The sequence below is a fragment of the Candidatus Chromulinivoraceae bacterium genome, from assembly GCA_035478595.1.
Classification (GTDB): Bacteria; Patescibacteriota; Saccharimonadia; order Saccharimonadales; family Saccharimonadaceae; genus CAMLKC01.
Window position 1 is genome coordinate 56514 of sequence record DATIJL010000012.1, and the last position, 56458, is coordinate 112971.

The following is a 56458-nucleotide window of genomic DNA, read 5'->3' on the forward strand; positions in this document are numbered from 1 at the left end:
AGCCCAAAAAGACTTTACAGTAACACGTGCAACAGTAGATAACCCAAGTGTTGACAGTAAAATTACAAACGGTGTTGGAATTTTGACGATCAGTCGGTTTGACGACCAGACGGGACTCTTGGCGCAAAAAGCAGCTGAGAACTTTAAGCAGCAAAATGTAAAAGGTATAATTCTGGATCTTCGCGATAATGGTGGTGGTTATATTACCGCAGCACAAGACGTAGCCGGGCTTTGGGTAAAGGATAAGTTGGTGGTTTCAGAGCGTACGAACGGTCAAACAACTGATCAACTGACTTCTGGTGATAATCCTGTTTTAGCCGGCATCCCAACGATAGTACTAGTAAACGGAAGTACGGCGAGCGCGAGCGAGATTGTATCAGGTGCATTAAAGGACTATAAAGTCGCAACGCTTATAGGTGAAAAGACGTATGGTAAGGGAACGGTACAAAAAGTACTTGATCTCGGCGCTGGAACTAAACTAAAAGTAACAGTGGCACGCTGGTACACGCCTAATGGCCAGAATATCGATAAGCAGGGAATTACTCCTGATCAGACAGTTAAACTCACGGCTGATGATATGAATGCTGGCAATGATCCACAGATGACGGCGGCAATGAGCCATCTTGGAGAATAGCCATGCTTGTGCTTTTTACTAACATTGAGTAATATTAGAGGTAGTTATGGACACAAAGAAGAAAATATTACTTGTTGAAGATGATACAGCACTTGCTGCGGTCTATAAATCTCGTTTAGAGCTAGAAGGCTTTGAAATCCGTGAAGTGAATAACGGTGAGGAAGCGCTCTCTGCGGCGATTGAATTTAAGCCTGACCTTGTATTGCTTGATGCGATGATGCCAAAAATTAGTGGGTTTGATGTGTTGGACATCTTGCGTAATACCCCTGAAACAACCAATACACGAGTAATTATGCTTACGGCCCTGAGCCAGCCTAAAGATAAAGAGCGTGCTGAGGCGCTAGGCGTTGACGATTATCTAGTTAAATCGCAGGTGGTTATTGGTGATGTTGTTGAACGAGTTCGTTTTCACCTTGGTATGACAGCTGATCAACCTCAGAAATAGATAAATTTGCAGTTAAAATAAATACCCCCGAGAGACGGGGGTATTTATTTTATAGAGCCGATCAGCTATTGAACGCTGACACGGGTACGAGGAACGGTTTTGCCAGTAAAGTGGCCTTTTTTAACCTTATCAAAAGTAACAACACCATCAACAGCAGCGTGGATTGTGAAGTTTTTGCTAATGTATGTGCCGGGACCAGCGATTTTAGTGCTGCCAGTTTGGCGAACGAGAACTTCTCCATTACTGACCTTTTGACCACCAAAGCGCTTCACACCAAGGCGTTGGCCGGCGTTGTTGTGGATGTTCTTGCTAGAACCACCTGCTTTAACGTGTGACATGAGTACTCCTTAACGTTTCTAAATCAATCCGTTCTATTGTACTTGTAAACCACTGTTTCGTCAAGACTTTATGAGCACGAGCAGTTCGCGTGCGACAATCTGATCTTCGCGGTAGTAGAGCAAGTCCTCTGGTTTGACGTTGTTGAACTTATACTGACTAAAACCTAGGTGTTCAAGCTGACGTGTGAGCGGTAAGTGAGTGAATTCTCCCTGATAATTGCGCCAAGCTGGGATCGCTACGCAGAGTGGGGTGCCGGGTGCGATTTGAGGGCCAATATTTTTTAGAAATGCTGAAATAATATAGTTACAGTTGTCTTTTACTTGCATTAGCTTAGCTGGAGATGGAGGAGCGCTAAATGGCTGTCCTAAGTAGCTCTCGCATACAACGGAATCGATTGGTTGCTGCCATTTGGCCTCCATAGCATCACCTTGGTGGAGGTCGACACTAACTGTTGTATTGTGTGACTCCGCAAGCCATTTAAGGTTTGCTTCGCTAAATTCAATCATTTTATCGGCAAGGTCAGTGCCATAAACATGATAGCCCATGAGTGCGGCCTCTTGCAGGACGACGCCTGTACCGCAGAAAGGGTCGAGAAGACGAGGCTCCTCTCCGGAGCGGTCGTTAGAGGTTTCGGGTAGAGAGGTGGGTGATGCGAGATTTATCATGATCTGAGCAAGCTTTGGAGGAAGCATGCCCACGAAAGCGTCGCGTTTTGGCCGTTTTTGGTCACGCAAGGCATAGGCGGTAATATTTTGCGTACCGATACTCTCGGCAATGATGACTCGGCCGTTACGTGCTCGAAGAATGAGCAGTTCTATTTTATTTGGCGCGGAGCCAAGCTTATTGTGGTGTGAGGTGGCGCTACTAAGAGCTGCTTCGGTGTTAGGAATAAGACGAAGGCTGACGCCAGAGTTTTTTAACTTTTGCTTGAGAATAATGCCGGTTTTTTGGATATCACGCGACGATTCTTCAAATCCGTAAGCACTAATGCCGAGTGTGATTTTGCCGGTTTTAGCTGCCCACTCCTTACTATAAGTTTGGACGATTTTCATGCTGGCACGGCGCCAGTCGGCATGCGAAAGCTCTATAAGAATGCGACCAGCTTTCTGTGTGCCGCCCAGTGTTTCTAATGAAAAGTGAGTCGAACTGACTGTCGCGGATTGGTCTGAAAACCAATGAACGCTGTCTGGTCCATATAAATGTTCGAGTTCTCCAACGCCGAGTGCCGGCTGCCGTCCTAAAATCGCAATATACATATCATTTAGTATATACTAGAGTCATGTCATTTCGAGCTTGGTTAAGTGTAATAACACTGGTTTTAATTGCGGTTATCATATTTTTCTCCCGACACGAGTTGTTGCGGGCTTGGGAGCTGCTAGGTAGGGTAAATATTTGGATCCTTCTTTTGCTAATCCCTGGCCAAATATTGGTTTACTATACGGGCGGTGAGATGATGTTTTCGTATCTGAGGGCGAAAGACTCTATCAAAAAAATATCCGGTCCGGCACTTGCTGGCATGGCATTGGAAATGAACTTTGTGAATCATCTACTACCTAGCGGCGGTGTGAGCGGCGTATCGTATATGTCATGGCGGTTAGGTAAATATGGGGTTTCGTCAGGTAGGGCAACGATGGCGCAGGTTGTGCGCTATGCGATGGGGTTTGTGGCATTTATTATTTTGCTTTTGATCGCGGTGTTTATTGTGACGCTGGACGGTAGTATTAACCGCTGGATTATTTTAATGAGTTCGTTACTTGTGACGCTCATGATGGGTGTTTTGTTGGCGGCAGTATATCTTTTAAGTAGCCCTAAGCGTATTGTGAGTTTTTCTAGCTGGACTGTACGAACAATTAACCGGATAGTACGTCGGGCGACATTCGGCAAGAAAGATCGGGTTCTCAATAAAAAGCAGACTGAAGTGTTTTTTATGGAGATGCATGAAGACTACTTGGCGCTGAAACATGATAAGGCGATTCTCATAAAACCGTTAGCATGGGGACTGGTATTTACTGCGTTAGACGTCTCGTTATTTTTAATTACATTTTGGGCTTTAGGCGCCCCAGTTAACCCAGCGCCTATTTTGATCGCCTATGGCGTCGCAACAATTGCTGGCTTCTTTGTAGTTACTCCGGGTGGTGCTGGTGCTTACGAGGCTATCATGGTAGCGTTTTTGGCGGTTGCTGGTCTCGACAAAGGAACTGCTATTGCGGGTATCGTTTTAACAAGGGTGATTTTGTTATTAGGGACGATCGTGCTGGGCTATCTATTCTACCAGCGAGCGCTGCTTAAATATGGAAAATGAGATTCTCTTAAGCGTCAGTGATTTTATTGCGATTGCAAACCAGACGCTTGAATACGCTTTCCCGACAGTTGCGGTTGAGGGAGAAGTTGCGAGCTTCAAGGTCAATCAAGGCAAGTATGTCTTTTTTGATCTGAAGGACAAGAGTGGCAGTATTAGCTGCTTTATGACTGTATGGCAACTCCGCTTGCCGATTGAAGATGGTATGAAAGTGATCGTCTCGGCGACTCCCAAGCTAACACAGTGGGGAAAGTTTAGTCTAACGGTTCGCACGGTTAGACCGAGCGGAGAAGGTCACCTAAAAAAGAGTTTTGAGTTGCTAAAAGCTAAGCTGGAAAAAGAGGGATTGTTTGCACAAGAACGCAAGCGACAGCTACCTACGATTCCACGGCATATCGCGGTTATCAGTAGTACAGATGCGGCTGGGTATGCTGATTTTATGAAAATCGTGAATGATCGCTGGGGTGGCTTGAAGATTGACGTTGCTCATGTGCAAGTTCAGGGTCAGGCTGCACCGGATCAGATAATTCGGGCTCTTAAGTATTTTAATGAACAAGAAAACCTACCTGAAGTTATTGTGATTATTAGAGGAGGCGGAAGCGCAGATGATTTGAGCGCGTTTAACGATGAACTGTTAGTACGCGAGATTGCTTCTAGCCGTGCGCCGACACTTGTGGGTGTGGGACACGAGGTTGATGTAAGTCTCGCAGATATGGTGGCTGATGTGCGTGCCGCGACGCCGAGTAATGCTGCACAGATTCTTGTACCAGATAGGGACGAGATTGTGAGGAGCGTCCGCGCGCGCATATTTACGTTGTTACCTCGAACGGAACAGGCGATAGACCGGTGGGGCAAAGAAGTGAGAGGCAAAATAGAAGCTGCACTTGAATCGATCGACCGACGTCATGAACGTTACGAGGAGCGGCTGACTCAGGTGCGACGAGTACTGGTAGAGCTTGATCCACGCAAAGTCCTTGCTCGCGGTTACGCACTAGTCAGAGGGGATATTGTCGTAGGTGGCATGATAGAAATTGAAAAAAGCGATAAACTGATTACAGCGGAGGTACGAAATGTCAGCACAAAAGCCTAGTATTGCAGAAAAGACAGCTAAACTTGATGAACTTGTATCGTGGTTCGACAGTGATGAATTTGAATTAGAGCAAGCGCTTGATAGGTTTAAAGAAGCTGAGAAATTGGCAACTGAAATTGAACATGACCTTCAGGCCCTAAAAAATGAAGTTACAATCGTCAAAAAGAGATTCGACGAGGTATAGATGATGTGGGGCTTTTGGCTATTTGCAGCGATTGTATTACTATTTGGTTTTGTTGTGTTTCGAGGTGCGCCATATGTGCCGAGTCACCGTAAAGAAGTCGAACGAGCATTCGAAGATCTGTATAAAGTTAGTTCGGATGATCTAGTTGTGGATGTAGGGTCGGGCGATGGTATTATTCTACGGCTAGCTGTGGCACGAGGTGCCCGTGCGGTAGGATACGAATTAAACCCTGCGCTCGTGGCTATTGCTCGGTTTTTATCTCGGAAGAACAAAAATGTAGAAGTACATTTGAGCGATTTTTGGTTGGTAAAGTTACCACTGCAAACAACTCTTGTCTATGCATTTACAGTTGAACGTGATGTCAGAAAATTGGCTCGAAAGCTACAAGAGGAAGCCGACAGGTTAGGAACGTCGCTGCATGTTATAACATACGGTAGCTCGTTCCATAGCGTTCAGCCTTTAAAGGAACTCGGCGCACACCACCTCTTTGTCTTTCATCCTTTACAACGGAATAAGCCATAAGTATAATAGCGCCATGAGTATGTATCAACATAAACACGAAGCGGGTGGGATAAGTGGCTCGATGATCGCTATTATCGGACTGGCAGTGCTCGTGCTAGCAGCTGGTTCAGCGGCTATCTGGGCGTATGTTAATTACGATCAGCAAAAAACTGACGTTGATAATAAGATCGCCTTGGCTGTTGCACAAGCAAAAAACGATAAGGCTAACGAGGATGAGGCAAAATTTGCTGAACGTGAGAAAGAACCTAATCGCCAGTTTGTTGGGCCGGACAACCTTGGCCGCCTTGTGTTTAATTATCCTAAAACCTGGAGCGCATTCGTTGCAAGCGATGGTTCTGGTTCTTCGGGTACGACATACAACGCCTATCTTAATCCAATAACAGTACCGCCACTTGGGGAAAAACAACAATTTGCTCTGCGCGTTACGATCGAGCAAAAGGACTATGCTCAAGTAGTTCAGTCTTACCAGGAAAAGGTAAAGAACGGTAATCTTCATTCAAGTGCAACAACTTCGAACGGTCACAATGGTACGCGTCTTGACGGCCAGTTTACACCAGACATTCGTGGTGCAGTGGTTATCTATCAAATTCGTGATAAAACCGTAACATTTAGAACGGACGCAGACACCTTTAAGCCTGATTTTGAAAACCTGATCAAGACGATTGATTTTAACCAATAGAGGTACTGGCGTGCTACACTAGAGGTAGTATGACAGGGGACGAGGGGTTCTTAAAAGTAAAAGACGGATCGCCAGATAGTAATGGTGATCTGTATTTTTTGCTCACCGCCGCGCATGAACTTAAGGCGCCGCTTGCTCTTATCCGTCAACTTTCACTTTCGCTAGAGACGGGGACGATCAGTAGATCCGAGCGGGAACGGATGTTTCGACAAATTACGTTAACAAGCGAGCGCGCTCTTCGGTTAACGACTGACTTGTCGCGTTCGTCGCGACTCGAAGATAGCTTGTTCGAGTTAGAACCACTTAATCCGCGTCAGTTGTGTGAAGAAGTCGCGCATGAACTGACGCCGCTTTATAAGGCGAAGAACCGACAGATTCGCGTCGCATCGCGGTATCGGCCTATATTGGTTGTAGCAAATCGTGATTTACTACGGAGGATTATGCTAAATTTCGGCGATAACGCGCTTCATTATGCAGAAGGTACGGAGCCGGTTGAATTAAAAATTAGTTCGCATGAAAGCGGTGGTAAAATCCGCATGGGGGTGCGTGATTATGGTCCCGCTGTTCCGCCAGACATATGGCAGCGTCTGCAGTCCAATCTGGGGACAAACACGCAAACGCTCCATGCACGTCCACAAGCAAGCGGTCTCGGGTTGTACGTAGCGGGTCAATTTGCTGCTGTAATGCACGGACGAATTGGCGCTACTAGACACCGCGATGGTGCTACATTCTATGTGGACTTAGTTGCGTCATCGCAGTTGAGGCTCTTATGACGAAAACACCATACATTTTAATTGTAGAAGATGATGAATGGATGGCCGAGCACTATCAACGAACACTGGCTGAGGCGGGATTTAGGTCTGAAACAGTATCGAATGCGCTAGCAGCGATAGACTCGCTGGATATGACGCTGCCAGATGCTTTGGTTCTTGATTTACTACTTGTAGGACCTAATGCGTTTACTTTGCTACATGAGCTAAAATCACACGATGATCTTTCTTCAATTCCAGTTATCTTATGTACGACGAGCGCTAGTGAAATTGCTGAAGAGGATGTGAAAGCATATGGTATTTGTGATGTTTTAGATAAGGCGGGAATGGCGCCACAAGACCTTGTTGTTGCGATAAAGAAGGTGTTGCTATGACGACGATTCGTACGCAGGCGATCGTGCTGCGTCGTACGAACTATGGTGAGGCTGATCGAATCTTGCATCTTCTTACTCCTGAGGGAAAACGGAACGTTATGGCGCGTGGAGTGCGCCGTGAGAAAAGCAAGTTGGCCGGTGGTATAGAGTTGTTCGCGGTTAGTGATGTGGTTATCAGTAGTGGCAGGGGTGAACTGGGTATCTTAACTTCAGCAAGACTGATTCAATTTTATCGACATATTTTAGAAGATTACGATACTATGCAGTTTGGCTACGAAGTGGTTAAGCAGGTTTCGCGTGCTACGGAAACGGTTGACGAACCTGAGTGGTTTGAAGTTTTACAAGAAGTTTTTATGGGTCTTGATGTGAAAACAATTCCACGCGGCGTGGTTGAAATATGGTTTTATCTTAGGTATGCGACGCTTCTGGGGCGCGAATTAAGCCTCACGAATGATATTAATGGACAAAAATTAAGCTCTGATCAAGTTTATCTTTATGATGTGGGAGAGCAAGGACTGAGGGCGGCTGTAAACGGTGATTTAACTGCGGATCATATTAAGTTTTTACGCCTTGTGAATGCCAAGTCTCTAAAAGTTCTGGCGCAGATCGGTGGTATAGAACCAATTCTTCCGGCATGTTTAAGGACTGCCCGTCAACATGCGGCAATTGCTTTATAGACAGGAAAAGTGGCGCACTATTTTTAAACGGCCGTGCGCCGGGGGCTGCTAAACGTCATCCTTCCGTTTTGTTAGGCGACTGCGCCTGTGAAGGGCGTAGCTGGTGCGGACTGCCGAGGGCGGAACGCATCCAGGATGGTGCGGGTCGAACGTCCACCGCGACGATGCATATCCTCCAGGATGTGGTACCAGGCCGAGAGCCGGTTGCTGGTTGTGCGTGGCGAAACGAGCCGTACATGCTGAGTGCATGTATTGTCGGCTTGCTCGAGCAAGCGAAGTGCCGTAACGTAATCTCCTCGTTCCCTGGCAATGTAAACTTCACGAATAGTTTGTTCGATGTGACGGCTATGGGGCAGGTACTCCATGGTGTCGGTGCAGAGCTGATGGATGCGTTCACGAACGACGGGGGTGAGAGTACTATGGGCGGCAGTGTAAGCGCTGAGCGCCTGATCCAGGTGCGCGGCAGCCTGGCGGACGTTGCCTTCGAGGGCTAGGACGAGCGCCGTGGTGGCGCGGTACTGGATGCGTGCTGCGGCATTGTGCCTGAGATCTGGCCAGGCGGCGCTGAGGTTGGTGCGGGCTGCATCCGGGCATCCATGCTGGGCATGGGAGACGGCGAGATCAAGCATTGAAATTGCTCGCTGGAATCGCTGGCGGGCTTCCTCGGCCCCGTGCTTGTCCTGTCGAGCCTTGCTCGGTGGGCGATCGGAGACAGAGGGGGAGCTGGGCGTGCGATCGAGCCCGAACATGCGGCCGATGGCCAGCAAGATCGTCATGATCATTCGCTTGAATCGGTTTCGCGAAACATCGTTGTGCACCATGGCTAAGAGCCTTTCTGGGTGGTGTGCGATTGCGGAAGTCGACCAGAAAAATTATACCATAAGCAGTATGCGTATAGTATGTGTATTTTAATAGATAATAGCAGGGTAAGTGGCGCACTATTTTACATAGCCGTGCGCCCAGGGCTGTATGGGTCGATGTGTCACTACTTTTCTACGAGGCCCTTGGCCCGCAGTTCACGCATGATCGCCATGACTCTGTCCTGCGAGTTGTTCTGGAGCAGGTGAGTCATGATGGTGTTGCCGGTATCGGTAACGTTCCGTGTGGTCACGCGCGAGGTCAGATGCTGGTTGTGCTTGGCCATAGCCATGGCACGATGAAGCTCAGTGAAGGCGCCGATGTAGTTGAGCTGTTCGGTGAGCTGGTTTGCTCTTGCGAGCTTCCTGTTGATGCTCACCGCGTGCGGTAGGCGGTCCATGATGCGCTCACACAAGGCGAGCACGCTGGTCCGCTCCTCCTTCCGAAGGCGCTGCATGTCGCGTAGGATCTGCGTAACACCGCGTGTAGCGATGTCCGTCGACCCTCCGGTCATCAGACCGATCAGTAGTGTCGCCGCTTGATGCTGGAGAAGACCGGCGAAGCGATCTGGACGATCGAGCTGTCCATCATGGTGAGCTGTCCTGAGGACAGTTCGAGCCATGTCGGTGTATCCATCTCCGGCGTGCTGCACGGCGAGGTCGATCATCTTAAGAGCTCTCGTGTACTCGGTGTCCTGAGGCATGGCTGCCCTTTCCTTGGATAGGTAGGTCGTGCATCGACTTTCGAAGTATAGCATAGGCAATATGAGTATAATATGCGTAGTCATTGTAAAAAGGACAAAACATACATGGGGCATGTGGTGGTAGCACTAATATTAGATAGGGGATGCGCAATGCGTATCATCTCTGTTATAATTGGACAATATGGAAGAAAAAAGTATTACACTAGAAGATATTGTCAGCCTTGCGAAACGCCGTGGTTTTGTTTACCCGGGCAGTGATATTTATGGTGGTGAAGCCGGAATGTATGATTTTGGGCCTAATGGCGTTGAACTACTCAACAACATTAAAAAATCATGGTGGAAGGCAAACGTCTATGACCGTGATGATTACGTTGGTATTGATTCGGCTATTTTTAAACACCCTCGCGTATGGGAGGCGTCTGGTCATGTTGGTGGTTTTTCTGATCCGCTTGCAGAGTGTAAGGTGTGTCACACTAGGATCCGCGTTGACAAAGAGCTCGGTGCGATTGGTGTAGTAGCTGACGAGAAGATGAGCGAAGAAGAGCTCAATAAATTATTTGACGAAAATCGTGATAAGATCAAATGTCCAAAGTGTGGCAATAAAGATTTTAGCGACGTAAAACCATTTAACTTGCTAGTAAAGTCTAATCTCGGAGATTTTACGGGCGAAGATTCTCGTCCTGTATATCTCCCTGGTGAGGCGTGCCAAGGAATTTACCTCAACTTTAAAAACGTTGTTGATACCATGCCAGTCAAGATTCCGTTTGGAATTGCACAAATCGGAAAAGCCTTTCGAAACGAAATTAGTCCACGCAACTTCTTGTTTCGTACGCGTGAGTTTGAACAGGCTGACACACAGTACTTTGTAAAACCACACGAGAATAAAGAAGTGTACGAACGTATTAAAAACGAGCGCTGGCAGTGGTATCTTTCACTTGGTATTAAGGCGGGGAACTTGCGTTGGAAGCAGCATGAGAACCTAGTTTTTTACGCCTCGGATGCGTGGGATATAGAATATAACTACCCAACACTTGGCTTTGACGAGATTGAGGGTGTTCACGATCGTACCGACTACGACCTTACTCAACACATGAAATTCTCTGGCACAGATTTACGTTATAATGACCCGACTACAAATGAAAAATACATTCCATGGATTCTCGAAACGTCAATGGGAATGGGTCGTGTGTTTTTGGCCGTGCTCAGTGATGCCTATACGGTTGAAAAACTTGAAAATGGTGAATCTCGTACAGTCTTAAAGTTGGACCCAGAGTTGGCCCCAGTTAAATATGCTGTATCGCCACTTCTTAAAAACAAACCTGAACTTGTTGAAAAAGCTCGTGAAGTATATATGATACTCAAAAAGAAGTACGGAGCTGTTATGTGGGATGATAATGGCAATATTGGTAAACGCTATCGCCGCCAGGATGAAATCGGTACACCAAACTGTGTCGTAATTGATTTTCAAACGCTTGAAGACAACACGGTAACAATCCGTGACCGCGATACAACCACGCAAACGCGCGTGACGATTGATAGTCTACAGTAAGAGAGCTGCATGGCTTCAAGAACGAAAGCTCTCCGATCAGTGGATGAGACGCTACTGAAGTTTAATGTCAAGCTGACAACGCTTATGCTATAGTTGAGACATGAGCAAGATCAATAAACTTCTTATATCAGTTATCATCTCTTTATCGGCAGGAGTAATAGGAAGCCTGGCGACCGTTTCAGCCATTCCAACCTGGTACTCACATCTCGAAAAACCGTTACTTAATCCGCCAAACTGGGTGTTTGGCCCTGTATGGACTGCGTTGTATATCCTGATGGGCGTCAGCTTGTATCTTGTATGGACAGCTGTTGGTAAGAAGAAAGCAAAGCAACAAGCGTACCTTGCGTTTGCTGTTCAACTACTCTTAAATGTTTTGTGGTCGGTCATGTTCTTCGGTCTGCGTAATTTATGGGGCGGGGCTTTGGTGATCGTGTTACTTTTTGTTGCACTTGCTGTGACGATGATTCTCTTTCGTGCTTTTTCTCGCACGGCGTTTTGGCTTTTGGTGCCGTATATAGCTTGGATCTGTTTTGCAACATACCTGAACGTTTCTATCGCGGTGTTAAACTAGTTGTATGATTGATGAAATGAAGATAGCTGCTAAAAAAGCAGGCGCATTTATGCGTTCGAGCACCGAGCGTGAAGCAACTGAAAAATCAAATATCAAAGATTTTGTAACCGTGGCGGATATTAAATCACAAAATATTCTGCGGGATGAACTTGAGCGGGCTTTTCCGGGAGTTGCCATTCTATCCGAAGAAGACGAAGAGTCGGTTCGGCAAAAAATGTATGAGGTGGAGTTTACGGGCTTTGTACTTGATCCAATTGATGGAACGTATAATTTTAAGCGAGATATGCGAGAATCTGCCATCTCCATCGGCTATATTGAGAATGGCCAGTCAATTCGCGGAGTCGTGTATGATCCATACCGTGAGGAGCTGTACGAGGCTGAAATAGGTAAGGGTGCACTATGCAATGGTATTTCAATTCATGTGAGTTCGCAGCAAGTGCTAGAAGGTGCGAGCATCGCAACGAGCAATAGCTATGACGATGAGGCGATGTCACGGAACTTACGGCGTCATCTTGCGATTTACGAGCAAACAGGTATCATGCCATGGACAAGCTGTCCCGGAAGTGGTGTGTTGATACTTGCATGGGTTGCATGCGGACGTATAGATGCCTATCATCATAACGGTCTTAAACCATGGGACAATGCAGCGGCTTTTTTGGTTATTCGTGAGGCTGGTGGAACTGTCCATTTATTGAATGAATCGCACGATGCACCGTTTACAACGAATGCAATGATTGCAGGAACACCTTCGATCATAGCCAAGTTAGAAGATGTCTTTGCAACGATTGAACCACTGCTACTTACGTAATTTTGTGATAATACAAAGTATCCAGTCATAGAGATGAACTGATATACTTAGTGCATGAAAGCAGTATGGAATAACGAAGTTATCGCAGAATCACCTAAAGAAGATCTTATAAAGATTGAAGGAAACTGGTATTTTCCACCAAAGGCACTTCACTGGGAGTTTTTCACCGAAAGTGACCATCATACGACGTGTCCTTGGAAAGGCGAGGCAAGTTACTACGATATTGTGGTGACGGGTGACACTAACGAATTTGGCGCATGGTACTATCCAGAGCCAAAAGCAGGCTCAACTGAGCGCGCGGGCAAGAACTTTGCTGACTACGTGGCGTTCTGGAATGGTGTAGAAATTCATGAATAGCTTGAAGATGATAAACCTGGCGCTCAGTTTCTTACTGGAACTTGCAATGGTAGTAGGTTTTGGCGTATGGGGCTACCACATAGGCGGAATGACTCTTCTGAAATGGGTTCTTGGGCTTGGATTACCACTAATTATTATGGTTTTTTGGGGAATGTTTATGGCTCCTCAGGCTACTCAGCGTCTAGGTTGGCCTTGGGTACCAATTATTGCGGGAGCGCTTTTTTTGCTCGCAGCTCTTGCACTTTATGTGACGGGCTATAAGACGCAGGGTCTCATTATGGCTATTCTTGCTCTAATAAACATGACCCTTGTATTTATCTGGCACCAGTCTTGACTATCTTTGTCTAATAAAACAGCAAAGTTTTTTTCGCCTCTGTAACGCATATATGAGGCGTATCTTGCATGGCTTGCCTACGGGGTTGTATAATAGAGGTAACCTTATCGGAGGTGCGTGTAACGGTATGAACGAAGATGAAGTTATTGAAACAAAAAACCCATCAACAAACATACCCCATGTCCGATCGCCTTATGAGATGTTGGTACGTCAGAGTAAAAAAATGGGCAATGTAGCGACCAGGGCTTTTAGAGATGTAAAAGATATCTTGCATAAGGAGGTGCAGCTACCAGCTTGGCAGCGTGCCGCCTTTACACACGCGCCTGCACCGGTACAGAACGAAGTGGATGCGCAAAAAGAAAAAGAGCTTCGGGATGTAGAAAATCTTAAACATATCGTTAAAAAATCCCATGAAGTTTTGGCTAGCGCGCGGACGGTTTTTCCGGTGACACTTTTTCCGGACAGTATTATCGTTGATCGTACTAAGGTAAGCATTATTAAACGCGACTTTTTCTGGACGTCAAATACAATTAGTTTTCAGATCGAGGATGTACTGAACGTGTCGTGTGGTACGGGTCCACTGTTTGGTTCTCTTACGATTGCCAGTCGCGTTATGAGCACGATCGACCATTTTCAAATCAACTTCTTGTGGCGTAATGACGCAATATTCTTTAAGCACCTCATACAGGGGCATATTATTGCAAAAAACAACAAACTTGAAACAGACAAACTATCGCGTAAGGAAATGATAGAAACACTCTGCGAATTGGGGATGGATTCGGATAGATAAGGTATGGCGCGTAAGTGCGCTATACTAAAAAGCATGATTACGTATTATACCGATGGGAGCTGTAGTCCCAACCCTGGTCCTGGTGGCTTTGCCGTGATAAAAAACATGCAACCTGAAGTTTTGGGTGCTGAGGCGGACTCGACTAATATTCGCATGGAAGGAAAGGCGCTTATTGCTGCTCTAAAAGATGCTGATGGCGCCGAATGTGAAATCTATACTGACAGTGAGTTTTGGATTAATGTCATCACTAAATGGTCGCTTGGTTGGGAGAGGAACGGCTGGAAGAAAAAAGGCGGTGAGATCAAAAACCTCGATATAGTACAGGAAGTCTGTCCGCTATATCGTAACTCGCATGCGCAGTTGATTTGGGTACGCGGGCACAACAACGATCCAGGTAATGAGATGGCTGATGAATGGGCAAATAAAGCTCGCGAGAAACATCTAGAGGAAAAATAACACTTGTGAATGCTGATGAAATTAACCGGCAAAAAGTTATGCAACTTGCAACGACAAAGGCGGGGCAGCCATGGGTATGTTCGGTATATTTTGTTGTAGATGATGGTAAGTTCTATTGGCTTAGTTTGCCCGATAGGCGCCATAGTCGGGAGCTCGCACAAAATAAAAAAGCGGCTGTGACGATAGCTATTAAGCAATCAATGCCAGTCATTGGGCTTCAGGCAGAGGGAACTGTCAGAACCGTCCGCAACCTTGATGAGATAGAACGTGTACTCGCAGTATATGTAAAGAAATACAAACAAGGTGTGAACTTTGTAGAACGCTTTAAGAAGGGTGAAAACCGGCACATGTTATATTGTTTAACGCCTCGTGAGATTATGCTGTTTGATGAGTCAAACTTGTTAGACGCACCGTATAAACGCATTACAATCGATGTTATGCAGCTTAGCAGCAGTGCTTTGCAACGCGTTGGCAAGGTTCGATAGTAGACATTTTGGCGTTGATCGTGTACGCTAACTAATGTTAACAATTCAAAAATATCAAGAGAGCGACGAGGGACTGGCCTTATGACTCGCCGGCAACCTGCTAGAAAGCAAGGTGCCACATCCAGCCTGGGTTTCCGGGAAAGATATTAATTCTTTTAACTCTTTTCTAGAAGCCAGGGGCGGATAGAAAGGAGTTTTTTATGTCTGTACTATATCGAACGGCCGAGAGTGTATCGCCAAAACACCCGGATAAACTATGTGATCAAATTTCAGATGCAATTTTAGATGCGCATCTCGAAGAGGATCCACAAGCACGCGTGGCGGTTGATGTGGCGGGGGGTCACGGTTACGTATTTGTAACGGGTGAGGTGACCAGCGGTGCACAGAACGTTGATGTTGAGTCGATCGTAAAGCGCATCGCAGGTGACGTAACTGTGTATAAACATATTACTCACCAAAGTAAAGAAATTGCTCAAGGTGTTGATGTGGGTGGTGCGGGTGACCAGGGTATTATGATTGGCTATGCGACGGATGAGACGCCAGAGCTGCTACCACTTGAGGTTATTTTATCGCGCCGACTGAATGAACACCTATACAAACGTTGGCCACATGATGGTAAAACGCAGGTTACCTTACAAGACGATGTCATTATGTCGGTTGTTGCAAGTTTTCAACATGCGCCAAGTGTTGAGCTCAATAAAGAAGTCCGATCGTGGCTCGCGCAGTATAAAACGAGTGACGATGTTATCTTGTATTGCAACCCGAGTGGCGATTGGGATCAAGGTGGTTTTGATGCCGATGCCGGCCTTACGGGGCGTAAGCTGATTGTTGATAATTATGGTCCGCGGATTTCAATTGGTGGCGGTGCATTTAGTGGTAAGGACGCAAGTAAGGTAGATAGAAGCGCGGCGTATATGGCGCGAAAAATTGCTGTTGATTATCTGAATAATCGACAGGCACATGAGGTTTTTGTTCGACTTGCTTATGCGATAGGTGTTGCAGAGCCACTCGAAGCCAGCGTTATTATCGATGGTAAACATGAGGTGGTAGAAGGTTATGATCTTACACCGCACGGTATCATCGCATCACTTGATTTACTACGTCCTCAGTATGAAAAAACGGCACGGTATGGTCACTTTGGTCATGGCTTTAGTTGGGATAAATAAATTGTCGGTTCCGCGAGTTTTGCTGTTACTTCCTTTTTCGTAGGTGGTATAATATGACTAATCGTAACTAAGACAGAAAGTTAGAATATGGAAAACGAAACCCGCGAACCGACCGATATTTTTCTATGGGCAAATAATACTGATGGCGTTAAAAAAGACCTAGATGTTGAATTCTTTTTGTTTAACAAAAACTACACGCCCTATAGTACGCATTTTGGCAGCGACCTAAATGCACAGATTAAACCGCTTTTTTTGTTTGATCTTATTAATTTTGTTAACATGGGTGCTGGAACGGGTTTGACTGTTCGTGATTTTGAGTTGAGTGATGGCGAAGAGAACACATTGTTACGGACCGATCTTGAAAAAGTAGGGCGTGCCGAAACTCTATTGCATCTTATTGAGAACGAACGCCACGATATCGTGGAATTTAGTCAAGAAGAACATGAGTTCAAACGTATTAAAGGTATCGTGGCTAGGTTTACGCATAAGGACGATCCTAAAAAGGCTTTTTATGTCACGAAAGCAATCTCGCAGGGGCAGGTACTTAACGGCGCAACGAGTTGGGAATTCCGTGACGGCAAATTTGGCGCGTTTCAAGCTGATGTCGGTTTGAAAATGCCAGACGACAACCAGGTGCTTATCATTGATAAAGATATCTTTGTCTTCAACCAAGCAAAGTTTGAAAAGCTATTTAATTACGAATATAAGAAACAGGCTCTTGCTGATCAAAAGGTTGAGGAGATCGAAAAGCAGTATAAGTTAAGTTTTCCTGACGGGCTTGATCTACAGACGCTTGTGCGTGAACGCAAGAAAATTGTAAATAAATTACAAAAAATGGAGATCGGTAGCGTCACGCAAGAGCAGGCGGTTGAATATGCGGACGGCATGCAGCTAGAGCTTATGACTGATGATGCTGGCGCTATCATTATTATGGACGGCAATGATTTGGATATGTTTGTAAATCTTATTAACGAAGACTACATAACTAGTGAGATTACTGGGAAGCGCTATGAAATTAAAAGTAAGAAACTGCTCGACGAACCAGATGGTGAACCTCCACGCGGGTAGTCGTCGTTAAGTTGCTGATAGAACGACAAAGCTTGTAGTATTGGCTTTGTCGTTTTCAATATCTGCAGCCAGAATCGAGAGATTATATAACCTAGCTGCCTGGCGTCCAGCAATAGCTGCGCATGTGGGGTCATTAATCTGTTGTACAAGTCTGACACTAGCGGCCGTGTCGTGATAAGAGATGAGTTTTGCATCAGGAAGATGGGCTGCAAGAAAATTGCTACATTGGGGTAGGGCAACTGGGTGTGAATAAACGGTTTTGATATCATTCAACTGAGTACCGGGCAATCCTATGAGTTGCTGGGCGATCGGGAGATCTATCCTACCGATTTGTGGGTAAGAATGTGCTGCAACAAGATCATTTGATTCTTCGATAGGTCCAAAAGTCGAGTTGGAGACGGCCACAACCGCATAATCAGCTTGGCCATTTTTTAGGGCTTCAAAGACATCGGCAAATGTTTCTGCCGGTAAGATCTGAGTAGAAGACCCAAACCATTTGTGGGCTGCTTCGTCATGAAACGAACCAGCTTCTCCCTGAATAGCAACGCGCATAACGTCATTGTATCATGTGTGTATGTTATGTGTTAACTGCCGAGGCTTATATAACAGAGTAGCGTGCCGTGACCATCGTCCCACGAGTAGCCCAGACCGGGCGGGCAATTGCTTGGACCTCCCTCGAAAACCTGCGTAATGGACATACCAGTGCCCCAATAGTTGACGTACGGTCCGACCAAATCGCCGTTGATGCGCGAAGGATAATTAGTAGGAACCGTCCCAACCTTTCTGATCTCTGTCATTAAGGCAGTATTTGCAGACTCAAGGTATGAGTAATTTGGATCGGTCATCGCAGAATCGCGACAACGGTTTTGACCATCAGAGCCAGTTGGAAAGTTGGTTCCGAGGCAGTAATTACCATTCGCAACTTGTGGATAGGTACCATATGTCGCTTTATATAATTCAAACAGTTTTTGCCATGTCTTTACCTGAGAATAGCGGTCCGCATTGCGAGCACGTGACTGTGCTCCGTTGTAGGTCACGAGTATTATAGCTGACAAAATACCAATGACAACAATAACAATAAGGAGTTCGACTATAGTAAAACCGCTTGTGGTTTTCTTCATGTTTCTCAGTATACACCGGCTTGGCATGCAGATGCTATAATGAGTAGAGATGAACCAGGGACTTGCGCTTGAGATAATGCTTTCGGGGGAGAGTGTGCTGCTAACTGGCCCTGCTGGGGCGGGTAAAACATTTGTATTAAATCAATTTATCCGGCTTGCTAAGGCTGAAGGTAAGCACGTATCGGTAACGGCGACAACTGGCCTTGCAGCAACGCACCTTGGTGGTACTACTATTCATTCGTGGGCGGGGATTGGTGTTTCGGACTATTTGCCACAAGGTTTTGCTGAGCATCTTTCAAAGGGCCGATTCGAAATTATCGAAAAGACCGACGTGCTTATTATTGATGAGATCTCAATGCTGCACGATTACCGTCTTGATATGATCGACGAAGCATGTCGTTTAGTCCGCCGTAAAGATGTGCCATTTGGTGGAATCCAGCTTATTATGAGTGGTGATTTTTTTCAGTTACCACCGATTAATAGGGGAGATTCACGTGCGGGTGGTTTTGTTGTTCACAGTAATGTGTGGCGTGAGCTCGATCCGACCGTTTGCTATTTACAGGAACAGCACCGTCAGGACGATGAAATGCTACTCGAAATTTTGAATGCCCTGCGTGACGGAGATATTAGGCGACATCATGCCGAAAAACTATTGGCTCGTGTAGACCAACAGCCACCTGAAGATGCGCAACTAACTGAACTCCATACAGTTAATATTGATGTGGATCGCATAAATGAAGCACGACTTGATGAACTGCCTGGCGATGAGCTATTTTACACCGAAACCACTACTGGATCGGATAACTATGTTGAGAACCTTCAGCGCTCAGTATTAGCACCTGAAGTGTTGCGCTTGAAGCAGGGCGCACTTGTAATAGCGGTTAAAAACGCAAGCGATCGTAAATATGCCAATGGCAGTATTGGTACGGTTATCGAGTTCGAACACAGTACTGAATATCCAGTGGTGCAGTTTAAGAACGGTAATACGGTCACTATGTCACCTGATACCTGGGAGCTTCGCGATGGTGATAAAAAACGAGCGAGTATTACCCAAATTCCACTTCGACTTGCATGGGCGATCACTGTCCATAAGAGTCAGGGTATGACACTGGATGCTGCGCAGATTGATCTTCGCAAGGCCTTTGTCGAGGGCATGGGCTACGTAGCACTTAGCCGTGTTAAAAACCTCGATAATTTATATCTTCTTGGCATCAATCGCATGGCGCTCGCTGTGAGTGAGGATGCACAGGCAATTGATAGCCAACTACGCGATAGGGCAAAAGCGGATACGGTGAAATTCGGGCATTTGGACGAAAAAGCAAAAACTCGTAAAATGACCCCTTCGAAAAACAAAAAAGCTGAAAGTAGTGGGTGGTCTGAGAAAATAGCTAAGATGCGTGAGACTTACCCAAACGCATATCGCCCATGGCAACAAACCGACGATGACTTATTAAGACAAGAATTTCAAAACGGCACGACTGTGAAGGAATTGAGTGGAAAGCTCGGACGACATGAGGGAAGTATCGTCATGCGATTGCAAAAGCATTTTGGTGAAGATAGTGTAACACTTTAATGTTATGCTCTAGAAGATGTCTGATTTTGTAGATTAGCCCTGCACTTACTTTCTTAAGTTCTTGCTCTTCGAACATTCTAGTCATGAAGAAGATTATGCACTATGGGATTTGAGCCATTTCGCTATAGTTTCGATGTCAAGATGTTCAACGGCGATTTGTACGGTAAATTCTTCGAGCTTCTTAGGGTCGGCTACTATAGGCTTACCATTGCGCGCCAAGAAGACACCGCATATAGTAAGCGCAGTTCTCTTATTGCCATCGCTAAATGGATGATCACCGATGACATTCCTTAAATAGACAGCCGCCTTTGTGTGAAGGGAAGGATACTGTTCTTGTCCAAATACTTCTTGCTGAGGTGCCGCAACAACCGACATAAGACGTTTTTCATCACGAACGCCATGTGAACCACCGAAATCTTCAACGACTCGAAAGTGCAGTTGCAGTATTTCTTCTAATGTGAGATGTATATAGCTCATCGATCAGCAAGATTTTTTAATGTCTGGCCGTACGTTTTAACGAACATGTCGTAGTCTTGTAATAGATCTTCATGTCGTGTGTCCTTTTTGATGACACGCTCAACTCGAATTCTGAGCATATCGCCACGCTTTGCGCCAAGTATCGCAATATCCTTTTTAGAAAGGGTTACACCTTCGCTTGAACCGATCTGTATCAACTTTTGTTCCGTTTCAATCATGTATCTTATTATAAACATATTATAATAAGTGTCAATACAAACCTGAGAACTCTACGTCTCAATACACGTGAAAGTGGGGTGCTCGCACTTACCAGAGTAATAGGCGGCGCATTTCTCGTAGTAGGAGGTTTGATCGCTACTTAAGCTCAATAACCTGTAGTGTTCCGTCGGTAATAATATTGACACCAAATGTTTGACCCCGAAACTTGATGGGCTCACCCGCAGGGATTGTCTCGCGGTTATGAATGAGATTGGCATCTTTTAATGATTTGATGACAAAATCTCGCTCACTATCAGTGTGCTCATCAATTTTATGAGTCATCTGTAAATTACGAACGCGAAGGGCGAATGGACCTACATCGTGAGTGGCTGCGCCAATCCAGATTTGTTGTTTCCTGCTTGAGAAGAGTGAAAAGATATTTTGCCAAAAGGTGACATGCTGATGAGGTTTTTCTTGGTCGTCTGGAAGTAGTTGCCAAAATCGGATATGGTGTCGATGTCGAGGCGTTGGTGGCATGCCGGTCTGTATTTGATATCCAATGTCTTGCGACCGACCGAATAGGTATAGCTTACTAAAAGGTGCAGTAGGGTACGGTTGACGTAGCAATATGGCATAGGCTAGTCGTAGCGTATTTTTTGGCGTTGCTTTATCCGCTGGATACCATCCAGATTTTTGCATGGCGCGCATAAGTTGAGCTTGGCTTTTGCAGACGATAGCAATATTAATTGGGTCACTTGACCACCCATCGGCACTTGTGACATAAAGAGGGAGGTGTCTTGGACGAAGTACAAGGTGCCATAAGCGTACTAAAAACGGAATGCCAAAGTATGCTGTTAAAAGATAGAGCAAAATGATATCAACCAAAAATGGCATATGGTGGCGAAGATAGGGGTAAAACAGAAAAACTGTTTCATAGGCAAGGCCCGCAGCAACAATGCCGACGAACGCGCGCCAGAGGAGACGGAGGAGAGTACCAATCATTCCTTTATTTTACATCTAAAATGTGTCGTATAATAGGATAGTATGCAGAAAAAACTCAGTTTACGGTTTCCTAAGAAATTTTTATGGGGAGCTGCGATAAGCGCACACCAGGTAGAAGGTGGTACGCACAACCAATGGTCCGTATGGGAGCTTGAAAATGCTAAAACTCTGGCAGCGCAGGCTGAGTATCATTACGGTCAGCTAGATTCATGGACGCAGACAGAGATGGAAGCAAAAAATCCCAACAACTACGTTTCTGGTGCAGCAGTTGATCACTATAGTTTGTATCGGGATGATTTTGACTTGCTTAAAAAAATGAACATGAACGCTTTTCGGTTTAGTATCGAGTGGTCACGCGTTGAACCACAAGAAGGCGCATGGAATGTTGAGGCTGTAGAGCACTATAAGCAATACGCAGCTGAACTGCGAAAGCGGGGGATTGAACCTGTTGTGACACTTTTTCACTTTAGCTTGCCTGTATGGTTTAGTGCCCTCGGTGGTTTTGAAAAGCGTTCAAACGTACGATACTTTGTTCGTTTTGCAGAAAAAATAGTGCGTGAACTTGGCACTAACGTACGACTCATCCTAACTATTAACGAGGCAGATATCTATGCTCGTAATAGCTACCTGATAGGCGAGTGGCCGCCAAATGTAACGAGTCGATACCGCTATTGGCGTGTGATAAACAATCTTGCGTACGCACACAATAAGGCAGCGCAAGTGATTCATAGTATCAATCGTCGATATAGGGTATCAGTGGCGCATAACTCATCGTACGTGTATGCCGGGGATAACGCACTACTTAGCCGTAAGTATGCCGATTATCTACAGTACACAAAAGATGATTATTTTTTGCATAAGGTTGTAAAGCAGTGCGACTTTTTGGGTATCAACTATTATACTAGTGATCGTGTCTACGGCTATCGGGTTCATAACCCCGACGAAGATGTGAGTGATCTGGGCTGGGATTTAAGTCCGGCTACGATTCAGTTTGCTCTAGAGCGCCTGCACGAGAAATATCATCTACCCATCATCATTACTGAGAATGGCCTTGCGGATGGTCAAGACAAACAACGACAGCGGTGGATAACACAGACACTTATCGGTATGCAAAAAGCCATTGATAACGGGGTGAAGCTTGAGGGCTATTTATATTGGAGCCTGCTTGATAATTTTGAGTGGGACAAAGGCTTTTGGCCACGGTTTGGTCTTGCAGCTGTTAACCCTAAAACATTGGAGAGGTCCCTTCGTCCAAGTGCAGTCTGGTTTGGCAAAATAATTAAACACTTACGTACAGAGGTAAAGTAATATGAACGACCCATTTCCTAAAAATGATATCAAGATTGCGGTAATTGGTGGTGGAACGGGGAGCTTCACTCTTTTGAAAAGCCTTAAGGACTACACGAATTCCATCGCAGCGCTGGTTAATATGGCGGATGATGGTGGTAGTACCGGTGTTCTGCGTGACGAGCTGGGCACATTGCCGCCAGGTGATGTGCGTCAGTGCTTAGTTGCTTTAAGTGATTCTCCAAAAGTGCGTGATCTATTTAATTATCGTTTTGAAGAAGGTACGTTTCAGGGGCATGCGTTTGGAAACCTGCTTATTAGTGCTCTCGAAAAAATGACTGGTAGTTTTTCAGAAGCTGTCGAGACCGCCTCTGAAATTTTGCGTGTGAACGGTGTCGTTGTTCCCGCCACGCTCGATAACGTGCGTCTCAAAATGGAGTGGTCCGAAATAAGCGTTGTACTACAAGGCGAACGCGTGATCGATGCTGAATACTTTGAACATGACCCTCGTAAGGCAACGATTTCACTTGTACCGAACGCTGTGGCTAATCCTACTGCACTTCAGGCAATCGAACAGGCTGACCTTGTTATTATTGCTCCGGGTGATCTATACACCTCACTCGGTCCACTGCTCGTAATCGATGGTGTGGGCGAAGCCCTACGGAAAAGCAAAGCAGTAGCCGTGTATGTTTCAAACTTGGTTACTAAACAAGGCCAGACCGAAGGCTTTTCTGTGGCTGATCATGCAGATGAGATCGAACGTTTTGCTGGTGGTCCATTCCTTGATTATGTACTGTATAACAAACAGGTACCAGATAAAGAGCTGGCTGCGCGCTACGAAGCGGAAAATGCCTACTTGGTAGAAGAGAATCTGGCACAGCTAGGTAAGAAGCATTATAAGGCTGTAAGTGGTGAATTTTTGGGTCCTGTGGCAGCTGCTCATAAAGCAGACAGCTTGCCGGTTACACGCTCCCTGATTCGTCATGACTCCGTAGCGGTTGCGAGTGCCCTCATTGGCCTATATAATAGCCTCAATGTACACTAATACCTTTTTTGTTCTCGATTTCGACCGCTGTCTTGGTAATACTGTTTTATTTCAACAAATCCTTGAAGGGGTATTGGCTGAGACGGGGGTTTCCGCTAGTACCTTTGCCACAGCGCGTAATCGCATAGAGGCTGAAGGTAAGACATTTGATACAATACGTCATACGCACCAGCTGCTTGAGCAAGCTGGTAGTTCGTCATCATGGACAGAAGTAAAAAAAGAATTTTTGTATCGTGCAAAACGTCAGGACGCGCTCCTGCCATATGCTCGTGAGCTTCTCCAGATTCTTGATGAACGTTCACTCGCGTATGGAATCGTTACGTATGGAGTAGAGGAAGCCTGGCAGCTTATTAAGCTTGAGGCGGCCAAATTACTCTATGTCCCGCATCTCGTGACTCATATTGAAGAAAAAGGCGAGTTGCTTACTGGGTGGAAAAAAGATGATGGTTCGTTTTTGATACCGCCGGTTCTTACACAGAATTTTGAAGCCTTGCATGTGCAAGAAGTTTTTTTGCTAGATGACAAAGCTAAGAGCTTTTGGGGTACGCCCGAGGGAGTCCATGGGATCCATGTTGTTGCTCCTGGTGGCAATCCACTTCCATCACAACAGGGCGATGTTCCGCAGAATGTGGTAGACGTAATTGGTCTGAACGGCGCGATCGACAGGCTATTCAATTAACGGCTAATCCACATCATTGACAAAGCATAAACAGTATGCTATTGTTAAAAATGTTATGGCACAAAACACAAAAAACACAACCAAAAAAGAACAAATGGAAGCTGTCATGGAATTGACTCGCCCTATTCCAAGTTCGCAAATGTCGCAAGACCTCAAAACAGCTGTTCTTATTGTTTCGGTTGTCGCCAATCTATTTGTCCTTACTGCTTGGATTGCTTTACAGGTGACGACACAATACGACGGTCAAATCGCGAACTTCTTGTTTACTCGTTAGTCCGCACACCCATAGTAGCTAAAAATACCACGATACCCCTTAATGGGGTATTTTTAGTACCCCCGTAAAATTTGTTAGTTATCCACAAAAGTGTGGATAAATTACCAGGTGACATGTACTACGTGGAAAAATAGGGGTTGTCGTGGGTAATGGTGGGTATTATAGTAAGGCCAGTGGAAAGAAGTGGGTAACACCACGAAAACAAAAAAGCCACTAGCACTAAAAAACAACTAACACTGAGCCTGATCTACCGGCAAGGAATAAAACCAGAAGTGGATTACTTCGAACGAAAGCTTGATGACAAGCGTCGGTTAACCATACCGACTGAGCTTCGAAATGAATTCGCGAGTGGCGTTGTTCTTACTAGGGGATTTGGCAAATATCTCCACCTCTACCCGCAAACAGTGTGGGACAGGGAAGTCGAACCGGCATTAGGGGGCAGCATTCTTGATGAAAGAGTCGCTGACCTTAACGTTAAGTTTCGACGTGGGAAAACCAACGCGGATCTTGACCAAAAACAAGGTCGAGTGACTATTGAGCAACATCTGCTTGAGTACGCGGGGATTGACCGGGAGCTTATTGCAATTCGGGCGGGCGCCTACTGGCGTATCCTCGCTCCGGATCAAGAAGCATAGTTAAAGCGCAAGAAGGCACCTTAAAAATTTAAACCAGATAGTAAAAGATACCTCGAGGGCACCTATCTGGTAGCAGGATAGTGGAATAAACGGTACCACATTAAAAACACCGACGCACCTTCCTCTAAACAAAACACCTCCCAAAAAACTCCACCTCACACACATAAGTCTCTCAATCTGGATGATATGAGTTACACGTAACCCTAAACACATCCAGACACTTATTTACAAAAACAAACACACCAAAAAAACAAAAATATCCTGTTACCAGTTAGGTGATCTCGAGTAAGCAAATCTTAATCTTATGATTCAAAACATCTATCACTAATTTTTATCAAAGAGGTGGCGCAGATGTGAAAGGTCGGCTAGAATGAGAGGAGCTTATGAGTATCAAAGAACATCCACCACATCATGTTCCGGTCCTGTTAGACAAGACGCTTGAAATGTTGCAACCTGAGTTAGGCGAGAGTTATCTCGATCTTACAGCGGGTTACGGCGGTCATGCACGAAAGTTTTTAGCAGTGACCAACAACTTCGAAGATTCTGTATTGGTAGATCGCGATGACTATGCAATTAGTCATTTAAGCGAGTTTGCCGAGAAAGGAGTCAGATTACTGCATACCGACTTCGCCAATGCTGCTCGTCAGCTTATCGAAGAGGGGAGGCAGTTCAATATCGTGTTGATTGATTTGGGGGTGTCATCACCGCAGCTCGATCAGCAAGAACGAGGGTTTTCTTTTACAAAAAATGGTCCGCTCGATATGCGTATGGATCGTCGCCAAGAAGTATCAGCCGAAACGCTGGTAAATACGGCATCAAAAGACGAGCTTGTGCGTATTATTACGACCTATGGAGAGGAACCGCTTGGATTTGCTCGGCATATTGCCGATGCAATCTCCAAAGCAAGGCCACTTCATACGACAGAAGAACTCGCTGAGCTTATCAAACAAAATTATCGTGGCAAGTGGAAAAAAACCCACCCAGCTACGCGCACTTTTCAAGCACTCCGAATAGCGGTCAACCAAGAGCTACGGCAAGTTGAAGAAATGCTACCACTTTTACCCAAGTTGTTAAAACAAGGGGGAAGGGTGGGGGTTATCAGCTTTCATAGCCTCGAGGATCGGTTGGTCAAACAGTACTTTAGCGAACAAAAAAATGCTGGGTACGAGGCCGAACTCGAAATCCTGACCAAAAAACCGCTAGCTGGGGATATTTACGACGTTCACAATCCGCGTTCCCGAAGTGCAAAACTTCGAGTCGCAGTGAAAAAATAAAACAAAAAGAAGGAAGGGGCAAAACACCATGCCAATCCACATTCCTGTACAAAACGAATCAGTAGAAACACAAGTTACTGTACGTTTTAAATAACAAGATCGGTGCGTCCACTAAAAAAGTGGACGCACCACCAAAACAAAAAATAAACAAGAAAAATACAAAATGTCATACTCACGAAGCACACAATTCAGCACGCGCCGCTCCGGAAGCTGGGGTCGCAACCAGAACAACACGCGTTTTGCTTCGCCTGTCAAACTTGGCCCAGTGACACATACGGTGCTTGTCGCCCTTATGATTACCGTGCTCGGTTTGATATACTTGACTCAGGCAACTCGTGCAACAAGTTATGACTATGAAGCGCAAAAGATCGATAGCAAAATCGCTGATCTTAATAACCAAAAGACCGATCTTCAGGTAGAGAATGCTCGTCTGACCGCGCTAGAGAACGTCCAGAACTCGAGCGTTGCGCGTAATATGACGCAACCTTCTCAGACTGACTACGTCGGCGAATAGAGAGAAAATGCTACTAGATTTCAAAAAAGGCAGCCGCGCGCAGACTCTTGCCATTCTGACACTTGTCATTATGGCTATTTTTGTCGTTCGGCTATTTTATTTGCAAATTATTAAGCATGACTATTATGTGGCACAAGCAAACGCCGAGCAACTGAAGCAGCTAGCCATTCCCGCAATGCGTGGTCAGATTTATGCGATGGATGACAGTACGCCGGTGCCACTTGTACTGAATGAGGCTGTGTATACGGTGTTCGCAGATCCACATGTGGTTGATAAGCAGCAGGACATGGTTGATCTCATCCACAGGGTCGCTGGTGGCAATGCTCGGCCCAATCTTGATACACTGCTAGCAAATAAAGACTCAAGATATCAGGTTCTAGCGACTAAGGTAACACGTCAGCAGGCACAGATGATGAAAGATGCCAACCTGAAGGGCCTTGGGTTTCAACAGGAAAGCCAACGTGTTTATCCGGAAGGTCAGTTAGCGGCACAGGTACTTGGTTTTGTGAATGCTGACGGCCAGGGTCAATATGGCATTGAAGATGCAATGAATGATCAACTAACTGGCAAAGATGGCTTATTGCAATCGGTAACGGATGTGAGTAATGTACCACTCACAATTGGTAATAAAAACATCAATATTCCAGCTCAGAACGGTCGAAATGTTGTGCTGACGATTGATCGTAACGTACAGGCGTATACCGAACAGGCGCTCAATAAGGGTATCCAGGATATCAAGTCACGTCTTCATACGAATGATGAGCCAAAGGGTAGCGTACTGGTTATGGATCCGCAAACTGGAAAAGTTCTTGCAATGGCTAACTTTCCTACCTACAATCCGGGTGACTTTGGTAACGTTACTAATGCTGCGGCCTTTAATAATGCGACTATCAGCGACCCGTACGAGCCAGGTTCTGACATTAAGACAATTACTATGACGACCGGTGTAGATAAAGGTGTTGTCACTCCGGATTCCACTTACAATAACACTGACTTCATTAAAGTTGACGATATCACCATTACGAACGCCACTAAAGGACAGACGGGCAATATTACATTGCAACACGCGCTTAATTATTCGCTTAACACTGGGTTTGTCACGGTGGCTCAGCGCCTTGGAGATGGTACGAATATTACTCTTGATGCTCGCAACGCGATGTATGACTATTTTCACAACAAGCTGCGCCTAGGCAAGCTCACAGGTATTCAATTGGCAAATGAACAGGCTGGTACGGTTATTCCGCCGAGTGATCCACAAGGTAACGCTGTGCGCTATTCGAATATGGCATTCGGACAGGGCTTAGACGTGACCATGTTACAGGTAGGCGCGGCATTTAGCACGGTTATGAACGGGGGTACGTACCACACGCCGTATATTGTTGCTGGCACAATGAATGATGAGGGCGATACGTTTACACCGTCACAACCTAAGACGTCCACCGATAATGTTATTAAGCCAAGTACCTCGGATACGATGCGTACAATGGTACACGATGCTCGTTCGGCGTTTTATGCGGGCAAAGATAGGCCAGGCTATTATGTTGGTGGCAAGACGGGTACATCACAGACAATTGAAAACGGTCGCTATGTGGATAACCAGACGATTGGTACATATCTTGGCTATGGCGGCGATTCTAACTCGAGTAAGGGGCCGAAATATGTCATAATGGTGCAAGTATCAGGTAAAAACATGAATCTTGCCGGCAATACCGACGCCATGCCAGTTTTTACGGATATTTCGAACTGGCTACTAGGGTACATGAAGTTGCAACCGAAGGGATAAAAATGGACCAACACATTCAGCTGACACATAACCTAACTAATACATTTCTTTTGAGCGTCAGCGCTTTTCTACTGGCAATGCTTTTAACACCGGTATACACGTTTATAGCATACCGCTATAAGTTTTGGAAAAAACAGCGCAGTACCAGTACGACAGGAGAGAAGCTAGAAGTCTTCACAAAACTCCACGCTGATAAATTTAAGCGTAACATTCCAACCATGGCGGGTATTATTGGTGTTGTTTCAATAGGACTTGTAACGTTCTTCTTTAACCTTGACCGAGCGCAGACGTGGTTGCCCCTGGCGGCACTTTTTGGCGGTGGCGCGGTAGGACTACTTGATGATGTGATCAATATCCGTGGGCAGGGTAACGGTGTTGCAGGGCTTCGTTCAAGTTTGAAATTTGCTATGATTACCGTAGTAGCACTTGTTCTCGGTTGGTTCTTCTATGCAAAACTTGGCTATAACAGCATTCATCTACCGTATCTTGGTGATATTATTTTGGGCTGGTGGATCGTACCACTATTCGTTTTTGCAGTTGTTGCAACAGGCAATGCCGTTAATATCAGTGATGGTCTTGATGGCCTGGCTGGCGGCTTGCTCGCTATTAGCTACGGATCATTCGGAATGATTGCGCTACTACAAGGCCATCTTTTGCTCTCTGGTTTTTGCTTCACAGTTCTAGGTGCGCTACTCAGTTACCTGTGGTTTAATATTTATCCGGCGCGGTTCTTTATGGGCGATGTTGGAAGTTTTGCATTTGGAACGAGCCTTGGTGTAGTGGCGATGCTAACCAATACGCTTTTCCTTTTGCCAATCATTGGTATTTTGTTTGTCATAGAGGCGGGTTCGAGTCTCATCCAGATCGTTAGCAAGCGCGTTTTTCATCGCAAAATATTTATCTCTGCACCAATCCATCACCACCTTGAGGCGAAAGGTTGGCCTGAGACAAAGGTAACTATGCGTTTTTGGGTGATCGCCTGTGTTGCTGGTTTTGCAGGTGTTCTTCTAGCTCTCACAGGAGGTCATGTTTAGTCTATGGAGAAAGTTCGACAACTGCGCGTACAGGTGGGCGATGCGGCGCAGTCAGTCGTTCGACGTCATCGCCCCGATTATCAGATAGTTCTTTATATGGGGCTGCTAATGCTGCTTGGTCTGATTATTATGTATGCTATTGGACCACAGCGTGCGAACGTGTTGAATAATGCCTACGGCACAGACTATTACACTAGTACATATTTTTTTGCCAAACAGACGATTAGTTTGCTCCTTGCTCTTGGCGCATTCTTTCTTGTAGCATTTACGCCGTTTCAGTGGATGCGTCAACATGCACAAAAAATTCTTTTAGCGGGGCTTGGCGCCTGCGTATTGCTGTTCTTGACCGGTAATATCTTGCATATCAGCAGCATTGCACAGTGTACGCTGGGTGCATGCCGATGGTTTGAGCTTGGCCCACTTGGAAGCCTCCAGCCAGCTGAGCTGCTTAAGTTTGGTATCTTGGTGTTTGGTGCAGGGTTTTTAGGTACTCGGGTACAACAGGGTAGTGTGAATGATCTTCATAAAACTTTGATCCCTCTAGGTGTTTTGGTTGGAGTTGCTATATTTTTTGTGATTGTACTTCAAAAGGACATGGGCACGGGTGTTTCGTTAATTGCGATTGTGGCGGCGATGATGATGGTGGCTGGGGTAAATAAACGCGTCGGACTCGCACTCCTAGGTGTTGCGGCTGTGTTGGGTATTTTGCTTATTATAGTAGCGCCACATCGTATTGACCGCGTGAAGACGTTTTTTGGTGGTAGTGGCAGTAGCTCTTCTTCGACCGATACCAATGGAGCTGATTATCAGATTACACATGCCAAAATGGCGATAGGTAGTGGTGGTTTTTTGGGCGTGGGTATTGGTAACAGCGTCCAGGCTACCGGATATTTGCCGGAGGCGATTAACGATTCAGTATTTGCAATTATGGGCGAAACGTTTGGGTTTGTAGGTCTAACGGTTATTTTGATTATCTTTGGTGCGCTACTTATGAGACTACTAAAAATCACTGATCATCTAACAAACATATGGATGAAACTCGCTGTCGCAGGCGTGTTCGGTTGGCTCGCGTCGCATGTTATATTGAATGTGGGCGCCATGATAGGTGTTATACCGCTGACCGGTATTACGCTGCCACTGTTGAGCTTTGGTGGCACTAGCATGATATTCATTGCCGGAGCACTTGGACTCGCATTCCAACTATCTAGGTATACTATTCACGGATCTGTAAATAAGGAGAATGACTATGAAAATCTTGGCAGTCGGCGGGGGGTCGGGCGGTCACGTAACCCCAGTGGTCGCGGTTCTACGCGAGCTTAAAAAAGACAATAAATCGGCAGAAATTCGTTTTTGGTGCGATAGAAAATTCGCCCCTCAAGCGCGCAGCATTATGGAGCATTTTGATAGCTCTATCCCTGTAGAGACTATTCTTTCGGGTAAACTGCGTCGGTATCATAACTTACCACTTTGGCGTCAGCTTTTGCGCCCTGTTTCTATAGTGCTGCCCAACATCCGGGATGCTATTTTAGTAGGCTGTGGTTTTGTGCAGAGTCTTGTAAAACTTTTACTATGGAAGCCAGACGTTGTATTTACTAAGGGTGGTTTTGTATGCTTGCCAGTCGGCATGGCCGCAAAAGTGCTCAACATTCCGCTTGTCATTCACGATTCCGATGCTCATCCGGGCCTTACAAACCGCGTGCTTGCTAAATGGGCTACGCAAATCGCCACTGGTGCACCTCTTAAGTTTTACCCTTATCCAGAGAATATTTCGCACTATGTTGGCATCCCAATCAATACCGATTTTAGACCGTTTAGTGCCAGTGAACGGCAGGCGCTTAAGGTGCAGTATGGGTTTAATCCTAAACACCCACTTGTTGTTGTGACCGGTGGGGGTCTGGGTGCGAAGCGTATTAATGACGCAATCGCTAAACGAATGGACGCGTTGCTTGAAATGACATCACTCGTGCTTATATCGGGAACGGCGCAGTACGATGAGATGCGTGCATTGACCCCTGATGGCGATCCTCGCTACCAGCTTCACGCCTTTGTCAGCAGCGGCATGGCAGAGCTTTTGGGCGCTGCTGATGTTGTGGTGACTCGTGCTGGTGCGACGACTATTCTAGAGCTTGCCGCGCTTGCAAAGCCTACTATTCTCGTACCGAATGGTTTTTTGACTGGTGGCCACCAACTTAAAAATGCCAGTGTCTATGCTGAAAACGGCGCAGTAGAAGTCATTGACGACCATGAACTTAATGAGAATCCTCAGTTGCTTGTAGATGCACTTACATCACTATTAGCTAATCCGGCCCACATGGAAGATATGAGTCGTAAGTTCATTAAGTTTTCTAAACCAGATGCTGCAAAAAAGATGGCAGAAATTATTCTCTCCGCAGTAAAATAAGCGTAAGTTTGTTACAATAACAGTAGTAATTATGGCTTTGTTTTCTAAGAAAAAGAAGGATGATGCGCCACGCCGCCGGCAGGCTAATTTTTTGGATGAGGAAAATAAAGAATCGCGTGAGTTTGACGAACGCTATTCGTTTAAGCGTAACCGTACGCTAACCGGTAGCTCATCTTCGCAGATTAGTAGTCCCGGTGAATCGAGCGCACAGATTAAATCACCACGTGTGCAGGCGCATGAACTGGCTCGTCAGCGCCGCCACATTGGAGCGACACTTCTTCTGGTACTTATAGGTTCTGGCTTGCTTTACTTTTTAGTGTCACAGTTTACAGCAACGGCTATTATTCAGGCATCAGACATGTCCTCGAACCTTGATCCAAGCTATGCAAAAACAATTGATGACTATCTATCCTCTCAGCCTCTTGAACGTTTTCGTTTTGTGACGAATGTCGAACATCTAGGTGAATATCTTCAGGCTAAATCCCCAGAGATTGCCTCTATCGCGATTGATGGCTCTGCTGGTCTTGGTAAGTCGGTATTCACCGTGACTCTCAGGCATCCAATCGTTGGTTGGAGTATCAACGGCAAACAGGAGTATGTAGATAATACGGGAACTTCGTTTGCGCATAATTACTTTGCTGCCCCTGCTGTACAAGTGGTAGATAAGAGCGGCATTCAGGTTCAGGCTGGGCAAGCTATTGCGAGTAACCGCTTTCTTGGATTTGTAGGCCGTGCTGTTGGTCTTACGAAGAACCAAGGTTTTACTGTGGTGCAAGTTATTATTCCCGAGGGCACTACAAGAGAGGTTGAGTTGCAACTTCAGGGCATAAGTTATCCCATTAAGCTTTCGATTGATAGAGGGGTAGGGGAGCAAGTCGAGGATATGGCCCGTGCAGTGCACTGGTTGCAGACGCACGGGCAAACGCCGCAGTACTTAGATGTACGGGTGAGCGGTGAAGCGTTCTATCGTTAGTTGAAAAGACAAGTTTACGACCGCTTTTCTCTCCTTCCATAAGAGTGTTCTAATTTTGTTCTATATGTATACGTGAAGCGAAAAAAGTATACTATTATATCAAAATATAAAAAAGCAAATTTTTATAGAAAAGAGAGGGAAAGGGAGGGAGTGGGGTAATATGAAATATTAAAAATCCAAACGATAAAAAAGTCAAAAAACTATACGAAAATATGAAAATGTAAAAAATCAATGTCTACGCAAAATATATAAGCTTGTGGAAAACTAGCTGGTGTATGTCAATCATCGCTATTTCCAGAAGACCTCTTTAAGTACGCCTCGGTCATATCAAGTGTCGGTAACGTGTTACTAGTTGCAGAATGTATGCTTGGGGATGCTTGTATGATACGAGGCCCCGCTCGCAAGGTTATGTGGTCTATTTGTTGTAAATCTAGACGTATCAATAGTCATCTTATATCCATATAGTTAATGTCGTAAAAGATATATTGTGCGACCCATAATCTATTGCTATCCTACGAACATAAATTAAACGAAGGATACAAATTATGGCTCTCAATTCCGATAACATTATTTCAAAAGTCGCACGCGTTTCCCTGCTTGAACGTGACTCTCCAAAAACTGGCAAACCTTATGTTGTTATGACTATCCATTTTAAGAATGGTTTACAGATCGACAATTTCGTCGATAAGCGCGACTGGTTCGGTTTACAGGATCTTCTTGATACGAACAAAAATGGAACGTCAACAGATAACCCCTTAGAGCTGGATGATTAACAGTGGTCGATCTAGGGGTAGATAAATTAAATAGGAAATATAGAGAAAATGCTTAACACATTAGGTACAGCAATCCTTCCTGCCGACGCTGGCACGACTATCGTAACAGCTGTTTCAGGCATGGTGACCGACAACCTCCCTATTATTCTTCCTTTGATAGCTTTCGGTATCGGAATCGCACTTGTGCGTAAGTTCGTGAATAAAGCTTCTAAAGGCAAGGTCTAATAGCCCACTCCCCGACCCCATTCAAAAGTCGGGGGGTTACACTCGCCCATCGCGTATCAGGCCGATAAGGTGGGCGACTGTAACCCTTAAAGGAAAGGTAAGACGATGCAAATATTTATATTAACGCTCATATTGGCAACAAACATTTTTAGTTTATACCTCGCCCACAAGGATAAATTAGATGTCTAATACCGACGTAATTGCACAAATTCTATCAGAGGTAGGCCAAGATATGGTTTACTGTCTCCCTATTTTCGCTGTTATGGCGGGTATCAAAGTTGTATTAGACATCTTTTTCGATGCCACGTTTAACATTACCGATCGTCACCGGAGACACTAAAAGTGGATGCTCTCACTTTTGCCGATAAGGTCGCAATCCTTATGACTTTTATGATCGGTTGGTATCTTATTCAGAAGATGACTGGTCGTCGTCGTGATTAATTATATTCGTCGGTCGTTTCTGTTTTTTTTAGCAGTTGCTATTACCGTGTCTGCTACTTTATTGCCACAAAGTACCGCACACGCCTATAGTCCCACCGCATCATTGCCGTATGACCCAGCGAAGTGGCAGACAAAAGTCGATGCCGCTTTTCCTTCTGGCAGCAATTTCTCAGACTGGCGCAATATGAACTACATCGTATTCGACTACGATGGTAATTCATCTATTACAATGGTTGGTTCTGATACTGGCTTTGCTTTGTCGGATGGTTCGGCAACCACGAGTATTACAGCACAGGTTGTTTGCCGTTGGGATAATTCGACCTTAAGCTATCCAGGCTGCGACCCACCTGCTTCATCTTCATTTTCAACGTCTACGGTCTACGCTCTCCACCTGACTGCTGCATGGCAAACAGCACATCAGTCGCAATACGACGCATTGCCCCAAGCATATAAAGATCTGACAACTACCCCACCGAGCGGGGGAACCGTAGACCCACGTTATAACACCTGTGGTTTATTAGACTTTGTTTGTTACTACGGTAACGTAATGACTTTCTTTGGCATTGTCGGCAGTTTTATCGGTGATTTTTTCACTAACATAGGTACGACTTTTAGTAACATTGCAACAAATATAGGCGAAACTGTTTTAAACGTTTTTATCCCTGCACAAAATCACCTTTCGGACACGTTTAATGCTTTAGGCTCTTTCTTTCAATCTAAATTTGGTTTTGTGGCGTGGATTATAACGTTTCTCAAAGACCTCTTCACTTCCCTGACGATTGAAAACAACGGTGATGCCTGTCAATCGTTTTATAGTTATGGCTACTGCGTAAAAACGTTTTCTGCCCCCTCTGGCATCATACCTGTGTTCGGTATTGATTTTGGCGTCATTGAGAAATATTGGCCGTCATTATGGCAGCTTTTGCAAACGGCCCTTATCGGCACGACAGCGTATTTTTTCATAGTAGCTATTTACCATAAGTATATGAGGATTTTGAGAGGTTAATATGTTAATAGATTGGCTTTTAACAGCGGTACAAACACTAATTACATCGGTATTTGGCATACTCCCTAGTTTGCCTCCGATGCCCGACACCATCATGAGCGCCGGCAACTGGTTCGTGACTACTGTCGGTTCTACCGTTGGGCTTTTGAGATACTTCTATACCCCTGTTTTCTTCGATGTTCTGATGGTTTTGTTCCTAGCATTTCTGACCTTTGAGCAGATATACCACCTAACAATGTGGATTTTGAAGAAAATCCCCGTGGTGAATGTGAAATAGCTATGGCCGGTTACTTAGCAACACTCAAAAAAGAAATGCAGATGCACTTTAACGTTATCAAAGACGATTATTTACGCAGCAAAGACCCGCATTATTTTAAGCCCTCCGGCACACAGGTGTATGTCGGTCGCCAAGGTAGTGGCAAAACCATTTCTGCCGTTCGCCATGTTAATCTGCTTAAGGATAGTTATCCCCGCCTTCTGCTAGTGTCGAATCTTATCCTTACAGGGTACAGGCGCATTACTGTCAAAACGCCAGAGCAGATTTGCCAGGCCATCGCGCATCCAGACTTTGATTCTACGAAGCACTATATCTATTTCCAAGATTTCGAGCAGCTTTCTATTGCGCTCACCTCTGTTGATAATGGTACGTTTGGCGTCGTGTATCTTATCGACGAAATCCACACATATCTCAATGCGTTGGATTCTAAAAACATACCGATGTACGTTTTTACGGAGATCAGCCAGCAACGCAAACAGCGCAAGCTTATCGTTGCCACGTCGCAGCTTTTCGACCGTATCGCAAAGCCTCTCCGTGAGCAGTGCGACAACATGGTTGTTTGCAAAACCTACTTTTCGACACTAACTGTTCAAAAAGCATATGACGCAATGACGCTAGATAAAGATTACGACGGTTCGTACATGGGAAAAGTGCAACGACGAGGTTGGTTTTTCCAGTCCCGCAAAATTCGTGAAAGTTATGACACCTTTCAAAAAGTTGTGTCGGGGAGAGATCAATACGAAATGCAAAATATGAGTGAATTAAATGTAAACGTCAATGGTAAAAAGTCGTCGTTTAAAAGGTAAAGAATATGAGAGGCCTGAAAAATATGGATAATTTGAGAAGTGAAAAATATTGCCCCGGCTGACACGCGAGGCCTCCGGCCGCGTGTCCTGCTTACCACCACTAACCTATTACAGGAGCATTATGCAAAATCAAGAATACTATCAAATCTTTGAACGCGACCACCCCATAATCGGGGCTTATTTCCCTACCAAAAAAGAAGCACAGAACCATCTAAAAAAGATTGCTTTAGATATCGACTCGGCTAACAAGACCCCTATTCTCTTTAGCACATACGAGAGGCGTCTCTCTTATCTTCCTATACGAGACATCTTATTTTTAAAGAAAATCTATGCAGATGGTCATGAAGAGAGTGTTTCCCTTGTTATCCGTACTATAAAAACAGTTGCACAATATAATAATTTTTAAAGTGTCCCTACTTGATATAGGGACACTTAAGGGGTAGCTACAAATGCCGGACGATGAGTATAGCTATACTTCTGGCACGTCGCAGTTTGAAATTATCTATAGTATTTCAAAGGAGTACCCACATAAAACTAAGCACGTCGTATATCACAAGCCCTATCTTATTCCAGACAAAACGATGATTATTCCAGGTAAAAAGAAGAAACGTGCAACAAATAAGACCTCCGACTTTCAAAAAATAGATCGCAGCTTGCGTCGTGCAAAATCAGAGATACAGGATATTGTGCTCTGTAATAAATTCGATATGTTCGCCACATTTACATTTAACGGGGATACTAAAAATGTTGATAAGTTTGGGTATACTGTGCATGATCGACAAAACCCCTCTGAACTCAAAAATGTCATGTCTAACTGGTTAAAGTCGCAGCAAAAACAACATGGTCGATTCGATTATGTAATAGTCCCTGAATATCATAAAGACGGTAAAAGCATCCATTTTCATGCCTTATTTTACGGCTATAATGGAATGCTGACTGACGGTGGTATCCAAGATAAGGGTCAAACCGTATGGAATATTGCTAGTTATAAAGCTGGTCATAGCACCGTAAAAATGATCCGTCAGACGTCCGATGATATTGGTCGCATAGGCTCGTATGTTACAAAGTATATTACTAAAGACATGCCCCTTTTTGCCGGCAAGAAACGTTATTGGTGTTCGCGTGGCTTCGCTCGACCAACAAAGGGGCATAATTTACCCCTTCCTGCGGTTGATCTATTTACTCACACGTATAAAACTGAATTTTATACTATTTACGAATTTCCGAAGATTGGTTAACTATCTCTTGGAAGGTGCTTACAATAACCCCTTCATCTACATCAGGGTTGTCGAACCGGACGAATAAAACCCCAGCCTCCTTGAGAATAGAGGCCACTTTTTCGTCGCGCTGGACTCGATCTTCTCTGTTATGAGACCAGTCGTCGAGTTCGATTGCGGCCGCTGGTCTTAAGGTTTCCTTTTCAACTAGCAAAAAATCAACGGATTTCCCATTTATTATACTAAACGCGGCTTTCCAGTTTTGTCCTTTTATTTTGTGGTCTACGAAAGTACTTAAATGAGCTTGGGGCAATATGAAAAAACGATCACCTATCACGTGAGAGAGGCTGGCATAGAATCGTGATTCGGCCACGGTCATCACCTTGTCTTTTTTAGTGAAATGATAGGTTTTCGCTGGTATTATTCTGGTTGTCTGTCTGTTCAAGAGAACTGTAACTACTACGAGGGTGAGCAAAAAGAATAAAAATATATACATTGGTTGCATTGTATCATAAGCCAGATCAGTTTACGGTATATGTGATTGATAGGACAAAGAACGTCGGCGATTCCGTGAATTGTTAGTGCTCATCTTCATACTTTTGTTATTATGATATTACTTTGACATGCCGTCACTCTATAGTATAATCATCGTATATGGACTGGTTGTATGTGAATAAAGACGGTTTTCTAAACTCCAATTTATTTTTTGCGATCGTTACGTTAGGTGTTGGACTGATTGCGTATATTTTGTACGTAAGAGGAAAAGCGGATCAGATCCAAGAGGCTGCAACAGTGGTCTATTCAGAGCTTAAGACAGTGGCGACTAAGGTGAGAACAATCAAGGAGGACTTTGACCGCGAGGGTAGCTTAGTGGAGTCGCGGTATCTTCTCAAACTCCCTAGCTGGGGTAAGTATAAATATGCGTTACTTCCTGAGCTTAAGCTTGAGGATTGGAGTGCTCTTGACAGCTTTTTCGCAGATGTTGAGAAATATGATAAAGCTGTTGAAATCAACGATAGCTACTTCGACTCTAACGCGAAAGAAATATGGGTTAATATACAGAGGCATTATTTTAAGATGTTGGAAGGTCACATGTTGCCCGATGATGTAACAGAGATCGTTGATTTCTCGCCTCAGTTGCCTCATAGCATTTCTAGTAAGGTAAAGTATTTCTCTGATCTGTATATAAATAATGTTGGTTCTAACGCTTACTATTTGCCGCGCAGGCCTATTAACATGGCTAGAGATGCCTTGAATAACATTGATACGAATATTCTTATAAGTACAGCTGGTAGTCGCATGCTTAAACTTTCAGCTAAGCCTGAGTTCTATAGGATGCTACTTCATATTCGCAAGAAGCAATTATAGCGATGTTATGTATGGGTTTGTTGACGCACTGTAGTAAATCTTACATGCAACATTGTTTGAGCTTCTACCTCAGTTAAAGCATAACTATCTTTGACAAACAGTCAAAAAAGTGTACAAGATATATTGTGCGACTCAAAATCTATTTATGCTTTATGACCTAACACACGCTGCATTTTATTCTGCTCCGCTTGCTTATATCTTCATAAACACTTCCCCCATTTAGCTATGCTGCTTTTGTCTAGTCCGACGGTCTTTAAGTCCCATTAGACCTGTTTAAAAATGACCTACAAGCTGGCTTTTGTTGATAAGTGTGATTGGTTCGAATCCAAGATTTTGTAATTCTTAATCGAACAAAAATGGAACTTCTAATTAATCTGTTATGGTGGGCTTTTTGGCTGTTATTGTGATCTCTTCCTTATTCTTTCAAGAATTTTCCTTAGCTTGCGTCGTTCTTTCTTCTGTGAATCAAGATGAGAAGCACCAAGTATGAGCTTTACCCCTCGTAGCGCTCGTGGTTGGTTTTGTGGAGTGTAATATACATGAACATTCTTAGCGATCAGATCATAGTTACTTTTGGGTGAGGGGTAATTAAGTTCATTGCGAAGGAATTTGATAAATTTATCGACTTTATAAAGGTGTTTGTTGCTATATCCCATTATTGGACTCTCGCCATATCGCACAACCTTGTCGTCAATTATAACGAAGCCCTCAATGCCGGAGTCAACAAGTCTATCTCGTACATCGTCGGGTAGTTTTGATAGCATTGCTGAGTAGTCGTGGGGTTTGTTGTCTTCTAAACTTCTGCCAAAACCGTTCAATCCCCTATTCATTCCTTCTTCAGTGTCGAATTGTTGCTCCTTTAGCCATACGGCTCGTAGAAAGAGTTCTATCGAGAGATTTAAATTAGACATCGCTGGATATAAAGTACCGAGAGACCATAGAAGATGCGCGGCTGACCAGTATTGATCGCCCATTCGTATATAATAGTCTATCCTTGCTCTTTGAAAACCTTGCATTTTTATTTCGATTTCTTGCTGTTTGAGTCGTCACTAAAAAAGTACTGTGTGGCGATTTTGGCGAGGCCGTAGGTTTGGATTATGCCGGCGGCAACAACGGAAGGAACAGCGAAGCTATTACCTTCGAAGTGTAGAAAGCCAATACCAATAAGGAAAACCATAAGATAGCTGGCTACAAAACCAATGACAATAAGATAGAGGAGTACTCTCCCCCACAATCCTCGTGAGCGAGCTTTTTCAATGCGAGCGCCTATCTCAAGACTAAAAGTTATGGCCTCTTTTTGTTCGTTCGTAAAGGAGTCGATAACACGAGTAGCTTCCTCTGGTCTGAGGATATTGTCATCGATGTCTTGTAAGACCCGTTCCCTTTCGAGGGCGGCCGTAACACGCCGTTCCTTTTTAGGGGCGGCTATCTGAGTTGGCTCAGTACTGGTCTTAGTCGTCTGAGAGTTGGTCGTTTTCTTCTTCGTTGGCATCGTATTTACTCTTCAGACTTTTCAGGCGGTAACGCATTGCGGATTCGGATACGGCAAACATATTGGCTAGAATATTTGCATCGTTATCTGTTAGACCATACGTTTTTTTAATATGCAGTAACATGCGGCGCGGCATAAGGAGTTCGGCGGCAAACATATCTGCCTCCTTCTCCTTGGGCAGCTTTACTTCGTACGTGGTGTCGCGGCGATAGACGCCGTATTCATTAGTGCGGTGTTTGAGAAAGTAGTGGCCCAACTCGTGTGCTAGTGTGTACGCTTGGCGTTTTGGTGACTCGAGTGCGTTGAGGTAGATGCGTTTTTTGTTTTTTTCTAGAACTCCTGAAACGCCCTCGGTCTTTGGAGTGGGTCGAAAGAAAACGATTTCAATGCCTTCATTTTTGGCAATTTCGAAGACGTTAATAGGAGGGTCGCTAATATGGTAGCGGCTAATAAGATTGCGTGCGGCTTGTCGGGCACTGTCCCATTCTGTATTCACATCTCCTCCTTTCTCGTATCTACTTTCAGTATAACATTTGCTCGTTTTTTACAAAAATGTGCGCTTGAGTGTTGTTCGGATGGTGTGCTACATTAAGTATAGCTAAAACAGGAAAACAAACATGGCCATCACAAAACCTATAGATAGTAATAAGGTAAATAATAAACAATCTTTTTTTAGGCGATATATGCGTGTCTGGAAATGGCTTGGGTGGATCTTCGGGGTTATTGCTGTACTCGTCTTATTGGTTTGGATTGCATTTCAGGTAAGCCCGTGGCCTAACTCGCTTCTTATACGCTCTGCCTTTGATAAAAACTCCGCTAAAGTGGAACAGGCGCTCGGAAAATACGTTCCTGCGAACATTACGGAAGTAGAGAATACCCAGTACCGTTCTAATGATAAAGATGCCCGTCTTGATGCCTTCTACCCTACTGGAACAGATAAACAACTTCCGACTATTGTTTGGGTGCATGGCGGTGGCTGGGTTTCTGGTGGCAACGATGACGTTGATAATTATATGAAGATATTGGCAGGCCGGGGTTTTACGGCTATAAGCGTTAACTACTCTATTGCACCTGAAAAACAGTATCCAGTGCCAATCCAACAGCTGAATGACGCACTCGCTTATCTGCAGACAAACGCTAAGCAACTTCATGTTGATGACAAACGTATTGTGATGGCAGGAGACTCTGCTGGATCGCAGATTGTTGCTCAGATGGCGAATATTATTACCAGCCAAAGCTATGCGAACGATATTGGCATTCAGCCAAAACTGCCCGCCAGTAAGCTGAAGGGTCTCCTTCTCAGCTGCGGGGCATATGATCTGAGTCTGCCAGATTACAATGGGCCATTTGGTAAGTTTCTTCATACAGTACTATGGGCTTACTCTGGCACGCAGGACTTTCTGCATGATCCTAAACTAAAAACAGCCTCTGTGGTGAACTACGTTACGTCTCAATTTACGCCAGCATTTATCACAGCTGGTAATGCCGATCCACTACTGGGTCAGTCAACGGAACTTGCACAAAAACTCCAATCACTTGATGTATACACGTCAACTCTCTTCTATCCTGCTAACCACCAACCGCAGTTAAATCATGAATACCAATTCGATCTCGATACAGCTGATGGTCAGAATGCCTTGGATGAGATGGTTAACTTTGCTCGTCAGCGAACGGAGTAGCAATGAGTCTACTCTATGAACGAAAAAAGCTGAGTCAAGCGGTGAAAAGACGGCGAATCATTGAGTTCGTAGAAAATTCAAGACCAGACGGTGACTACTATAAGCTGCTTGTTGGGGCGATACTCGTGGCTATTGGCGGCATCTTGACCGATAGTATACCTGTTGTGATTGCGAGCATGATCATTGCGCCGCTGGCTACTCCTATTTTAGCTATCAGTTTAGGATTGGTGGCGCGGGATTGGCGGTATGCTGGACGCAATATTATTGTTCTCATCTTTTCATCGCTTATTGCTTTCGTGATTGGTATTTCGGTTGCAATGATTCTTAAAAATGACCAGGTGCCGGATATTCTCATTTCTTTTAATGGTAACCAGGTTATTGCGGTGATGGTTGCGGTCGTTGCCGGGGCGATCGGCGCAAGCGGCGTGGTACGACAAAAAGTTGCCTCAGCGGCGCTAGGAGTGGCAATTGCCGTATCTCTTATGCCTCCCCTGGTGGCAACAGCTGTTGGGCTTGCGCCAGGTGGGACTCCATTTGCGGGTTCACTCACGCTTTATGTTCTTAATATAATTGGTATTGTTGTGGCAGGTACGATTGTTTTTGGTTTGCTGGGTCTTGGGCGAACGTATCGTTCAATAAAAAAATAGCCCTTTGGAGGACTCATTTTTAAGCTCAGACCCACCCCGGCGAATGCCGGGGTGGGTCTGAATGCATGTCTCAGATCGCGTGTGTCACCTTCCCGTCCTTGGAGACGTGTGTGACTTTGGCATTCAACCAGCTTCCGATGTCCATGCCCTGGGAAAGCAACTCGACACTGGTTACAGATCCGTGTAGGCGGATCTCGCGTACCATGTCGTCGTCGCCGAGTTGTCCTCTGGCTACGGTAGTATTACAGTCAGACTGCATACATGTCTTGGTGACGGGTCGGATAGACATTAGCATTCCTTTCGATGAGGGAGAGACGATGCTTCCCTTTTATAACATAATCAAATCCTATTTATCAAGTTGAATTAGCGAAGGCGGATTTCAGTTTCGTTACTTGCATGCTGCTGTTCGGCGGGTGGCGCTACTTGAGGGAGAACGATTTCACCTTCTGCTATGGAGCCTGATTTACGTTTGCGACGACGTTTGCGCTTCTTTTTAGGCTCACCTTCTTCACCCAAGGCTGTAGATTGTGGCTGTACTACAGGCTCTACGGCACTTTCTAGCGGTGCAAGCGGTCGTTCGGCCATTGCTGTGGCTACTGCAGATACGACGGGTGCTGCGACGGGCTGAGCGGCTTGCGGAGCTGGCTGCGGTGCAGCGGCCTTTGGTTTAGGCTGTTGCTGAACGACGGGCGGATTAATAGCATTGGTGATTTCTTGTTCGATCTCTGCACGGGTACGGCTGTAGATACGACGAGTATTTTCAATAATGCGCCCAGTATTATCTATCTGTGCCGGTGGCAATGTAAGTGTTGTAGCGCTAAATGCTGGAGATTTTTCACCATTAATAACCATATTGATAATGAAGTGTCGGTTGTGCATTTGCAAAAGGTCGTTTGGTTCAAACTGAGGCTCGAACTGTTTGGCGAGAATTGGTGAGTCATCTGCTGAGACGCGGAAACAAATCATCGTACCGACGTTACCGAATACGGCGTTACGTACCGTATCACTCATCTGTGAAATATACTGGTTGGCAACGGTTAGGTTGAGGCCGTACTTACGCGCCTCTGAAAGGATAGTTGCGAATGAGTCTGTGGCAAAGTTTTGGAACTCGTCGACGTAAAGATAGAATGGACGGCGATCTTCGACATTAGGGATGTCCGAACGACTCATGGCAGCAAGCTGAATTTTGGTAACCATGAATGCGCCCAAAATAGATGCGTTGTCCTCGCCGATTAAACCTTTAGAAAGATTAACGATGAGAATTTTTCCTTCGTCCATAATCTCGCGAATATTGAAGGTACTTTTTGGTTGGCCAATGATGTTACGGATAACGGGGTTGGCTGTAAAGGCGCCTACCTTGTTGAGCACTGGTGCAATCGCCTCAGCCTGAAACTTCTCGGTCCAGCTAGCAAACTCGATGTTCCAGAACTGTAGCACGACGGTGTCGGTACAATAGCCGAGCGTCTCCTTACGAAACTTTTTGTCGGTCAACATGCGTGTTATGTCGAGCATGGTGGTCTCGGGTCGATCGAGCAGCGCTAGAATGGTGTAACGCAAAATATATTCAAGACGTGGACCCCATGACTCACCAAACATACGCTTAAGTACGCCAATAACCTCAGAGCTAATATTTGTTTTATGGGCTGGATCGGTTACCTCGAGCGGATTAAAACCAAGTGGGTATGCGGTATCTGCCGGGTTAAAATACACGACATCATTGACGCGTGACCCAGGAATAAAGCGCATGTTGTCAACAGCGAAGTCACCGTGTGGGTCGATAATGGCATAGCCTTGACCATGGAAAATATCACTCAAAGCAAAAAGCTCGAGTGTACCAGACTTACCTGCACCAGTTTGACCAATAATGTACACGTGACGCGAGCGATCAGTGCGAAGCATTCCAAACTGGTGGTTGATGCCACGGAAGTTTGTTAAGCCAAAGGCACTGATATTTTCGTCGATTGCATCGTTACCTGTAATAACTGGTAGTTTTGCTGGTGGCTCAGCTGTTTTACTGCTCGCCCAGACGATGTTTGGTGTTTCCACGTTAGTGTGCGGTAAGTGGAATACGCTGGCGAGCTCCTCAATGTTGAGGATATAACCGCGGTCGATAAACAAACGAGCTTTGTATTTGGCGAGGTCTTCTTTTTTAAAGCTACCCTCGGTCATACGGAAGCCATTGAGGTTGGTCGAGTTAAACTGCTTAAAGGTACCTACAATTGCCTGCATGCGAAGTTTAGCATTGGTTGTGCTCTCCCCCAGGTATGCCATGCGGATTTTTACTTGGTAGCCGAGCTTGGTCGCCTTTTTTTCAGCCTCCGCAATGCGGGTTTTGTTACGGTCAGACAATTCTTTTGGTGTTGTGCCACTGCTAATCCCCTGCTCTGGCGGCTTTGAGAGCGCTGCGATAAGACCGCCAACCCACTTGAAGTTGAAGCTAGTCTCACCGGTCAAGAAGCCGAACGGATTACCGTTTTTAACAGAAGTTATCCAGCGTTCGGCGGATTTATGCCAGTCGTCTGGAATTGGTCGTACGAGCACCTGTACCCACAGCTCTTCGCCAGTAGATTCAAGCTTAGCAAGCGTACCGGTAATACCGGCCAATGGGTCAACCTCGAAGCTCTGGAAGGTCTTAATAGGCAAAAACTCGCTGTCGGCAAGAGTAATTTCAGAGGTGTATACAACACTATGGCGACGCTCATGCGCAACGTAATCTTCTTCGGCAGTATGTATTTGGACGGTTGGATATTGAGAATATATCTGGCCTTCCACAAAACTTTGCAGTGTCTTAGGTACCCAAGCATAAAAGCGAATTTGTCCGTTCACTGAGGCGATCTCAAAACTAAGATGTTCTTGAATCCCACCAGTTTGTCGGAGTTCATTGCGATCACGTAAAATACCGTGAAGACTGGCAAACAGCTGCTCTGCGGCAAGCTCGGACTTATCATTAGCCTTTGGAATCTCTAAAATCAAAAGAACACTTTCGGATGCCTTTAAGGTGTCAATCCGACGATAGTTACGAAATGTAAGGTACGCTAAAACAAGTACGATTGGCAGCCAAACGTACCATTGTAATAACAAATTAATCGTCCATAAAAGAATGGTCATTCTAACCTCTATTGTCCCATCACCGTCACCACTTTGCAAGCAGCCTAGTTGGTCGCTTCGTCAAGTGAATATGTGGCTTTTGCAACTCGCTTGAATTGCGGTTTGCTTTGAAGGTTAAGAAGGATCGTCGTTTCTTTAACCTGACGGCTTTTAAGAACACGCTTTACGATCTCATCGCGATGAAGTGGCTCTTTTGCCTCTTTAAGAACACCGGTGATAATGTCGGCAACGGTGCCTTTAGAGAAACCCCAGTTGTCGAGTGCGTAGATACCGCGGCCAATTAACACGAAACGCTTGTCTTTAATAAGCTCGTTGTGGATTGCCTGCTTAGTGACGTCTTTACGCTTAAAGTCGCTGTCCTTGATGGCTTTTGCGATTTCAGAGAAATGCATTGGCGAACTGTTTTCAGCTAAAATAACGTAAATTTTGTCGCGGATATTCTTTGGGTTGACGGTTGGCCATTTAGCGAGACCCCAGTTGTCCTTAAGGTGAGCAAGGTGTTTACTTAGGCTTGCGAGGGCGCGAACCTGAGTTGGGTTTTCGTAGCTTAGCTTCTCGTGTAGAGCTTCGATAGAAAGTGGCTCACCATGCTTTTTGATGGTACCAACAATCTCATCGACACTAGTTTTAGCTTTCTTCTCATCACCGTATTCTTTAATACCTACGGCGTGGTGGTAGTGATCGTTTTCACTAACGACAACGAGGCTTGGAGAGAGTTCAGCGATAAAAGCGATGTGTGCACGGTTACGAGCATCACCGTCACCGCTCATAAGACGAGCTGTAACATCGGAAACACGAGCAACGCGTCCATTTTCAGAGAGGTCACGGACAAGAAGTCGCTCAACATCATGAATTGCTGGGATTTTATCGTCTTCAGCGGCGATTTTGAGACGTACGAGGATAGCTTTTTCAAGCTGACGAACACGTTCGCGGGTAATGCCGAGAAGTTCGCCAATCTGTTCAAGAGTCTCACGGCGATCAAAGAGACCAAAACGACGCGTGATGATTTCTCGTTCACGCTCCTGCTCAATTACCTCTAGGATGTCATTGACTGCATTTTTAAGTGTTGCAGCGGTCTCTGATGTCGCGTTGTCCATGACGAACGGATTTCCTTTCTATCTTATCTCGAGAAAGTTAGTAATTATATCTATCTGAACTCGATTATAGAACAATATTTGTGTAATGTCAAGTAGCCTTCCCTCTTTAGGTAATTATAGCATGAAGTAGACGTCTATAGTAAAGAGTGTTTTGCTACTTTTTAAATATTTGCGATATGTTATTGCTTATGTAGTAAGCGCCTGCATCTAATATTGTACTATATATGATATTTGTAAAATATTTCACATTTATATCATCAATATGTTCTGAAACGACGAAAGCGCCCTGTTGCCAGGGAGCGATCGCCGAAAAAAGCAATGCTCACTTGGCGCCGGGGCGCTGGTGACGGACAGTGGATCGACGGGATGGGGCGGCGGGTACCTCGTAGGCGCGCTTGATGTCTTCGAGCATGCGCCACAGGTAGTAGGGCGTCAGAAGCCAGTCGATGACCATGAGGAAACCGACGATCAGCCAGATCAAGACGAGCTTGTACCATGGCAGTCGACGGCGCCTGACGGGAGTGGTTGCCCAGCTCATATGAAGCTCCTAAACCTTGGAATCGGCCACGAAGACCATGAAGATTGTCTCCTCATGGACCGTTCCTGGCCGCTGACACCCGAAGGTGCTGACGATGTGCAGGTTGAGGGTGGCACCAGTGTACTTCCACACGGAGAACTTGTTCAGCTCACCCTTGGTGTTGGGCTTGTTGAACGCGCCCGTGTCGTCGTATGTCCAGGGGCCAGTGATGTTGCCGTTGGCGCTGGAGTACTGCTTGGTGAGCCATCCTTGCAACTCATGTGTTGAGGCGTCAGTACGGCCAACGCCGTAATAGACCTCATGGTTCGCGTAGTAGCGAACCGCAACAGGGTGGTTGCCGGTCTCGGTGCCCGTGTAGATGCCATCGGTGCGCGGCGCGATCGCCACGGGGCTGACCGTGGGCTGAGGCGTGGTGCACGAATCGGACGCCACAGACGAGACATTCGCCGTAGGCGAAGCGATCGTCGCGGGCCGACTGGGGTGCGAACTGCAACTCGCCAGAAGACTCGCGACGATCGCGGTCCCCACGGCAAGCTTACCGAAGGCAATCATGACGAGTCCTTCCGTTGATCTGTCCGGATTGTGGTGTGCTTTAATGCGCGCCTAAGCAGCGCAAAAGACTAATATTATAATAGCATATTTATACACATTTTGCAAATGTGTAGGATGTTAAGACGATTTTCGACGGACAACACGACGGGCCTTTTTAGTCGGTGCCTTATCAAGAAGCTCTTTTGCTTGTTCGTGTGTAATATTTTTAGGCTCAGTGTCTTTAGGAATTTTGGCATTCTTTTTGCCGTCGGTAATATACGGACCAAATCGGCCATTTAATACCTTAATGCCGTCGCCAAAGTCGGCGATGTTCTTTTCGGCGTCTGTCTTTACCTTATCCGTGTACAGCTGACGGGCTTCATCGAGCGTAATAGTGTGAGGATCATGTGGCTTGATGCTTACGAAGGTCTTGTCGACGACAATATACGGACCAAATCGGCCAATATTGGCTTTAATTTCTTTACCATCCTCTGTTTCACCAACAAGTCGCGGCAGTTTGAACATTTCGAGTGCTTGCTCGAGTGTGACCGTCTCTATGCGGCTTCCGGTAGGAAGTGGTGCGAACGATGGCTTGGGATCATCGGACTGCTCACCCTTTTGTAGCATTGGACCGAACCGGCCAAAACGGGCAAAAATAGGCAGACCTGTTTTTGGGTCGTCGCCGATGTGACGAGTTTGAGTCGCTTCAGCACGTGAAACACCAGCACTCTCTTCTACCATTTTATGGAATGGCGTATAAAAGGCGCGCAAAACCTCTACGCGATCTTTTTGACCTACTGCAATAGTGTCGAGTTGAGCTTCGACTGCCTTGGTAAAGTCGTAATCCATGACACGCTCAAAATGTTTGACCAAAAAGTCAGTTACTACCTTGCCCGTATCCGTTGGAAAGAGTTTGCCTGTATCCTTGCCGTATTGGATCTTCTCGGCTTTTTGCGAGATATCACCGTTTACGAGCGTCAGCTTCTGAATTGTTTTTTCTTCACCCTCAAGATCGCCTCGCTCAACATAGCCACGTGTCTGAATAGTATTAATAGTGCTTGCGTAGGTACTCGGACGACCGATTCCCATCTCTTCGAGCTTTTTCACCAAGCTTGCCTCGGTGTAACGTGCTGGCCCACGCGAAAGACCTTCAAGTGCTTCGGCGGTTTCAAGAGTGAGTTTGTCGCCTTTTTTAACTTCTGGTAGTAGCACGTCGTCGCCACTGCGACCATAAACTTTTAAGAAGCCGTCAAAGATAACGATCTCGCCTTTTGCCTCCATGAGCTCATCTGTTTTGCTGGCTGCTACGGTAATTGTCGTCTTCTCGAGACTAGCGGCGGCCATTTGCGTAGAGAGTGTGCGGCGCCAAATAAGGTTGTATAGCTTTTTTTGCTGAGCATCGGCACCAGCGTCCATACGGCGGACGTCTGTCGGACGGATAGCTTCGTGAGCTTCCTGTGCGTTGGCGGACTTGCTTTTGAACGTACGGAACTGGTGATACTGTTCACCGTATGATTCTTTGATGAATGATGTCATGGCGCCAAGGGCCTGCGTAGAAAGATTAACGGAGTCGGTACGCATGTATGTGATAAGACCAGCTTCATACAGGCGCTGTGCCAGGCTCATAGTATTACGTGGGCTAAATCCGAGCTTGCTTGAAGCCTCTTGCTGAAGGGTGCTCGTTGTAAACGGTGCACCCGGGTTTCGGGTGCCTGGTTTTTTAGCAATCTCGGCAACGGTAAAATCACTTTGAGCAAATGCCTCAAGAATTTTACGGACATCATCGATGCTGTTATGCTTCTTGCTGCTGGTTGCAGGGAGCGCTGTGCCATCTTCGAGTAGGAATTCAGCAGTTAACTTAAAGGTAGATTCTGGCAGATGAGCTTCAATCTCGGCTTCACGTTCAACGATTAAGCGTACTGCGACGGATTGTACGCGACCAGCAGAAAGCTGTGGGCGGACTTTGCGCCACAGGACTGGCGAGAGTTCGAAACCTACAAGATAGTCAAGAGATTGACGAGCTTGTTGAGCTTCGACAAGGGGCATATCAATAGTACGTGGGTGTTTAACAGCCTCGTCTAATGCGTTTTTTGTAATTTCGTGGAATACAATACGGTGAGTTGTCTTTGGATCAAGCTTTAATACCTCCGCAAGATGCCATGCAATGGCTTCCCCTTCGCGGTCTTCATCGCTTGCAAGCCAGACGGTGTCGGCAGCTTTCACTTCTTTTTTAAGTTCAGCGATCACCTTCTTTTTACCTGGGTCTACCTCAAAACGGGGGGCAAAATCGTGTGCAACATCAATACTGCCGCTTTTAGACGGCAGACCACGGATGTGACCAACACTACTTTTGACCGTAAAATCACGACCGAGATACTTCTCGATCGTTTTAGCTTTGGCTGGTGACTCAACAATTACAAGGTTTTTGCTCATATATAATTTCGGCTTTTTGGTGGCGCTAACGCTTTATTTAGTAAAGCACTAGTGCTCTATAGTATGCAACATTTCGTGTTTTGTAAAGGCTTAGACATGAAGTGCCGCCCGGTTGTATGAGCCGGGCAGCCTTCGCGGACTAGAGTATGGAGTCTCACAAGACTGGCATGTGTACGCCGCCGTCAGAGTTGAAGTGCAGGCGCGTGATGTCAATATTGCTCATGTGGGATAGGGCCTGGACGGCAAGTTTCCAGTTGCCCCAGGTATCGGCGTATGCTGAGCAGTCTGGGCAGCGTGCGTAGTATGGAATGTGACGCTGTATCCAACTCGAGCGCTGCTTCTTGGGCATGCGGCGGTGCGGGCCGCTCTTACTGAGGCGCGACTTAGCCACTGTTTCCTCCTCATCCACGGAACGTTTGGAGCCTCATTCTAAAAACGAAGCTCTACAGAACATATAAATATTATTGATATCTATTTATAATTTGTCAAGTAATCAAAAATAATACCTGTGTAACTCCACGAAGTAGCCGCGCGTTACGGCGGCTACTTCGTGGCATCGTCATCTCCTGCTATTCGAGGTAATGCTTGAGCGCCAGCTGCCAGCGCATACGAAGCTGGTGGATCTCGTGCTGCGAGGCGGAGATTCCCGGTTGGGCTCTCTCACTCCTGGATTCGCGCTCGATCTCGTCCTTGTTGGCTGCGTATCCGGCGAGTTCCTCGAGGGTCTCGACAATCTCTCGCAGCCGTCGAGGAACGTCCGCCAGTGTCGCTACTGACCGAGCCTGTAGGCGCAACGAGTTCTGCTGCCCGTCTGCGCTGGTTGGCTTCGCCAGTTGAACCCGAACGATGACTCCGTTACGCACAAGCGTCAGAACCAAGGACCGCAACTTGACCGGCAGCCTCTTGATAGCTGAGTTTGTAGCGACCATCTCCGCTGCGACTTCAACGATACCGGTCGTCCACTCCTGGTCGAACCAGACCCAAAGCATTGGGTGGTACGGTGACGGCGTCACTCCCGTGCTGAGAACTCGGACCATTACATACCCTTCTTACTCGAAGAAACGAACTATAGCAGTATAATACTTTTGCTATAACGCTAAAACAGGCAAAATTCAGAGAAACGCTTATGCACTAGACAAAAATAATTTGTACGTCTTAACTTTCAAAATAATCTCATGTGCTGTCCTGCCCCTGGAGGAATCGCTCACAGGGGCAGGTTTTGTACTACGAGCGGCCTATGGTCCGACTGCGGACGGCCGCCCAGGCCTTAACGGAGTCGGCGATCTCCTGAGTGAGTTCACCCTCTCCGTCGAGCCAGCCGTTCGCTTCGGCGACCGTCATGACCGCCGAAGTCGGCTTGGGGTGTATGTTGCCTGAGAAGACAACGAGTCCGTCCACCGTGTACTCGAGGCCAGCGGCGACCAGCTCATCCATCACGACCGTGACAGACTTCTTGCTTTCCATGGTTCACTCCTGTTTTTCAGGCGTATGGTGCAGTACCGAAATACAATATCATAATTTTTGTTTTATAAAAAACAAAATAAGGGTAGATTATGTATGCTACTATGACGCGCTAGATAGAGCCTCTAAAAAACATATTTTAGGAGCATCGGGGATGGAGTTTAAAGCCTGTAAATAGTTATGCTTATCAGAGGTGGAGTTATTGATTTTCGAGAAAAATATGGCAAAACCTGTTGACATTATGTCAAATACGTGCTAATATCGAACACGATTGGTTGAGTTCTGCGAGTTCAACCAAACGCACCTTATACCCCCTATTCTAACTTATGTTAGGTTGCGCGCAATGTGTTACTAAGTATTCTACCCTCCACTTTTTAACAAAAAAGCATTGCACGCATACTAATCCCTTTAACCGGCGGACCTCTCGTATGTGTGAGGTGGGTCACGCTTTACCTCCTAGGAGGTGCGTTAAAGGGTTAAAAGGCGCCAGGTGATGCCCACCCTTACCTGGCGCCTTTTAAGTACCAGAAATAATTTCAACCCGTCTTTGACGGGTTGTTTTTTATTGAAATTATGATAAAATATACTTTGTAGTTCCTTGATTCATCGATGCTCGGAAGGAGCATGAACATGACTGTTCTCGCAGTTCTCGGGGTTCTCGGCTTTCTCGTGGCACTGTTCACGCTGATGGCCAGGCGGCCCACGCTGGTGGCGGTCCGAACGGTGTCAGTGGGCATCAGCCTGACCTGCCTGGGTCCCTTCGTCCTCATCTTGAAGGGCGATAAGATCGGGTGGCTCGCTCTCGCGCTGGGCATCGGCCTTCTGGGCTGGGGCGTGGCGCAGATCAGAGCGATCCGGTCACCGCATGTGCGATGAGTTTTCAAGAGCACCAAGAGCGTCGGAGTCGTACGGAGTTTCTCCGCATGACTCTGACGCTTGTTTCATATTCATGGGTAGGCGTAAATAAAACCTGATGTTATAGTAAGCATAATGACTCTTTTCTTAATGACACTTGCTATCGTAATTGGCAGCGTAATCTCGCTGGCCGGCGGTATTATGCTGCTCTACTTTAAAAAACGTCGTGATCTCGCGTTACTCTTAACCATGCCATTTGGTGCGGGGGCTCTATTAGCAGCAGCCTTTTTTGATCTTTTACCCGAATCTTTCAGCCGTGCCAATCCCCGTACGATGTTGCTCTATATGCTTATGGGCTTCATCTTCTTTTTTATACTCGAACGTATGGCGAGCTGGTTTCACCATCATCACGAACATGAGGAGCATGGCAAGAATGCACGTCAGCGCTGGCTGATTGTCCTGGGCGATTTAATGCACAATGCAATTGATGGCCTTGCTATTGGTGCGGCGTTTGTGGTGAGTGTTCCGACGGGTATTATTACTACCCTCGCTGTCTCGGCGCATGAAATCCCAAAAGAGCTTGGTACGTTTGCTTTGCTGCTCTCTAAGGGATGGAAAGACAAGACGGTGGTGCTTGCAAATGTATCAACGGCTATTGCAACAATTGCCACTGCGATTGGTATATATGTGATGGGTAAAAATATTGATACGGCCGTTGCTCCACTGCTTGCGCTTACCTCTGGGTTCTTTCTGTACGTTGCAGCAAGTGACATCATCCCCGATATTCATGAACAACCGCAAAAAATTGGCACTGTCCAGGCGGCTATGCTTGTTGCCGGTGTGATTATTGTTGGTTGGGTTATCACCCTTCTTGGAGTTTAGTTGTCATACGCGACACATGCGTGGTATAACAAACTATAGATTCCGGCACAAAAACGAAAGGACGCTTCTAGCGACCGCGTTAGCAGAGAATCAAGCCTAGAATACCGCCCTTGAGCGTATGCGCAGTAGTGTACTGTCGCAACGTTCGGGCGGTTTTGGTTCTATAACGAAACTTTTGTTAGTTCAAGGCTGCTGTTTACAAATTGCTCAACATACTTTTGGACGTGTGTAAAAATATCAGGCAGTACGTCTGACTCTTCTTTTGTAAAGTGACCTAGCACGAAATCAGCATCATGCATGCGGTCGCGTAGCGGGTTGTAGATGCCAACTCGTATGCGGGCGTGCTGTAGGCCAAGGTGGGCATTGAGAGACTTTACACCGTTATTGCCAGCATCGCGACCACTTATCCGTGTGCGAATGGTGCCAAACGGCAATGCAAGGTCGTCATGTATGACTAAGAAATCTTCTGCCGGGTCGCATTTATAAAAATCAACGAGAAGGCGTGCCGCTTGACCGGTTTCGTTATAAAAGGTGGTTGGTTTTACGAGTAGGACTTTTTCGCCACCAATTGAAGTTTCGGCAATTTCGCTATGAAATTTCGATTTTGCACTAAATGAAACACCGTATGTTTGGGCGAGTTTGTCGATCATGTAAAAGCCCACGTTGTGCCGTGTGCCATCATACTCTTTACTTGGATTGCCCTGGGCGAAGATTATTTTCATTAGCTTCTGCTTCTTTTTGTTGCTTGTATTTTTTAGTAACTGGCGCTTTGCCTTCGGCGATGCGTTCGTTGTTTGCTTTGATTTGTTTCTCGTCGCGGAAACTGAATTTTATCGGCGTACCAGCATAGTTGTAGGTCTCGCGGACAAGACGTTCAAGATAACGTTTGTAGCTCCAGTGAACGAATTTAAGGTTAGAGCCATAGATAACAAACCATGGTGGTGTAGTGTCGGTTTGGACGATATAACGCAGTTTAGGGTGAGTATTTTTAAGGCCTGCTGGTGGGTGCTTTTGGACGGCTTTTTGGAGCAAGTCGTTTAGGATACGAGTTTTTGTCGTTTGTTTGCGACGTGCGTCGATATCAAGAGCAAGGTCAAATAATTTAGTAACGTTCTGTCCAGTGACGCTGCTGGTGAAAATCAGTGGTGCCCAAGGTGTAAAGTCGAAGGTGCGAGTAATCTTTGGTGCCAAAGCATCACGCGTGTAAGCGTCTTTATCTTCAACTGAGTCCCACTTACTGATGACAAGAGCCATCCCCTTGCCTGATTCATTAATAATGCCTGCAAGGCGTTGGTCGAGCTGAGTATTGAGTTCGTTAACATCCATTAGTAGGAAACAAACGTCAGACTCTTCAATAGCTTGGAGTGTTCGCAGGACGCTAAACTTTTCGATACCTACCTCTTGCTTGCCTGGTTTACGCATACCAGCTGTGTCGAGAATCTCGATATCACGGTCGTTGTAGCGGACACGAATGCGGTTAACATCGCGGGTGGTACCGGCAATGTTGGCTACGAGCGCCTGCTGCTTACCAGCGAGGGTGTTAAAAAGATACGATTTGCCAACGTTTGGACGACCGATAAGAGAAATGCGAAGGATGTCATCTGGCTCTTCTTCGTGCTCAGCTGAAATGTGAGAGATAACTTCATCGAGGACCTCTATGATACCACTGTTGTGTTCGGCGCTGGTACGAAGAATCGTTTTAATGCCAAGGCGTTTAAACTCGTCTTTTGGCAGGCTGGTCTTAAGGTCTGATTTGTTGGTGACAAGAATGACTGGCTTTTTAGACCTGAGTGCTTTTTTAGCTACAAGTCGGTCTTGGTCACTGACGTATTGGCTGCTGTCGACAATAACCAAAATAACATCTGCAGCATCTGCAGCTTCAGTAATCTGTTCTTGGATACTTGCCTCAAACTCATCGTTCGGGTCTTTAAGACCAGCGGTATCTACGAGCCAAAATGAGTGGTGCTTATACTCTACCTTACCGAGAACATTGTCACGAGTAGTTCCTGCTTCGCGGGCCACAATAGCCTGCTGGGCACGAACCATACGGTTAAAAAGCGAACTCTTGCCGACGTTCGCTTGGCCAATGATTGCAACGGTTGGTAATTTACGAGCCATAACTTTGGCTAATTATAACAGAGGTTGCATAAGTTAGCGAGCATAAGTGTAATGGTGTTTTGTGATGGGAGCGAAC

At 45.7% G+C, this 56458-nt stretch carries 69 protein-coding genes and 1 riboswitch (1 of these 70 running past the window's edge); of the genes, 48 read left to right on the plus strand and 21 right to left on the minus strand.

All coding sequences use genetic code 11. The features are described 5' to 3' along the window. Window positions 1–634 carry the 3' portion of a S41 family peptidase gene (locus VLG36_03695; GenBank protein HSW77875.1) on the plus strand. It extends 584 nt beyond the left edge of the window, so the window shows 634 of its 1218 coding nt (coding positions 585–1218); its start codon lies off the left edge, out of view; the stop codon is at window positions 632–634. A gap of 46 nt (window positions 635–680) precedes the next feature. Continuing rightward, window positions 681–1079, plus strand: coding sequence for a response regulator (locus VLG36_03700; protein HSW77876.1), 399 nt, complete (start codon window positions 681–683; stop codon window positions 1077–1079). Between the two features lie 65 nt (window positions 1080–1144). Here VLG36_03700 and VLG36_03705 read toward each other — a convergent pair whose 3' ends face one another. Next, window positions 1145–1417, minus strand: a complete 273-nt coding sequence (locus VLG36_03705) for a 50S ribosomal protein L27 (protein ID HSW77877.1) — start codon at window positions 1415–1417, stop codon at window positions 1145–1147. Between the two features lie 60 nt (window positions 1418–1477). Beyond that, window positions 1478–2674, minus strand: a complete 1197-nt coding sequence (locus VLG36_03710) for a methyltransferase domain-containing protein (protein ID HSW77878.1) — start codon at window positions 2672–2674, stop codon at window positions 1478–1480. Between the two features lie 23 nt (window positions 2675–2697). On the opposite strand from VLG36_03710, the gene VLG36_03715 reads away from it, so the two are divergent. From VLG36_03715 to VLG36_03760, 10 genes are all read left to right on the plus strand, one after another. Further along, complete coding sequence (locus VLG36_03715; protein ID HSW77879.1) at window positions 2698–3720, plus strand: lysylphosphatidylglycerol synthase transmembrane domain-containing protein; 1023 nt, start codon at window positions 2698–2700, stop codon at window positions 3718–3720. Next, window positions 3710–4807 (plus strand): exodeoxyribonuclease VII large subunit, encoded by a 1098-nt coding sequence (gene xseA / locus VLG36_03720; GenBank protein ID HSW77880.1) that lies wholly within the window; start codon window positions 3710–3712, stop codon window positions 4805–4807. The genes VLG36_03715 and xseA overlap by 11 nt, the downstream gene beginning before the upstream one ends. Continuing rightward, the gene (locus VLG36_03725) at window positions 4788–4991 is read left to right on the plus strand and encodes an exodeoxyribonuclease VII small subunit (protein ID HSW77881.1); all 204 of its coding nucleotides are present in this window, start codon (window positions 4788–4790) and stop codon (window positions 4989–4991) included. The genes xseA and VLG36_03725 overlap by 20 nt, the downstream gene beginning before the upstream one ends. Beyond that, the gene (locus tag VLG36_03730; GenBank protein ID HSW77882.1) at window positions 4992–5513 is read left to right on the plus strand and encodes a methyltransferase domain-containing protein; all 522 of its coding nucleotides are present in this window, start codon (window positions 4992–4994) and stop codon (window positions 5511–5513) included. Window positions 5514–5526: 13 nt separating this feature from the next. Further along, window positions 5527–6192: a hypothetical protein gene (locus VLG36_03735; GenBank protein HSW77883.1), complete on the plus strand. Its 666-nt coding sequence runs from the start codon at window positions 5527–5529 to the stop codon at window positions 6190–6192. Between the two features lie 29 nt (window positions 6193–6221). Beyond that, window positions 6222–6965 (plus strand): HAMP domain-containing sensor histidine kinase, encoded by a 744-nt coding sequence (locus VLG36_03740; protein ID HSW77884.1) that lies wholly within the window; start codon window positions 6222–6224, stop codon window positions 6963–6965. After that, window positions 6962–7336: a response regulator gene (locus VLG36_03745; GenBank protein HSW77885.1), complete on the plus strand. Its 375-nt coding sequence runs from the start codon at window positions 6962–6964 to the stop codon at window positions 7334–7336. Before VLG36_03740 ends, VLG36_03745 begins: the two co-directional genes overlap by 4 nt. Continuing rightward, window positions 7333–8013: a DNA repair protein RecO gene (recO, locus tag VLG36_03750; GenBank protein HSW77886.1), complete on the plus strand. Its 681-nt coding sequence runs from the start codon at window positions 7333–7335 to the stop codon at window positions 8011–8013. Before VLG36_03745 ends, recO begins: the two co-directional genes overlap by 4 nt. A gap of 182 nt (window positions 8014–8195) precedes the next feature. Continuing rightward, a complete protein-coding gene (locus VLG36_03755; GenBank protein HSW77887.1) occupies window positions 8196–8507 on the plus strand; it encodes a hypothetical protein in 312 nt (103 codons plus the stop codon). Window positions 8508–8684: 177 nt separating this feature from the next. Further along, window positions 8685–8840 (plus strand): hypothetical protein, encoded by a 156-nt coding sequence (locus VLG36_03760; GenBank protein HSW77888.1) that lies wholly within the window; start codon window positions 8685–8687, stop codon window positions 8838–8840. Between the two features lie 158 nt (window positions 8841–8998). Here VLG36_03760 and VLG36_03765 read toward each other — a convergent pair whose 3' ends face one another. Beyond that, on the minus strand, window positions 8999–9538 hold the full coding sequence (locus VLG36_03765; protein ID HSW77889.1) for a hypothetical protein: 540 nt from the start codon (window positions 9536–9538) through the stop codon (window positions 8999–9001). A 217-nt stretch (window positions 9539–9755) separates the two neighbouring features. Between VLG36_03765 and VLG36_03770 the strand changes: the two genes are divergently transcribed. From VLG36_03770 to VLG36_03815, 10 genes are all read left to right on the plus strand, one after another. After that, the gene (locus VLG36_03770) at window positions 9756–11123 is read left to right on the plus strand and encodes a glycine--tRNA ligase (GenBank protein HSW77890.1); all 1368 of its coding nucleotides are present in this window, start codon (window positions 9756–9758) and stop codon (window positions 11121–11123) included. A gap of 100 nt (window positions 11124–11223) precedes the next feature. After that, a complete protein-coding gene (locus tag VLG36_03775) occupies window positions 11224–11694 on the plus strand; it encodes a TspO/MBR family protein (protein ID HSW77891.1) in 471 nt (156 codons plus the stop codon). 4 nt (window positions 11695–11698) lie between these two features. Further along, window positions 11699–12502, plus strand: a complete 804-nt coding sequence (locus VLG36_03780) for an inositol monophosphatase family protein (GenBank protein ID HSW77892.1) — start codon at window positions 11699–11701, stop codon at window positions 12500–12502. Between the two features lie 54 nt (window positions 12503–12556). After that, the gene (locus VLG36_03785) at window positions 12557–12859 is read left to right on the plus strand and encodes a DUF427 domain-containing protein (GenBank protein HSW77893.1); all 303 of its coding nucleotides are present in this window, start codon (window positions 12557–12559) and stop codon (window positions 12857–12859) included. Then, window positions 12852–13193, plus strand: a complete 342-nt coding sequence (locus tag VLG36_03790; GenBank protein ID HSW77894.1) for a YrdB family protein — start codon at window positions 12852–12854, stop codon at window positions 13191–13193. Before VLG36_03785 ends, VLG36_03790 begins: the two co-directional genes overlap by 8 nt. Before the next feature lie 127 nt (window positions 13194–13320). Further along, window positions 13321–13983 (plus strand): hypothetical protein, encoded by a 663-nt coding sequence (locus tag VLG36_03795; GenBank protein ID HSW77895.1) that lies wholly within the window; start codon window positions 13321–13323, stop codon window positions 13981–13983. A gap of 33 nt (window positions 13984–14016) precedes the next feature. Next, window positions 14017–14439, plus strand: coding sequence for a ribonuclease H (locus tag VLG36_03800; GenBank protein ID HSW77896.1), 423 nt, complete (start codon window positions 14017–14019; stop codon window positions 14437–14439). A gap of 5 nt (window positions 14440–14444) precedes the next feature. Further along, entirely contained in the window at window positions 14445–14924 is a 480-nt protein-coding gene (locus VLG36_03805) for a pyridoxamine 5'-phosphate oxidase family protein (protein HSW77897.1), read from the plus strand. Between the two features lie 48 nt (window positions 14925–14972). Further along, a riboswitch (SAM riboswitch) is annotated at window positions 14973–15074 on the plus strand. Window positions 15075–15124: 50 nt separating this feature from the next. Further along, a complete protein-coding gene (locus tag VLG36_03810; GenBank protein ID HSW77898.1) occupies window positions 15125–16090 on the plus strand; it encodes a methionine adenosyltransferase domain-containing protein in 966 nt (321 codons plus the stop codon). 87 nt (window positions 16091–16177) lie between these two features. Then, window positions 16178–17158: a Kiwa anti-phage protein KwaB-like domain-containing protein gene (locus VLG36_03815; GenBank protein ID HSW77899.1), complete on the plus strand. Its 981-nt coding sequence runs from the start codon at window positions 16178–16180 to the stop codon at window positions 17156–17158. Between the two features lie 6 nt (window positions 17159–17164). Here VLG36_03815 and VLG36_03820 read toward each other — a convergent pair whose 3' ends face one another. Together VLG36_03820 and VLG36_03825 are read right to left on the minus strand one after the other, a co-directional pair. Continuing rightward, window positions 17165–17710: a prephenate dehydratase domain-containing protein gene (locus VLG36_03820; protein HSW77900.1), complete on the minus strand. Its 546-nt coding sequence runs from the start codon at window positions 17708–17710 to the stop codon at window positions 17165–17167. A gap of 32 nt (window positions 17711–17742) precedes the next feature. Then, window positions 17743–18279: a type II secretion system protein gene (locus VLG36_03825; GenBank protein HSW77901.1), complete on the minus strand. Its 537-nt coding sequence runs from the start codon at window positions 18277–18279 to the stop codon at window positions 17743–17745. A gap of 49 nt (window positions 18280–18328) precedes the next feature. On the opposite strand from VLG36_03825, the gene VLG36_03830 reads away from it, so the two are divergent. After that, window positions 18329–19852, plus strand: a complete 1524-nt coding sequence (locus tag VLG36_03830; protein ID HSW77902.1) for a PIF1 family ATP-dependent DNA helicase — start codon at window positions 18329–18331, stop codon at window positions 19850–19852. A 93-nt stretch (window positions 19853–19945) separates the two neighbouring features. Here the strand turns inward: VLG36_03830 and VLG36_03835 are convergent, their stop codons facing one another. From VLG36_03835 to VLG36_03845, 3 genes are all read right to left on the minus strand, one after another. Continuing rightward, complete coding sequence (locus VLG36_03835; GenBank protein HSW77903.1) at window positions 19946–20329, minus strand: type II toxin-antitoxin system death-on-curing family toxin; 384 nt, start codon at window positions 20327–20329, stop codon at window positions 19946–19948. Next, complete coding sequence (locus VLG36_03840) at window positions 20326–20547, minus strand: hypothetical protein (GenBank protein ID HSW77904.1); 222 nt, start codon at window positions 20545–20547, stop codon at window positions 20326–20328. Before VLG36_03840 ends, VLG36_03835 begins: the two co-directional genes overlap by 4 nt. A gap of 136 nt (window positions 20548–20683) precedes the next feature. Then, window positions 20684–21529 (minus strand): LssY C-terminal domain-containing protein, encoded by an 846-nt coding sequence (locus tag VLG36_03845; GenBank protein HSW77905.1) that lies wholly within the window; start codon window positions 21527–21529, stop codon window positions 20684–20686. A 42-nt stretch (window positions 21530–21571) separates the two neighbouring features. Here VLG36_03845 and VLG36_03850 point away from each other — a divergent pair, with 42 nt between their 5' ends. From VLG36_03850 to VLG36_03935, 18 genes are all read left to right on the plus strand, one after another. Continuing rightward, the gene (locus tag VLG36_03850; GenBank protein ID HSW77906.1) at window positions 21572–22837 is read left to right on the plus strand and encodes a glycoside hydrolase family 1 protein; all 1266 of its coding nucleotides are present in this window, start codon (window positions 21572–21574) and stop codon (window positions 22835–22837) included. A 1-nt stretch (window position 22838) separates the two neighbouring features. Next, a complete protein-coding gene (locus VLG36_03855) occupies window positions 22839–23861 on the plus strand; it encodes a gluconeogenesis factor YvcK family protein (GenBank protein HSW77907.1) in 1023 nt (340 codons plus the stop codon). Next, entirely contained in the window at window positions 23851–24540 is a 690-nt protein-coding gene (locus VLG36_03860; protein ID HSW77908.1) for a hypothetical protein, read from the plus strand. The genes VLG36_03855 and VLG36_03860 overlap by 11 nt, the downstream gene beginning before the upstream one ends. A gap of 55 nt (window positions 24541–24595) precedes the next feature. Beyond that, window positions 24596–24814: a hypothetical protein gene (locus tag VLG36_03865; protein HSW77909.1), complete on the plus strand. Its 219-nt coding sequence runs from the start codon at window positions 24596–24598 to the stop codon at window positions 24812–24814. Between the two features lie 272 nt (window positions 24815–25086). Continuing rightward, a complete protein-coding gene (locus VLG36_03870) occupies window positions 25087–25449 on the plus strand; it encodes a hypothetical protein (protein HSW77910.1) in 363 nt (120 codons plus the stop codon). 383 nt (window positions 25450–25832) lie between these two features. Then, window positions 25833–26723, plus strand: coding sequence for a 16S rRNA (cytosine(1402)-N(4))-methyltransferase RsmH (rsmH, locus tag VLG36_03875; GenBank protein HSW77911.1), 891 nt, complete (start codon window positions 25833–25835; stop codon window positions 26721–26723). A 163-nt stretch (window positions 26724–26886) separates the two neighbouring features. Beyond that, window positions 26887–27237, plus strand: a complete 351-nt coding sequence (locus tag VLG36_03880) for a hypothetical protein (protein ID HSW77912.1) — start codon at window positions 26887–26889, stop codon at window positions 27235–27237. 7 nt (window positions 27238–27244) lie between these two features. Beyond that, window positions 27245–29020 (plus strand): penicillin-binding protein 2, encoded by a 1776-nt coding sequence (locus VLG36_03885; GenBank protein HSW77913.1) that lies wholly within the window; start codon window positions 27245–27247, stop codon window positions 29018–29020. Between the two features lie 2 nt (window positions 29021–29022). Continuing rightward, window positions 29023–30054, plus strand: a complete 1032-nt coding sequence (gene mraY, locus VLG36_03890; protein ID HSW77914.1) for a phospho-N-acetylmuramoyl-pentapeptide-transferase — start codon at window positions 29023–29025, stop codon at window positions 30052–30054. A gap of 3 nt (window positions 30055–30057) precedes the next feature. Beyond that, window positions 30058–31374 (plus strand): FtsW/RodA/SpoVE family cell cycle protein, encoded by a 1317-nt coding sequence (locus VLG36_03895; GenBank protein ID HSW77915.1) that lies wholly within the window; start codon window positions 30058–30060, stop codon window positions 31372–31374. Then, complete coding sequence (locus VLG36_03900) at window positions 31301–32455, plus strand: UDP-N-acetylglucosamine--N-acetylmuramyl-(pentapeptide) pyrophosphoryl-undecaprenol N-acetylglucosamine transferase (GenBank protein ID HSW77916.1); 1155 nt, start codon at window positions 31301–31303, stop codon at window positions 32453–32455. The genes VLG36_03895 and VLG36_03900 overlap by 74 nt, the downstream gene beginning before the upstream one ends. Before the next feature lie 31 nt (window positions 32456–32486). After that, a complete protein-coding gene (locus VLG36_03905; GenBank protein HSW77917.1) occupies window positions 32487–33428 on the plus strand; it encodes a hypothetical protein in 942 nt (313 codons plus the stop codon). Window positions 33429–33973: 545 nt separating this feature from the next. Further along, on the plus strand, window positions 33974–34201 hold the full coding sequence (locus VLG36_03910; GenBank protein ID HSW77918.1) for a hypothetical protein: 228 nt from the start codon (window positions 33974–33976) through the stop codon (window positions 34199–34201). A gap of 48 nt (window positions 34202–34249) precedes the next feature. Further along, complete coding sequence (locus tag VLG36_03915) at window positions 34250–34426, plus strand: hypothetical protein (protein ID HSW77919.1); 177 nt, start codon at window positions 34250–34252, stop codon at window positions 34424–34426. A 487-nt stretch (window positions 34427–34913) separates the two neighbouring features. Beyond that, window positions 34914–35873, plus strand: coding sequence for a hypothetical protein (locus tag VLG36_03920; GenBank protein HSW77920.1), 960 nt, complete (start codon window positions 34914–34916; stop codon window positions 35871–35873). Between the two features lie 237 nt (window positions 35874–36110). Next, entirely contained in the window at window positions 36111–36956 is an 846-nt protein-coding gene (locus VLG36_03925) for an ATP-binding protein (protein ID HSW77921.1), read from the plus strand. A 121-nt stretch (window positions 36957–37077) separates the two neighbouring features. Further along, the gene (locus VLG36_03930; protein ID HSW77922.1) at window positions 37078–37362 is read left to right on the plus strand and encodes a hypothetical protein; all 285 of its coding nucleotides are present in this window, start codon (window positions 37078–37080) and stop codon (window positions 37360–37362) included. 43 nt (window positions 37363–37405) lie between these two features. Then, on the plus strand, window positions 37406–38194 hold the full coding sequence (locus VLG36_03935) for a hypothetical protein (GenBank protein HSW77923.1): 789 nt from the start codon (window positions 37406–37408) through the stop codon (window positions 38192–38194). Here the strand turns inward: VLG36_03935 and VLG36_03940 are convergent. Further along, on the minus strand, window positions 38166–38669 hold the full coding sequence (locus tag VLG36_03940; protein HSW77924.1) for a DUF2726 domain-containing protein: 504 nt from the start codon (window positions 38667–38669) through the stop codon (window positions 38166–38168). The genes VLG36_03935 and VLG36_03940 overlap by 29 nt on opposite strands. Before the next feature lie 158 nt (window positions 38670–38827). Here VLG36_03940 and VLG36_03945 point away from each other — a divergent pair, with 158 nt between their 5' ends. Continuing rightward, window positions 38828–39541, plus strand: coding sequence for a hypothetical protein (locus tag VLG36_03945; GenBank protein HSW77925.1), 714 nt, complete (start codon window positions 38828–38830; stop codon window positions 39539–39541). A 398-nt stretch (window positions 39542–39939) separates the two neighbouring features. Here the strand turns inward: VLG36_03945 and VLG36_03950 are convergent, their stop codons facing one another. Genes VLG36_03950 through VLG36_03960 form a run of 3 tightly spaced genes read right to left on the minus strand, consistent with a single transcriptional unit; the run spans window position 39940 to window position 41529 of the window. Next, window positions 39940–40515, minus strand: a complete 576-nt coding sequence (locus VLG36_03950; GenBank protein HSW77926.1) for a hypothetical protein — start codon at window positions 40513–40515, stop codon at window positions 39940–39942. Between the two features lie 44 nt (window positions 40516–40559). Next, window positions 40560–41033, minus strand: coding sequence for a hypothetical protein (locus tag VLG36_03955; GenBank protein ID HSW77927.1), 474 nt, complete (start codon window positions 41031–41033; stop codon window positions 40560–40562). Continuing rightward, a complete protein-coding gene (locus VLG36_03960; protein HSW77928.1) occupies window positions 40993–41529 on the minus strand; it encodes an ImmA/IrrE family metallo-endopeptidase in 537 nt (178 codons plus the stop codon). Before VLG36_03960 ends, VLG36_03955 begins: the two co-directional genes overlap by 41 nt. 121 nt (window positions 41530–41650) lie before the next feature. On the opposite strand from VLG36_03960, the gene VLG36_03965 reads away from it, so the two are divergent. Both VLG36_03965 and VLG36_03970 read left to right on the plus strand, forming a co-directional pair. Continuing rightward, window positions 41651–42712: an alpha/beta hydrolase gene (locus VLG36_03965; GenBank protein HSW77929.1), complete on the plus strand. Its 1062-nt coding sequence runs from the start codon at window positions 41651–41653 to the stop codon at window positions 42710–42712. A gap of 2 nt (window positions 42713–42714) precedes the next feature. Continuing rightward, window positions 42715–43359 carry a DUF389 domain-containing protein gene (locus VLG36_03970; GenBank protein ID HSW77930.1) on the plus strand — a complete coding sequence of 215 codons (645 nt, stop codon included), beginning with the start codon at window positions 42715–42717 and terminating at the stop codon, window positions 43357–43359. 70 nt (window positions 43360–43429) lie between these two features. On the opposite strand, the gene VLG36_03975 is transcribed toward VLG36_03970, so the two are convergent. From VLG36_03975 to VLG36_03985, 3 genes are all read right to left on the minus strand, one after another. Continuing rightward, entirely contained in the window at window positions 43430–43648 is a 219-nt protein-coding gene (locus VLG36_03975) for a hypothetical protein (GenBank protein HSW77931.1), read from the minus strand. Window positions 43649–43722: 74 nt separating this feature from the next. After that, the gene (locus VLG36_03980; protein ID HSW77932.1) at window positions 43723–46467 is read right to left on the minus strand and encodes a type IV secretion system DNA-binding domain-containing protein; all 2745 of its coding nucleotides are present in this window, start codon (window positions 46465–46467) and stop codon (window positions 43723–43725) included. A 44-nt stretch (window positions 46468–46511) separates the two neighbouring features. Then, entirely contained in the window at window positions 46512–47564 is a 1053-nt protein-coding gene (locus VLG36_03985; protein HSW77933.1) for a sigma factor-like helix-turn-helix DNA-binding protein, read from the minus strand. A 343-nt stretch (window positions 47565–47907) separates the two neighbouring features. On the opposite strand from VLG36_03985, the gene VLG36_03990 reads away from it, so the two are divergent. Together VLG36_03990 and VLG36_03995 are read left to right on the plus strand one after the other, a co-directional pair. Further along, on the plus strand, window positions 47908–48369 hold the full coding sequence (locus VLG36_03990) for a hypothetical protein (protein ID HSW77934.1): 462 nt from the start codon (window positions 47908–47910) through the stop codon (window positions 48367–48369). A 33-nt stretch (window positions 48370–48402) separates the two neighbouring features. Continuing rightward, complete coding sequence (locus VLG36_03995; GenBank protein ID HSW77935.1) at window positions 48403–48672, plus strand: hypothetical protein; 270 nt, start codon at window positions 48403–48405, stop codon at window positions 48670–48672. A gap of 99 nt (window positions 48673–48771) precedes the next feature. Here the strand turns inward: VLG36_03995 and topA are convergent, their stop codons facing one another. The 4 genes from topA to VLG36_04015 all read right to left on the minus strand — a co-directional run bounded on the left by topA (window position 48772) and on the right by VLG36_04015 (window position 52530). Further along, the gene (topA, locus tag VLG36_04000; GenBank protein ID HSW77936.1) at window positions 48772–51066 is read right to left on the minus strand and encodes a type I DNA topoisomerase; all 2295 of its coding nucleotides are present in this window, start codon (window positions 51064–51066) and stop codon (window positions 48772–48774) included. Between the two features lie 154 nt (window positions 51067–51220). Next, window positions 51221–51457 carry a hypothetical protein gene (locus tag VLG36_04005; GenBank protein HSW77937.1) on the minus strand — a complete coding sequence of 79 codons (237 nt, stop codon included), beginning with the start codon at window positions 51455–51457 and terminating at the stop codon, window positions 51221–51223. 178 nt (window positions 51458–51635) lie between these two features. Further along, on the minus strand, window positions 51636–52103 hold the full coding sequence (locus tag VLG36_04010) for a hypothetical protein (GenBank protein ID HSW77938.1): 468 nt from the start codon (window positions 52101–52103) through the stop codon (window positions 51636–51638). A 187-nt stretch (window positions 52104–52290) separates the two neighbouring features. Continuing rightward, window positions 52291–52530, minus strand: coding sequence for a hypothetical protein (locus VLG36_04015; protein ID HSW77939.1), 240 nt, complete (start codon window positions 52528–52530; stop codon window positions 52291–52293). A gap of 621 nt (window positions 52531–53151) precedes the next feature. On the opposite strand from VLG36_04015, the gene VLG36_04020 reads away from it, so the two are divergent. Together VLG36_04020 and VLG36_04025 are read left to right on the plus strand one after the other, a co-directional pair. Then, complete coding sequence (locus VLG36_04020) at window positions 53152–53403, plus strand: hypothetical protein (GenBank protein HSW77940.1); 252 nt, start codon at window positions 53152–53154, stop codon at window positions 53401–53403. Window positions 53404–53517: 114 nt separating this feature from the next. Next, entirely contained in the window at window positions 53518–54264 is a 747-nt protein-coding gene (locus VLG36_04025) for a ZIP family metal transporter (protein ID HSW77941.1), read from the plus strand. A gap of 161 nt (window positions 54265–54425) precedes the next feature. Here VLG36_04025 and pth read toward each other — a convergent pair whose 3' ends face one another. After that, on the minus strand, window positions 54426–54986 hold the full coding sequence (pth, locus tag VLG36_04030; GenBank protein ID HSW77942.1) for an aminoacyl-tRNA hydrolase: 561 nt from the start codon (window positions 54984–54986) through the stop codon (window positions 54426–54428). Further along, entirely contained in the window at window positions 54952–56382 is a 1431-nt protein-coding gene (gene der / locus VLG36_04035) for a ribosome biogenesis GTPase Der (protein HSW77943.1), read from the minus strand. The genes pth and der overlap by 35 nt, the downstream gene beginning before the upstream one ends. Window positions 56383–56458 lie beyond the last annotated feature (76 nt).

Coding starts and splice junctions, on each gene's coding strand:
- VLG36_03940 (HSW77924.1), bottom strand. CDS start 38,669: ATGTATATATTTTTATTCTTTTTGCTCACCCTCGTAGTAGTTACAGTT.
- VLG36_03790 (HSW77894.1), top strand. CDS start 12,852: ATGAATAGCTTGAAGATGATAAACCTGGCGCTCAGTTTCTTACTGGAA.
- VLG36_03765 (HSW77889.1), bottom strand. CDS start 9,538: ATGATCGACCTCGCCGTGCAGCACGCCGGAGATGGATACACCGACATG.
- VLG36_03855 (HSW77907.1), top strand. CDS start 22,839: ATGAACGACCCATTTCCTAAAAATGATATCAAGATTGCGGTAATTGGT.
- VLG36_03840 (HSW77904.1), bottom strand. CDS start 20,547: ATGATTGAAACGGAACAAAAGTTGATACAGATCGGTTCAAGCGAAGGT.
- VLG36_03775 (HSW77891.1), top strand. CDS start 11,224: ATGAGCAAGATCAATAAACTTCTTATATCAGTTATCATCTCTTTATCG.
- VLG36_03860 (HSW77908.1), top strand. CDS start 23,851: ATGTACACTAATACCTTTTTTGTTCTCGATTTCGACCGCTGTCTTGGT.
- VLG36_03970 (HSW77930.1), top strand. CDS start 42,715: ATGAGTCTACTCTATGAACGAAAAAAGCTGAGTCAAGCGGTGAAAAGA.
- VLG36_03975 (HSW77931.1), bottom strand. CDS start 43,648: ATGTCTATCCGACCCGTCACCAAGACATGTATGCAGTCTGACTGTAAT.
- VLG36_03825 (HSW77901.1), bottom strand. CDS start 18,279: ATGAAGAAAACCACAAGCGGTTTTACTATAGTCGAACTCCTTATTGTT.
- VLG36_03780 (HSW77892.1), top strand. CDS start 11,699: ATGATTGATGAAATGAAGATAGCTGCTAAAAAAGCAGGCGCATTTATG.
- der (HSW77943.1), bottom strand. CDS start 56,382: ATGGCTCGTAAATTACCAACCGTTGCAATCATTGGCCAAGCGAACGTC.
- VLG36_04020 (HSW77940.1), top strand. CDS start 53,152: ATGAACATGACTGTTCTCGCAGTTCTCGGGGTTCTCGGCTTTCTCGTG.
- VLG36_03785 (HSW77893.1), top strand. CDS start 12,557: ATGAAAGCAGTATGGAATAACGAAGTTATCGCAGAATCACCTAAAGAA.
- VLG36_03950 (HSW77926.1), bottom strand. CDS start 40,515: ATGGGCGATCAATACTGGTCAGCCGCGCATCTTCTATGGTCTCTCGGT.
- VLG36_03795 (HSW77895.1), top strand. CDS start 13,321: ATGAACGAAGATGAAGTTATTGAAACAAAAAACCCATCAACAAACATA.
- VLG36_03710 (HSW77878.1), bottom strand. CDS start 2,674: ATGTATATTGCGATTTTAGGACGGCAGCCGGCACTCGGCGTTGGAGAA.
- VLG36_03915 (HSW77919.1), top strand. CDS start 34,250: ATGCTTAACACATTAGGTACAGCAATCCTTCCTGCCGACGCTGGCACG.
- VLG36_03740 (HSW77884.1), top strand. CDS start 6,222: ATGACAGGGGACGAGGGGTTCTTAAAAGTAAAAGACGGATCGCCAGAT.
- VLG36_03935 (HSW77923.1), top strand. CDS start 37,406: ATGCCGGACGATGAGTATAGCTATACTTCTGGCACGTCGCAGTTTGAA.
- VLG36_03965 (HSW77929.1), top strand. CDS start 41,651: ATGGCCATCACAAAACCTATAGATAGTAATAAGGTAAATAATAAACAA.
- pth (HSW77942.1), bottom strand. CDS start 54,986: ATGAAAATAATCTTCGCCCAGGGCAATCCAAGTAAAGAGTATGATGGC.
- VLG36_03800 (HSW77896.1), top strand. CDS start 14,017: ATGATTACGTATTATACCGATGGGAGCTGTAGTCCCAACCCTGGTCCT.
- VLG36_03900 (HSW77916.1), top strand. CDS start 31,301: ATGAAAATCTTGGCAGTCGGCGGGGGGTCGGGCGGTCACGTAACCCCA.
- VLG36_03930 (HSW77922.1), top strand. CDS start 37,078: ATGCAAAATCAAGAATACTATCAAATCTTTGAACGCGACCACCCCATA.
- VLG36_03885 (HSW77913.1), top strand. CDS start 27,245: ATGCTACTAGATTTCAAAAAAGGCAGCCGCGCGCAGACTCTTGCCATT.
- mraY (HSW77914.1), top strand. CDS start 29,023: ATGGACCAACACATTCAGCTGACACATAACCTAACTAATACATTTCTT.
- VLG36_03845 (HSW77905.1), bottom strand. CDS start 21,529: ATGATTGGTACTCTCCTCCGTCTCCTCTGGCGCGCGTTCGTCGGCATT.
- recO (HSW77886.1), top strand. CDS start 7,333: ATGACGACGATTCGTACGCAGGCGATCGTGCTGCGTCGTACGAACTAT.
- VLG36_03815 (HSW77899.1), top strand. CDS start 16,178: ATGGAAAACGAAACCCGCGAACCGACCGATATTTTTCTATGGGCAAAT.
- VLG36_03880 (HSW77912.1), top strand. CDS start 26,887: ATGTCATACTCACGAAGCACACAATTCAGCACGCGCCGCTCCGGAAGC.
- VLG36_03700 (HSW77876.1), top strand. CDS start 681: ATGGACACAAAGAAGAAAATATTACTTGTTGAAGATGATACAGCACTT.
- rsmH (HSW77911.1), top strand. CDS start 25,833: ATGAGTATCAAAGAACATCCACCACATCATGTTCCGGTCCTGTTAGAC.
- VLG36_03985 (HSW77933.1), bottom strand. CDS start 47,564: ATGGACAACGCGACATCAGAGACCGCTGCAACACTTAAAAATGCAGTC.
- VLG36_04025 (HSW77941.1), top strand. CDS start 53,518: ATGACTCTTTTCTTAATGACACTTGCTATCGTAATTGGCAGCGTAATC.
- VLG36_03980 (HSW77932.1), bottom strand. CDS start 46,467: ATGACCATTCTTTTATGGACGATTAATTTGTTATTACAATGGTACGTT.
- VLG36_03735 (HSW77883.1), top strand. CDS start 5,527: ATGAGTATGTATCAACATAAACACGAAGCGGGTGGGATAAGTGGCTCG.
- VLG36_03910 (HSW77918.1), top strand. CDS start 33,974: ATGGCTCTCAATTCCGATAACATTATTTCAAAAGTCGCACGCGTTTCC.
- VLG36_03850 (HSW77906.1), top strand. CDS start 21,572: ATGCAGAAAAAACTCAGTTTACGGTTTCCTAAGAAATTTTTATGGGGA.
- topA (HSW77936.1), bottom strand. CDS start 51,066: ATGAGCAAAAACCTTGTAATTGTTGAGTCACCAGCCAAAGCTAAAACG.
- VLG36_04010 (HSW77938.1), bottom strand. CDS start 52,103: ATGGTCCGAGTTCTCAGCACGGGAGTGACGCCGTCACCGTACCACCCA.
- VLG36_03995 (HSW77935.1), top strand. CDS start 48,403: ATGGTTCGCGTAGTAGCGAACCGCAACAGGGTGGTTGCCGGTCTCGGT.
- VLG36_04015 (HSW77939.1), bottom strand. CDS start 52,530: ATGGAAAGCAAGAAGTCTGTCACGGTCGTGATGGATGAGCTGGTCGCC.
- VLG36_03955 (HSW77927.1), bottom strand. CDS start 41,033: ATGCCAACGAAGAAGAAAACGACCAACTCTCAGACGACTAAGACCAGT.
- VLG36_03715 (HSW77879.1), top strand. CDS start 2,698: ATGTCATTTCGAGCTTGGTTAAGTGTAATAACACTGGTTTTAATTGCG.
- VLG36_03725 (HSW77881.1), top strand. CDS start 4,788: ATGTCAGCACAAAAGCCTAGTATTGCAGAAAAGACAGCTAAACTTGAT.
- VLG36_03895 (HSW77915.1), top strand. CDS start 30,058: ATGGAGAAAGTTCGACAACTGCGCGTACAGGTGGGCGATGCGGCGCAG.
- VLG36_03830 (HSW77902.1), top strand. CDS start 18,329: ATGAACCAGGGACTTGCGCTTGAGATAATGCTTTCGGGGGAGAGTGTG.
- xseA (HSW77880.1), top strand. CDS start 3,710: ATGGAAAATGAGATTCTCTTAAGCGTCAGTGATTTTATTGCGATTGCA.
- VLG36_03945 (HSW77925.1), top strand. CDS start 38,828: ATGGACTGGTTGTATGTGAATAAAGACGGTTTTCTAAACTCCAATTTA.
- VLG36_03865 (HSW77909.1), top strand. CDS start 24,596: ATGGCACAAAACACAAAAAACACAACCAAAAAAGAACAAATGGAAGCT.
- VLG36_03810 (HSW77898.1), top strand. CDS start 15,125: ATGTCTGTACTATATCGAACGGCCGAGAGTGTATCGCCAAAACACCCG.
- VLG36_03820 (HSW77900.1), bottom strand. CDS start 17,710: ATGCGCGTTGCTATTCAGGGAGAAGCTGGTTCGTTTCATGACGAAGCA.
- VLG36_03730 (HSW77882.1), top strand. CDS start 4,992: ATGATGTGGGGCTTTTGGCTATTTGCAGCGATTGTATTACTATTTGGT.
- VLG36_03835 (HSW77903.1), bottom strand. CDS start 20,329: ATGAGCTATATACATCTCACATTAGAAGAAATACTGCAACTGCACTTT.
- VLG36_03705 (HSW77877.1), bottom strand. CDS start 1,417: ATGTCACACGTTAAAGCAGGTGGTTCTAGCAAGAACATCCACAACAAC.
- VLG36_03905 (HSW77917.1), top strand. CDS start 32,487: ATGGCTTTGTTTTCTAAGAAAAAGAAGGATGATGCGCCACGCCGCCGG.
- VLG36_03770 (HSW77890.1), top strand. CDS start 9,756: ATGGAAGAAAAAAGTATTACACTAGAAGATATTGTCAGCCTTGCGAAA.
- VLG36_03745 (HSW77885.1), top strand. CDS start 6,962: ATGACGAAAACACCATACATTTTAATTGTAGAAGATGATGAATGGATG.